A 42836-nucleotide genomic window follows, 5' to 3' on the forward strand; every position below is an offset into this window, starting at 1 on the left:
CTGTTTGCCATCGGTGCGAGTTACAACATTTCCTATGCGCCCTATGTGTCCGACTATTCCCGATACCTGCCGAAAAACACCAGCCGCCCGAAATTGATCGCCGCGGTGTTCATCGGCGCTTCGCTGTCCGGTGGCTGGATGATCGGCCTCGGTGCGTGGCTGGCGCAGCAACTGAAAGCGGCGGATGCGCTGGTGGCGTTGAACCAGGTCGGCTCTTCGATGATTCCGGGCTTGGGCAATGTGCTGGTCATTGTCTCGGTGGCGGGCTTTCTGCCGATCATCGCGCTCAACACTTACAGCGCCATGCTGACGTTGCTGACCGGTGTCGACTCGATCAAAAAGATCACGCCGACACCGCGTGCCCGAGTCATGTCCATCAGCGTGATCAGCATCATCCTGTTGACCTGCGTGTTGTCGATCAAAGGTGATGGCATCGCGTTGTTGAACACCTTCCTCGTGTTGTTGCTGTACTTCCTCGTGCCCTGGACCGCCGTCAATCTGGTGGACTACTTTTTCGTGCGCAAGGGCCGCTACGCGATCCCGCATTTCTTCACGCCGCAGGGCATCTATGGCGCCTGGCAATTTCGCGGCATCGTCTCGTACCTGATCGGTTTTGCCGCGATGGTGCCGTTCTTCTACATCTTTGATGCGTCTGCCAACAAAGAGGTATTCGTCGGTCCGCTGGCGCGCATGCTGGAAGGTGTGGACATTGCCTGGCTGGTGGGACTGGTGGTGTCGGGCCTGACGTATTACCTCCTCAGCCGTTCCATAGACCTCGCGGCCGAACGCCGGATCATCGATTCGATTACCGAGGACGACATTATTTCCATGGCTAAACAGCCTGTTGAGGAGGCGCGTTGAACAGCGCAAAGAAAACGGTGGTCGCCTGCTGCCAGGTGGCACCGAGAGTCGGCGATCTGGCTTACAACCGGACGCTGTCCGAACGCGCGATTCGTTCAGCGGCGAATCAAGGCGCACAGATTGTGGTGCTTCCAGAACTGGTGCAGAGCGGTTACGTGTTCAACCACCGTAGCGAGGCCTTGTCCTTGGCGGAACCGACAGAGGGGCCAACCTTGCGCCTGTGGGAGGCACTCGCCCGCGAACTGAACATCGTCGTGGTCGGTGGATTCTGTGAACGCTTGCAGGGCGATGAGTTGGCCAACAGTGCCGCCCTGATTGATGCCCAAGGCCTGCGCGCCGTGTACCGCAAAGCGCACCTCTGGGATGCCGAGCGTGAAATATTCAGTGCCGGTAACGCCGCGCCGCCGGTGGTTGAAACGGTTCATGGGCGAATCGGCATGCTGATTTGCTATGACCTGGAGTTCCCTGAGTGGGTGCGGCTCCCGGCACTGGCCGGCGCGGATTTGCTGTGCGCTCCGGTCAATTGGCCGGACGGACCGAGGCCTCCCACCGAGCGGGCGGCGGAAGTGGTGCGGGTTCAGGCCAATGCTTCAGTTAACCGGATGTTCATCGCCGCGTGTGACCGGCATGGGCATGAGCGCGGTGTCGGTTGGGTGCAAGGCTCGGTCATCGTCGATGCGGATGGTTATCCGCTGGCAGGACCGGCCGAGCAGGGTGGTGAGCAGATTCTGCTGGCAACCCTCAACCTTGTCGAGGCGCGAAACAAACGCATCAGTGCACGCAACGATTTGCACCGGGATCGGCGGCAGGGGTTGTATGGGGGCGTCGAGGGATGAAGCGCTAGATAGCCGCTGTTTCTGTCACCGGGTGCGGTGGCAGGGAAGGGGCGACTGTTGGACGATTCTCAAAAGGGATTGATTGAGATTTTTGCTCCTGCGCGTTCCTTGGTCCTGATATTCGGTTGTTGACACCCGGGCTGACAGTACTAACCTATAGCTGTGGGAATATTTCCCACAAAACGATGCTGACTGGCTCTGAAGGACCGTGCGGAAACCGCAGTTGCTCGTTGTTGCTGCATATTCATGGCCGCGCCGGTTGGCTGGCCGCTTCAATGGGCGGCCGGGAACTCATTGGATATTGCGTTCGATACGGAGATGACTTCGCAACTCCAAGTGGAGGTGCATCATGCTGCTCAAGAAATGTTTATTGGCTCTGGCAATCGGCGGAGTCCTGTCGGCATCGACTGTTCTGGTGCCTGATTACATCAATAGTTTCTCCAGCGTGTATGCCAAAGATGGCGGCAGCGGTGGTGGAGGAGGCCACGGCGGTGGCGGTGGCGGTGGTCACGGTGGAGACGGCGGAGGCGGTCACGGTGGCGGAGGCTCTGGTAATGGAGGCTCCGGCGGCGGTGGTGGTCACGGTGGCGGCAGCGGTGGCGGTGGCTCCGGCAATGGAGGCAATGGAGGCGGTGGTCACGGTGGCGACGGCGGTGGCTCCGGAAGTGGTGGTCACGGCGGCGACCATGGCGCCGGTGGCGATCATGGTGCTGGTGGCGATCATGGTGCTGGAGGCCATGACGGTAACGGTCATGCAGGCCCGGGGCGCGGCGACGCTGACCATGGTGGTGTTGCTGGGAACAGAGGCCCAGGCAATGCGCGTGACAACGATGACAACGATGACAACGATGCCGCAGATGCAGCCAGGGACGCTGCCAGAAACGATGCAAATGCAGCCAGAGATGCTGCCAGAAATGATGCAGATGCAGCCCGGGATGCTGCAAAAGCTGCTGCAGATGCAGCTAGAGATGCCGCCAGAGCCGAGGCGGATGCAGCCAGGGATGCTGCAAAAGCTGCTGGCGTAGCGGGCGCAGATGCAACCCGAGACGCTGCCAGGGCGGCTGCCGATGCAGCCAGGGACGCCGCACGGCGAGATGCAGATGCAGCAAGAGATGCTGCAAGGGCTGCTGCCGATGCAGCCAGGGACGCAGCTAAAGTTGACGCGAACGCAGCCAGAGAGGCTGCCAAAGCTGAGGCGAGGGCCGCCAGAGAGGATGTGGCGGACGCCCCAGATGCCCCGGACGCGCCGGATTTCGACGCGGTTGAGGTACAGAACTAGGCCAGCACGTTCCGAACGAACACGGCTGGCATACCCGAAGAAAACGTCCCGAGCGTTTGAGGGACGTATCGGCAATGAGTCGCAAGCCCTGAAAAGACGCGGGGTTTGCGACTTTTTTTCGTATGGCGATCAAGAAACGCGCCAGACATACAGCGCATACCACGCCGTAAGGGCAACCCCCATCTCCATTCGTGCCCCTAGCCATCGGTCGGCTTTCTCCTGCGCGGGTTGACCCGGAGTCAGAAAGGACTAACTTACGTCTAGTGGGAAAATTTCCCACGAAAATTATTCTTAAGAAATTTTAAAGCTACGGGGTTGATCCCATGCCGCTCCCGGATTGCAACCTGATTGCGTTGGCTCAGCTCGTGGCAAATCACCTGGAGAATGCACGATGAACACTTACCTGCTTTTCAAGAGAGGGTTACTGGCGCTGGCAATCGGTGGCGTCCTTTCGGCTTCCATTGTTTTAGTACCAGATTCCATTTCCCATGACTCGAGTGCCTATGCCAAAGATGGTGGCGGTGGTGGTGGTGGTGGCGGTAATGGTGGCGGCGGTGGCGGTGGCGGCAACAGCGGTGGCGGTAATGGTGGCGGTGGAAACAGCGGCGGTAATGGCGGCAACAGTGGCCACAGCGGCAGCGACCATGGGAACGGGAATGGGAATTCAGGCCATGCCAGTTCCGGAAGCTCGAACTCCGGTCGCGGTGGTACCCACGCAGAAGCGGGTGACGACCACGGCAACCACGCCCGCGGCGAGCCCGGTGACGATCATGGCGTTCATGTTGGCGGTGAACCCGGTGACGACCACGGCGTCCACGTAGGCGGCGAGCCTGGTGACGATCATGGCGTCCACGCAGGCGGCGAGCCTGGTGACGACAATGGCAACCATGTTGGTGACGAACCCGGTGACGACAACAGCCGTATCTGACGCGGCTTGACGACCTCATACAAGACCCAGGGGGCCGGTTTTGTATGAGGTATGGCAAAAAATACGCGCTTGTGTTCATGGGATTATTTCCCACGCAGCTATACTGGGGTTAACTGTCTAGGAATGCGCTGAATGCAATCGTCTACCCTGCCCATGTCCCTTCTAAAAGCCCTGCGGCATGTCATGCGGCCGCTGGTTCGTTTGATGCTGCGCAAAGGCGTCACCTACCTGGTGTTCGCCGACCTGCTCAAAGAGGTTTTTGTCGATGTCGCGGACCGTGAGTTCCGTCTGGACGACAAGGCTCCAACCGACAGCCGTATCAGTCTGCTCACCGGTGTGCACCGCAAGGATGTACGGCGCTTGCGCAACACCAGCGACCCCGCTTCCTCCACGCTTCCGGCAAACGTCACCTTCGGTGCGCAACTGGTCAACGCCTGGTCCAGCGCGCCCTTTTGTGACAACGCGGGACAGCCACTGCCTCTGCCTCGATTGGCCAGTGTCGGTGGCGACCGCTCCTTCGATGCCTTGGTGGCGATGGTCAGCACGGACATCAGGGCGCGGGTGGTGTTGGACGAGTGGCTGCGCCTGGGCGTCGTACGTCTTGACGAACAAGAGTGCGTGCACCTCGAAGTCCAGGCCTTTGTGCCGCAAAAAGGCTTCGATGAGAAAACAGCGTACCTGGGGCATAACTTGCACGATCATGCCTGCGCCGCGGTACACAACCTGAGCAGCGAAGGTCCGGCCTTTTTTGAACGCAGCGTTCACTATGACGCACTGGCCCCGACGAGCGTCGAGGCGTTGCGCGAGGCCGTTGCCAGCGAGGGAATGCAGGCCCTGTTGAGCTTCAACCGACTTGCCGCCGAGCTGGAATTCCAGGACCTGCCCAGCCCTGAACCGCGCCAGCGCATCACGGTCGGCTTGTACTTCTACACTGAAGCTTCTGATCCCAATCCGCCAACAGCCCCTAAACCATGACCGTCCATGTGCGCCTGACTCGTGCAATCGCCCTCGTTCTGGGCCTCGGGCTTCCCATTGTGTTGCAAGCCGCCCCAGCCTGTGTCAGTCAGAATGATGCCGGCATAAGTGAAGTGCCGATCATCAATGCCCCGGGTGGCACCGGCGGCACGGGCGCAGCACCTGGCGGCATGGGTGGCACCGGCATCAGCACCGACAACGGTGGGGTCGGTGGTACCGGCGCACCGTTGAAAAAGCACCCTGGCGGCATTGGCGGCACCGGTGCCGTTGCAGGCGGTGTGGGTGGCACGGGCATCAGCAACGACAACGGCGGCATCGGTGGCACCGGCATTGTCGGCACCATCACCGGGTTCGCCTCGATTTGTGTCAATGGCGTGGAAGTGCACTTCACCCAAAACGTTCCGATCAGCGAGAACGGCGTTGCCGCCTCCAGTACCCACCTGGCGGTAGGCCAAGTGGTTGCCGTGGAAGCATTCAATTCCCGGCGTGGCCTGGAAGCCGGGCGCATTTCCATCTTGCACGTCTACGAAGGCCCCTTGACCGCTCTGCCACGCGATTCCATGCCCATGCGTGTCATGGGGCAACCGGTACGCCTGGCCAACGGTGCTCAAGTCGCTGCTGGTCTGCGTCCGGGTGATCCGGTACGGGTCAGTGGGCTGCGCGATGCTCGCGGCGAAGTAGTGGCCAGCCGCATCGACCGAGCGCCCGGCCTCAAGGAGGCCAGTGCTATCGGCTCGGTGGATCGCAGCGGCTATCTCGAGGGGCTCAAACTCGGCAATCAACCGCGCCCGGCGCAGGAAATGCTGGTACGCGGCCAGTGGACCGGCCGCGAGTTGGACGTCACCCAAAGCCGTCCCGACCCGAGCCTGCCCTTCAATGGCAGGGCACGCAATGCGGTGATCGAGGGCCTGGTACAGGGCCGACAGGACCGCCAATTGATGGTCGGTGGCTTTAAGGTGACGCTGGCGAACGACACCGTGTTTGTCGGTGTGCAGCCTTCGGGGCTGGCGCTGGATCGACGCGTGCGGGTCAGCGGCGTGTTCACCGGCGCGCGGGAGGTGCAGGCAACGCGCATCGAATTGCCCCGCGAGCGCGCCGATTCGCCGGCCAGCAACCGGCACGGACCACCCGGCACCAGCGAGCAGAGCACGGACGATTCAAGTGGTTCGAGCAACTCGAGCGGCTCCGGTAACTCTGGCAACTCTGGCGGTTCGGGGAATTCAGGGAGTTCAGGCAGTGACAGGAGCGGGCGCTCCGAGAGCGAGGGCAGCGTTGTCGACGATACTCGCCACGGGGGCAATGACAGTCATGGCGGTGGCGAGAAGACAGAGCGCGTGGACGTGGACAAGTCCGGTAAGTCAGAGCGTATCGAGAAGGTCGAGCAATCCGGCAAAGTCGAGAAGGTGGAGAGGGTAGAGAAGGTCGAAAAGGTCGAGCGTCCGGAGAAAGTCGAGAAAATTGATCGGCCAGAAAAAGTCGAGAAGGTAGAGAAAGTCGAGAAGGTAGAGAGGGTCGAGAAAGTCGAAAAGGTAGAGAAAGTAGAGAAGGTCGAGAAAGTCGAGAAGGTTGAAAAAGTCGATCACTCTGGCAAATCGGGTTAAACCGTGCAGGCATGATGCACTATTGTCATAAGTAACTAGGCTGGGTAAGTCACGCAACTCAGCATGCGTGTGAACTTCGAAGACGGAACACACGAGGTGAACATGGGCCCCAAGCGCATCCTGCTCGTCGGCTTGCTTGCCTGTCTGGCCATGCCAGTCCTGGCCGATACCTTCACGACCTCAATCGGAACCGACTACTCTCGAGGCGACTACGGTACCGGTACCACTTCTGAAACCTGGTATGTCCCGCTGGTGGGCAAATACGAAACCGGTCCCATGACCTACAAGCTCACGGTGCCCTGGCTGCGCATCACCAATCCTTCGGTCGGCCCTGATGGCGACCCGCTGCCCGGCGGTTGCGGCAAAGTGGAAAGCGGTCTGGGCGACACCGTTGCCGGTGCAAGCTATGCCGCGATTGATGGCAGCGTTGGCGGGTTGTTCGTGGACTTGATCGGCAAGGTCAAGCTACCCACGGCCGACGAAGACAAGTGCCTGGGCACCGGCAAAACCGACTATTCCGCTCAGGTCGATGTCGCCAAAGCCTTCGGTGCTGTGACCGGGTTTGCCACCCTGGGCTGGAAAAAATACGGCGACCCGTCGGACACCAACTTCGACAACCCGATATTCGCCGGCCTGGGCTTTGCGATGCCTGTGTTCGCGCGCACCACGGCGGGCGTGTCCTACGACTGGCGGCAAAAGGTCGTTTCCACGGGCGACCAGATCAAGGAACTCACTCTTTTTCTCACGCACAAGCTCAATCAGAACTGGAAGATTCAGTTGTATGCCGTCAAGGGTTTTTCCGACGCCAGCCCGGATGGCGAGGCTGGACTGTTGTTCAGCCACACCTACTGATTCCCCACGGGTCCAGGCGCAGCGGTGGGCTTAGGCAGCGCCAGTGAGGCTCATCAGATCGTCTGATCCGCATACTGTGGACTGCTATACTTTTTTCAGATTGCATGAAGTGTGCGACGTTCCTCGCGGTACATCGACTGCAAATCTCAGTTAGCGGCTGCCGGACAGAGGAGGTCTACAGCAAACTCGAGATGGGAGGTGTGACATGAATCGGCACTATTACATCAGTGACAATCTCAATGATCTTGAAACTGTTGAAAATGAACTGGAAGCCAGCGGCATTAATTCCGAACAAATTCATGTGCTCAGTGAAGAAGTTGCTGAAGTTGAAGAGCATCACCTCCACGAAGTTAATTCGTTAATGAAACAAGATACGGTTCACTCTGGAGAGATTGGTGCGGTGGTCGGAGTGCCTCTCGCGCTGCTGATCCTGGGTGGCGCCTATTGGATGGGGTGGACCGAATCCGCCGCCGGCTGGGTGCCGTTTATCTTCCTTGCCATTGTTGTATTTGGCTTTTGCATCTGGGAAGGCGGATTGTTTGGTATCCAGGTGCCGAACGCTCACTTCCGCAGCTTTAAACAGATAGTCGAGGAGGGCAAACATGTCTTCTTCGTTGATGTCGAACCGCATCAGGAATCGGTTCTGGACCGGGTAATCGAGCATCATCCAACGCTGATGGTCGCCGGCATGGGAGCGGCAGCCCCCCACTGGACAGTGGCCTGGCAGCACAAATGGCATCAGTTCAAGCGAGTAATATCGGGTTAGCTCCCGCAGACTCCGGGCCATCCGAAAGCTATTTCCGAAAGCCATTTATTGGCCGAAGGAAATGACCCGGCTGAGGAAAACATAGTCTGCCTCGCTGGCCATCAGCCCGACGAGCACCAGTAAACACAACGGTGGCACCAATATCGCGTAGACCATGGCCAGCCGCTCCCAAGCCATATGCATGAAGATGGAGACAATTAAACCCGCCTTCAACAACATGAACGTGATAATCAGGGACCACCGAAGGTAACCATGGAAGTGGAAATAGTCGACAAGGTACGACAGCGTGCTGAGGACGAATAACAGCCCCCAGATCTTAAGGTACAAACTGATTGGATGTTGCTGACCCTGAGCATGTGCCATCACCCGTGCTCCTCTACCATAAATAGAAGAAAGCAAAAATAAATACCCACACCAAATCCACGAAGTGCCAGTAAAGCCCGGCTATCTCGACATTCTGATAGTTTCCGGAGCGCTCATAATCTCCCCGAAATACTTTCAGCGCGACAATGCTGAGGTAGATGGCGCCGATCGATACATGCAGTCCGTGAAAACCGGTAATCATGAAAAAGCTGGCACCAAATTGCGCCGCCCCCATTGGATTCCCCCACGGACGCACGCCTTCTGCGATGAGCTTGCTCCATTCAAATGCCTGCATGCCGACGAACGTCACACCCAAGGCTGCAGTCGTCAGCATCAGGGCCGTGGTTTTCGCGCGATCACGGCGATAGGCGAAGTTAACGGCCATAGCCATGGTGCCGCTGCTACTGATCAGTACAAAGGTCATGATGGCGATCAGAATAAGCGGGATTTCTCTACCGCCGATCGTCAATGCGAACACTTCACTGGGGTTCGGCCAGGCGGTGGTGATGGTCATGCGTACCGACATGTAGCCGGTCAGGAAACAGGTGAATATAAACGTATCGCTGAGCAGGAATATCCACATCATCGCCTTGCCCCAGGGCACCTGCTTAAAGGCCTCTCTATCCGAGGACCAGTCGCTGGCGATGCTCTGCCATCCCGGTGCAGGCGGCAAGCCTGGTGGATTGGAAGAACTGGATTCGACTGGGGCTTGTGGGTGCGATGCCATGGCTTTTCACCTCAGGCCGCAGAATCTGGCGATGGCGTCATAGGTTTGAGGCGTGCTGGCCAGCAGTGCGAATAGCACGAACCAAAGACCCAGTAAGTAATGCCAATAGATGGCACAGAGTTCTACGCTGGCGCTCAGTTGCGCCAATGGCACATGACGCAGGAATTTAGCGACGATCCAGCACCAGGCGATCAGCCCGCCCAGCAGGTGGAGCCCATGCAGGCCGGTCAACAGGTAGAAGAAACTGTTTGCCGGGTTGCTGGCGACAAAGTAGCCCCAGGCGACAAACTGTTGCCAGACCCAGAGTTGCCCGGCCAGAAAGGCCATTGCAAAGACGCCCCCCAATGTAAAACCAATGACAGTAGCGTTCAGTCGAGCCTGTCGGGCGGTCATGCGTGACCACTGCAGTGCGATGCAACTCAACACCAGAAAAGCCGAATTCAGCCAGAGTGGACGGAGATTGCCTAACGGCGCCAAAGGCTCTGTCAGGGGGAGCCAGTCGGCCATTTGCGAACGGGCAATAAAGGCGATCAGGAAGAGAAAGAATAACGAACTCACCACCACCATAAACAAGCGCAGGCCGACTCTTGCGGTTTGCCTTCTGTCGGCGCCCTCGGTGGCGTGAATACCCTCAGGGCCGCGACGCCAACTGCCGCCGGGGTCAGAGCGGTCGGCGTTTCTCAATAGCAGCCTGTTCATGTCTTGGCGTCCGCTATTTTAGTTCCGGCACCGAGTTGTCGCATGTGCTCCAGCTCCTCGGCGGAAACCGTTTGCGGAACGAAGTCCTGCTCTATCCCCGGCACACTGTAGTCATAGGCCCAGCGATGCACGACCGGCAACTTCTCTCCCCAGTTACCGTGTTTCGGCGGGGTGTCCGGCGTTTGCCATTCCAGGCTGGCCGCGCCCCAGGGATTACTGCCTGCGGGCTTACCCTTGAACACACTCCAGGCCATATTGAACAAGAACAGCAGCTGGGAAACCCCGACAGTCAATGCGACCACCGTAATGAAGGCATTCAATTCTTGCGCCGACTGCGGGATGAACGCGTAGTTTTCATAGGCGTAGTAGCGACGTGGCATGCCCTGGAAACCCAGGTAGTGCATGGGGAAGAAGATGGCGTAGGTGCCCAGAAAGGTAATCCAGAAATGCAGCTTGCCCAGGGTGTCGTTCCACATGCGCCCAGTGACTTTCGGGAACCAGTGATAAATGCCGCCGAACACCACCAGAACCGGCGCGACCCCCATGACCATATGAAAATGGGCTACGACGAAATAGGTGTCCGAGAGCGGTATATCCACGATCACATTGCCCAGAAACAACCCGGTCAGACCGCCGACCAGGAAGGTGACGATAAAGGCCAGGGCAAACAGCATCGGCACGGTCAGGTGAATGTCGCCCCGCCACAGGGTCAGCACCCAGTTGTAGACTTTCAGCGCGGTCGGCACCGCGATAATCAAGGTGCTGATGGCGAAAAAAAAGCCAAAGTACGGGTTCATTCCGCTGACATACATATGGTGCGCCCAGACCACAAAACTGAGCACGCCAATTGCAATAATGGCCCACACCATCATTCGGTAACCGAAGATGTTTTTACGCGCATGCGCGCTGATCAAGTCGGAGACCAGGCCAAATGCCGGGAGAGCAACGATGTAGACCTCCGGGTGGCCGAAGAACCAGAACAGGTGCTGGAATAATATCGGGCTGCCACCTTGGTGATTGAGCTGCTGCCCCAGAGAGATCATCGCCGGCATAAAGAAGCTGGTGCCCAACAGCTTGTCAAACAGCATCATGACCGCACTGACAAACAATGCCGGGAAGGCCAGCAAGGCCATGATCGAGGCCATGAAGATGCCCCATACCGAGAGTGGCATGCGGAACAATGTCATACCGTGCGTGCGCGCCTGCAACACCGTGGTGACGTAGTTCAACCCGCCCATGGTGGCCGCGACAATAAAAATAGCCAGTGAGATGAACATCAGGACAATGCCCCACTCGACCCCCGGTGTCCCCTGGCTAATGGACTGTGGCGGATAGAGCGTCCAGCCCGAACCAGTGGGGCCGCCAGGGACAAAAAAACTGCTGAGCAACACCAGTACCGCCACCAGGTAAAACCAGTAGCTGAGCATATTGACGTAGGGGAAGACCATGTCGCGGGCGCCCACCATCAGCGGGATCAGATAGTTGCCGAAGCCACCCAGAAACAAGGCCGTCAGCAAGTAGATAACCATGATCATGCCGTGCATGGTCATCGCCTGATAGTAAGTACTGGCGTCCATGAACGACAAACTACCGGGGAAGCCTATCTGCATGCGCATCAAGTCGGACAACACCAAAGCGATAAGACCCACGAACAGAGCCGTCAAGGAGTATTGAATGGCTATGACCTTGTGGTCCTGACTCCATATGTATTTGGTCAGGAAACTTTTGGGTTCGTGCAGTACTTCTGTTTCGGCATGCTCCGCATAGGCCATCACGTCATCCTCCTGCTGAAGTTTCAGTGTGTTTCTGGTTCCTTACGGCTGCTTTCCTGGCTCCGCTTTGCTCGTATCAGTTTCGGTGTTCGCTTTGGATTTGATAAAGGCGATCAGTGCGTTCAAGTCCTTATCACTCGGAGCAAAGGGTGGCATGACGGCTGCAAAGCCCTTGACGATTTTGGCGTTGGGATGAAGAACCGACTCTTTTAGATAGCCCTCATCGACCTTTACGCTCGTATCGTCGGCAAGGGTTTCTGTCTTGCCATACAGGCCCAGCCAGCTGGGGCCGATGCCTTTATTGCCATCAACACTGTGGCAGGCCAGGCAGCCAAGCGACCCGGCCAGCCGCTGTCCCTGCGCCGCCAGGTCTTCACCTGGGGCCGATGCTTCGCCGGTCGAAGGTTCATCGTCTTGCCGCGCAGTACCCAGTGATTTGATCAGGGCGATGACAGCACCCTGTTCATCGTCATTGAGAGTATAGGCCACCATCACCGGCGGGTAGCCCTGTACCAGTCGGGCCTTCGGATCGAGAATCGACTCTTTAAGGTAGGCCTCGTCGACTTGCACACGGGTGCCATCGGCGAGTTGTTCAGTGCGGCCGTACAGCCCCTTCCATCCCGGGCCGAGACTGGCGGTACCATCCTGGCTATGGCAGGCCTTGCAGCCATGTTGTTCGACCAACTGGCGGCCTTTTTCCAGCACGCTGTCCCGACTCGGCTTGGCAGCGGTCGTTAATGTCTGCGCAAAAGTCGGTTGGCCTTTTAGCCATTGATCGAAGACGTCCTGTTCTACCACGATCATATGACCGCGCATGTTGTAATGCCCTACGCCACAATACTCAGCGCAAAGGACTTCATAGTTCCCGGTTTTAGTTGGCGTAAACCAAAAGTACGACACCATGCCGGGCACCATGTCCATCTTGCTGCGAATTTGCGGCACATAGAAATCGTGCAGCACATCTTTTGAGCGCAGTAAAACTTTCACCGGCCGATCGAGCGGAAGACGAACTTCATTATTCATTACAAGCACATCGTCCTGCCCGGCAGGATCCTTGGGGTCAAGGCCAAAGGGATTGGCGGAATCAATAAACCTGACATCCGATTTGCCCAACTTTGCGTCTTGACCGGGAAAACGAAAGGCCCACTGCCACTGCTGGGCGACCACTTCAAGTTCGTAGGCATCTTTCGGCACCCGGATGAAATCGTTGTAAACAACCAGACCTGGCGCCAACATCGCGGCAATACCTACGGAAGTAACGATGATTAACCATAATTCCAGTTTTTTACTTTCTGGCTGGTAGGCCGCCCTGACACCGTCCTTGTGACGATAGCGCATCACCGCTACAGCCATGAATACCGTGATGGCAATGAAAAATATCCCGCAAATAATCAGGGTGATGAACAGGGTGGTGTCTATGGAGCCCCAGTTGGAAGCGGCCGGTGTCGCCTGCCAGGGCGCTAGTATGTCGAATAGCACTGACGCAATAACGATTAGTATCAGGACAATTGCTATTGCCATTTCCTCTTCATCCTATTCCTGTTGTTCATTGGTTATGCAAAAGCATCGCCACTGACATCCAAGCAGGGCAGACAACTACCACCCGTCCGGGTGGCAAAGTCAGTAAGAAGTATAGAACCATCGGGTTGTACCGTGAGGCTGGCAAGCGAGGCCCGGCGACCAGCTATACTGAATTTCTGATGACGGACGGCAGGGTTCGGCCAGAAGCGGCGCCAAAAAGACGAACTCTGCCCTTGTCCAGTTATCCAACGTAAGTGATGGCATTGAGCAGGGACGATAGCGACAGAGTCCAGCAATCCACATGGGAGGTTTCGTCATGAGTGCCCTGACGATCGAAGGCTGGTGCAAAACCAGCGACGCCCAAAAGTCCACCCCGATGGGGGAAGTCCATTTCTACGTCGACGGACCTCTCCATCTCCGTCTGGAAGAGGCCGAAGAGCGCTTGCAGAAGACCCAAGAGCCTGAAGCCATGGTCGATGTCGATATGGACTCGATGGAGTTGATCATGCCAAAGGGATACGCCCCCTTGTCCGACTGTCAAATGCGCGTCTATTTGCACGACGAACGCGGCCAGTTCCACCTGGTCGGACACCGCGCCAGTGATGGCAGCTTGATCTATACCAACGCGGTGTTGATTGATCAGCTGCTTGAGTAGTGGCTACGTGATTCTCGGCGTCGGTCTTTCTCTTCGGGGGGAGGGCGGTGCCGAGTGTGACCGTATAGACCTTCAGTCGTAAGGAATACAACCGGGTGGCACATGATCCGAGTCGAGCCGATTGTCGACTCGCGCAAAGACGTGCGCTCATCCCCGGCGCGCTATCGACCCCCCCGGTTTAGCGGGGTCGCCCACAGGTCATAATTGATCGATAAGCGGTTGTACTACTCACCGATTGATTGATCCACGTTACTGCGCGGCCGAATAAGTATTGACCTGACTGTTTCGTACCAACAGACTTTTCTACTCTTGTGTATTTTTTAAGGTCTGTCTGATGCGTAAATCATTCTCCATCGTTGCAATTAGCCTTCTTGTATCGCAGTACTCCCTCGCCGGCGAAACGACCAATACCGCTATCGGTGGCGGTGTCGGCGGCGCCCTTGGAAGCGTGGTCGGTCAAGCCATGGGAGGTAGCACGGGCGCCGCGATCGGAGCCGGGGTCGGTGGCGCGGCTGGGGGCGCAATGACGGCGAAGAGCGGCAAGAAGACTGAATCAGCTATTGGTGGGGGGCTCGGGGCAGCGGGTGGCCAGGTGATTGGCAACAGCGTCGGTGGCTCAACCGGTGGCCTGATCGGCGCTGGACTGGGCGGTGCTGCAGGGGGGGCTGTCGGCAACAATATGGCCGATGACAACGACCACCACAGTTCTGACTACAAGCATAAGAATAAATATAAGGATAAACATAAACACAAGCATGGCGATTGATCGCGGGTGCAGAGTCAGAACTAGTGGAAACTTTGTTTCAACCAGGGGGGCGGGCATAACCTTCCCCCTAGGGGCGACTTTTAGGCCGTGGAGTGGTGGTCTTCAACGAATCGGGCTGTAATCACGGGGAATTTGCGTAAAACGCGGCATGTCCATGTACGCGACGCAACCCCCGGTTTCGGCGTGAGTCCCCCCCCACTAATGAGCGCCATTCCCCGGCAGCATTCGCGTCTCCATCAACACACTATTTCAGCCTGTGGCCAATGTGTGCGGGGCGTTCAGTTCATCGCACATGTTTGCCGCAGTGCTGGCAAAGTAATTGCTATGTCAGCTTATACCATCCACCAAAGGCGCAGAGTCGGGAAGCTTTGGAGCTGAAAGCACCCCCGTTGAGTGATTACATATAACCATCGGTTTGCGTCATAAAATTCCCCTGGCTACTCAATAGAAGTGCCGCAGTCATCCTCTGCAACCGTCTAGGGGGAATTCTTATGAATCACTCTAAACGTACGTGTACACCGGCAGCGTTGCACTGGTTATCGGCCTTGATGGTTCTATGGGTAATGTGCGCGGGCTCTTGCACGGCCTCGTTCAATGTGCCGGCTGGCGTCAAGCTGGCCCTTGTCGGCTTGAGTATTTCGCTCACGATATTGTTCATACTGTTTTTCCTGGTGATCAAACCTTTCGTTCGCCGTTTTTTGTGCTTTCTGGCTTGCCTGCTTACGGTCACTCTGGTCGTGGCCGATGAACCTCAGGGCAATGACACTCAAGCCAATGAGAAGTGGCTGGAGCCGGAACGCTCCAAGCTCATGCATGTGAATGGTGGGATGCCGTTCTTTCCGCACCGGGCCAATACCACTGGCAACCTGGTTTTGAATGTTAAGGACTTCGACAATGCCCAGGTATGTGGCGCTTGCCATACGGAGATTTACAAGCAGTGGCGCTCCTCGATGATGTCCCAAGCCTGGGATGAGCCCATCTATCGAGCCTTGCTCAAGCGTGCGAGTTCGGCCACCGACGGGAAGGTCGATAACTTCTGCACCGGCTGCCATACCCCGATTGGTCTCACGACCGGTCAGATCACTTCGGAAATCAACCGCTCATCGATTGAAGACAGCACCCAACATCATCCAATGCCTGGGGTCGATTGCGAGACCTGTCACAACATCAGTGCCCGCACGGGCCTCGATAACGGCGCTTATGTCTTGAGCCCTCGAGCGCACGGTAAACCCACCAAGTTCGGCCCGCGTAAAGATGCCGTTTCGCCTTATCACGACACCGTGTATTCCGCTCTGCACACGCGCTCGGACTTTTGCGGCACTTGTCACAACGTCACGCACCCGTTCAGCAGTGTGGCGGTCGAGCGAACCTATGACGAATGGCAGGAGAGTGCCTACAGCCTTAACGATGTAACCTGCCAGAGTTGCCATATGCAGGGTTTTGCGGGTAAGGCCGCGATCATGGGGCCGGACCGCGAGCAAGTCGCCTCGCATTGGTTCAGCGGAGCCAACGCCATGATGCTCAAGCACCTCGGTCAGGACGAGGGTGCGCAACGCGCGCGCGACATGCTCGTGCGTGCGGCGCAAATACAATTCCAGCAACTGCCGGCAACTGTCATTCCCGGGCAATACACCTCGGTTGCGGTCAAAGTTGCGAATGTCGGCGCAGGGCACAAACTACCGACCGGCTTTCCAGAGGGACGGGAGATGTGGATTGATTTCCGGGTACTGGATGCCAGTGGTCGCGAGCTCTATCGGCTGGGTTCGATCAAGGACGGCAAGACCGAGGACAACACCCGAAACTTCAAAGTGCACATTGGCGACAAGGACGGCAATCCGTTGGACGTCGAGGTCTGGAATGCCACGCAAATACTCTCGGACAATCGCATTCTGCCCAAGGGCTACGATATCGGGACGTTCTCCTTCCTGGTGCCGGCCGACGCAGTGGGGCCGCTCACATTGTCTGCCGAACTGAACTACTGGCCGTTTTCGCAGAAGCTGGCCGACTACCTGCTCGGCAAGGATCAGTTGCAGGTGGAAATTACCCAGATGGCCAAGGTCACGCAGAGCGTTCCTCTGTCGACCAGCCTGCCAGTCGCCAAGGCGGACACTGCGCACTTTTAGCTGCGCAGTGTCGAGGTCCAGCGGGGGCTGATCTCTATATACGCCTTGCCGAAGGAGAGGGACGTTAGAGGAGGGCTCGTTGCACAGCCAACACCCTTCACCTGGCGTTTTGGATCTACTGCACCGAAAGCCTGGCGTGCTTCTGGCTCTGGCGATCCGTTTCAAGCGCGACTCAACGCCGCCTCCGTTGCAGCAATGTCTGCCAGGCTCAAAAAAGTCTGAGGATCATTCGGCCGATTGCTGCCTGTGACAAAGGACAGCAATCGACGCATGGCAAACGGTCGCGGACGTTATGAAGCCTTGACGATCTGCGGCGGGCTCCACGCTCCTTTGCCAGGCGGCAAGATGGAAGGCGCCTGCGTCTTCGGCCAATAGAGACGCATCACCAGGTAGATCCGATCATTCGGTGCGGGCAGCCAGTTGCTTTCCTTGTCCGCGCCGGGTGAGTTTTTCTGCAGGTAGAGCGTTAGTGAGCCGTCCGCATTCTTCTTCATACCGGGCAACATTGGTGAGTTGATGAGGTAGCGATTGATCGGGTTTTCGATCAGCAATTGCGACTTGCCGTCGTACATTGTCACTGACCAGAAGGCATTAACCGGTGGAAGTTGTCCGGCAGCAAAGGTGATCGTGTAGTTGTGCTTGCTGCCATCGAGCGGTTCGACATTTGGCAAGGTATTGGCCAGCGGGTACGTGGCCTCATCGGCATCGTTGGCGTATATGCCTGCTTGCGCAACAGCAGCACGCTTGAGCCAGTCGCCATTGTAGAAGGCGTTGTCGCCGCCGGCACCGACAATGTTTCAGCCATTAATCCTGGTGCCCAGATTTTTAATCCCTTCCTCAACCTTTGCATGCCCAGCCTGCAGGCCTTGAACCACCGCGGTTTTCTGTTCGGCGGACAGGTTCTGGAAGTTGAAGTCCTTGCCGACGCCGATTCGGGCAAGTTTCTCGCGGATCGCTACTTCGTCCGGTGTGGCCGGGTCGAACTGCAAGGCAAAGCCCAGATACTTGAAGAAGTCAGTCTTCACCAGGTCTTTATCGATCTTCGGGAAATCAATCGCGGGTGCTGCAGGTGGCGCGGGCTGCTGGAGATAAGCGGAAAGCGGCTGCACCATCACTGTCTGTCGGTATCATCGCCTGCGTCCTACGCTTTGACGTGTTCAAAGAACAGTGAGAAATCACTATGATTCCCGGTCGCAAAGGGCAGCATCCGATCCAGGGAGGACACACCCTGCACCGATACGCTGCCTAAAAACGACTAGAAGTAACCTGCGTCATGACTGACGCGATTCACCGTTCGTACCGCTAAAATTTTCGAATGTTACGCCGATGCGCGAGAACACCTGCCACACGAAGAGCAGCACACTGGAACCGATGAGAATTGATGCGAACGCAATCAATGGCTCGACTGAGGGGAAGCCCTTGATACGCAGTGTCAGTGCGCCGAGCATCACCGGTACGCCAACGTTGTACGTCCAGAACTGTGCGCTAGCGATGCGTCCTTCAGTGATTGACGGGTGCAACGTGCCGAACAGCCCGAACAGTGCCATCGACACCCACCCCAACAGATTGATATGGGCATGTACCGCGAAGAGTGAATGGTCGCCGGAAGCGCCCATCGTCACGCCCAGCGCCACGCCACTGGCAAAGTAGAGGGCCGCGAGCCGAAACCAGGTCCGTGAACGGGGATTGTGATTCATGGCATTCACCTCATGCGCCCTGAGGCGCGCTCAGTTGCTGAAAAAACGATGTGGAATCGTTATGCCCGGCGCGCCGATTGTGCTTCGCAAAGCGCCATTGGCATATCCTGCGTTGCGTGTCTATTATGAGACTCAAGTCTCATTACAAGACGGAGTATCATTTATTCCATGCCGACCTCGAAGTCAAGCCCGCCTGTCCGTGATACTGATACGCAAGGCCGCGCCAACCAGCGGCAACGCACGCGTCAAGCGCTGATCGATGCCGCCATCGCCTTACGCGACGAGGGCCACAACCCGACTGTCGCGCAAGTCGCCGAGCGCGCGATGGTGTCGCGGGCCACGGCGTATCGTTACTTTCCCTCGCCTGAGGCGTTGATCAGCGAGACGGCGGCCGATCGCGACATGACGCCGCTGGAGAACCTCTGGCGGCCGGGAGACGATCCGGTAAAGGGCATCGGCCTGGCGGCGAACGCGTTGAACACACTGCTGCTCAACGACGAGATTGGCCTGCACGTGATGGAGCGCTCGTTCATGACGGTGTGGCTCGAAACGGAACCCCACGAACCCTTGCGGCCGGGGCGACGCATGAGCTACATCGAGCCGATTGTCGACTCGCTGAAAGACGTGCTCTCACCCCGCGCACGCAAGCGACTGAAACAGGCGCTGTCGATCGTGATCGGCACCGAAGCGTTGATCGCCGTGCGCGATATCGGTGGCGCGAGTATCGAAGAATCGCTCGACACCTGCGTTTGGGCCGCTCGAGCGCTCGTCCGCCAGGCGCTGGCGGAGGATGAGCAGGCGCGGCAAAAGCGCAAGGCTGTGTCCGCAAGATTGCGAAAGTGAACCCGCATTTCACTGGGGGCGCACTCGAGTAGCCCGTCGACGCAAGTCCAGACGGGGCCCGGTGCTGCTGCATCGAAGAAGAGCGACGGTTGGTCGAATGAATGATGAATCCGGGTGAATGAGACTGTCTGTTTTTTGATGGGCGTAGCGGCCTTTTAAAACAATGGGTTGGGGTACAGAGGTTCAGAATCCCCACGTCGTGATTGCTTACTGACGATCGAAATTTATCCGACCTAAGTCTGATTTCTTGACGCCAGGAGCCTTGGACACTCGACGGATAACCAGCGGCGTCCCTGGTTCCCTGCTATTAATCAATGAGTGTTCGAGTGCTAATCCTTTCGGGAGCGCGTTATGAGTCCATCCATTCGCATCGGCATTGCCGACGATCATCCTTTGTTGCGTGAGGGCGTTGCCAATACGTTGAAAAGGCGGGCGGATCTTCAGGTCGTGGAGCAGGGCGCCAATGCGGATGAAGCCAGGGATATTGCCGTGAGGGTTCGTCCGGACGTGATGTTGATGGACGTCAATATGCCGGGCGATGTTTTCGCCGCGGTTCGATTCATTGCCACTGAGCTGCCGGAAGTGAAGGTGCTGATGCTGACCGTTTCGGAATCCGAAGATGACGCCTTTTCGGCACTGGAGGCCGGCGCGCGCGGGTATGTGTTGAAAGGAGTCAGTGGACCGGAACTGGTCCTGGCGATCAGGTCGGTTGCCAAGGGCGAGTCATACATCACCCCCGAATTCGCCAATAAACTGCTTAATAACATCAAGAAACACAAAGCGGAAAATCAAACGTTTGATCTCACCCCTCGCGAGGAGGAAGTCATTTGTGAAGTTTCAAAGGGGCTGACCAATAGAGAGGTTGCGTCAAAGCTGTCGATCAGCGAAAAAACCGTCAAGCATCACATGGGCTGCGTGATGCAGAAACTGCACGCCCGAAATCGTGTCGAAGCGGTCACGGCCCTACGGCATTACAGGGAGCACGAAGCTGTCGGGCGGCTTCACATCGACGCAGGGAAAACACAAGCGGATGCCGGGAACGGCTCCTGACTAGATCTTGAACTGTGCATTGACCGACGTACCCGAGGCGCAAGAGTCGATGCTGAACAACCCGCCCAGCGATTCAACGCGATAACGCAAACCGGCGAGCCCCAATCGGGTTCTGCCGGATGTCTCGAGCAGCATGGCGTCCGCCGTCATGCCGGGACCCCTGTCCCTGACGCTGATATTCAATACTTCATCAATGTATTGCGCCTGGATGACCTGACCCTCGCCGTTGGCATGACGGTAAGCGTTGTTGAGGGCTTCTTGCACAAAACGGTACAAACAGAGTTTGAGTGGTAGTGACGCGGCCTTCGGTAGTCGCCCCAGGGCTAACGTGACCTTGGTACCCGTGCGTTGCTCGTGCCGTTGCGCCACCAATTGCAACTCTTCCACCAGGCTCAAATCGTTGATTTCCGGAAGTGCCAGGCCTCGTGATAATTCGCGGACCTCCCGCAATGCGTCGGTGGCGGCGCCACGAATGGTTTCCATCGACTCCTGATCGACCGCGGAGCAGTTTTCGGTCAAGTCGTCGAGCCGGATCAGAATCAAGGTCAATAACTGCGCCGGCCCATCGTGCAGGTCTGCACCAATGCGCCGCAAGGTGAGTTCGTTGACCCGGGAAAACTCCTGGGTCGCCGTCGCCATCTTGCGCTGGAGTTCGACATTACTGACGTGTAAACGGGTTTGCTCCTGCAGCCGTAAGTGCAGTGCCACTTGTTGGCGCTGGATAATCTTGTCACCGCGTCGCACGATGAAGAAAAGCAGCGTCAGCATTGCCAGCGTCGCGGCACCGACAACCTCCCATACCTGCTGTCGGACACGATTGATCTCGCGCTTGAGGCTCTCGGCCTTTTCATAAAACTCGCCCACCGCGATGACTTTCCTGGAGTTTGAATCCCGCAGAGGCGCGTAGATCTCATAGAGCGGCAGGTTGAGCTTGCGTTCGAACTCGTTCTCCTGCTGGCTCAGCTCTTCAAGGTCGGTGACCACTTTGCCTTTGAATGCCTCGGTGATCTCATCCACGGGGAATTGGTGGTTGGTGATGGCTTTATTCGTGCTGTAGACAACTGTGCCATCCGCCCGCCAGATCTTGATCGAAACAATGTGCTGTTTTAGCGCACGACTTTGCGTGAGGCGGTCCAGGGCCTGGACACTTTCAGCGGAGAGGTTGTTGTCCCGGCTCATCTCCTGCACATAGGGCTCCAGAAACGTGTCCATGTACTGAGCAGCGGCTTCTGCCGCGCTATGTACCGCGGCACCTTCTATTCGTAGGCTCACCAAATTGCCGACGAAGAACATGGTCAGTCCCAGGATCACCGCAGCGGCAATGACAAACTGGGTCGAGTGACTCAGATTGCGCACCTGGACTCTGATTCGTCTGTGCCAGATAGGGGAGGGGGCGCTCAGCGCCTCAGTCTCCTGCGCGATAAACGTCTCGTTTTTGGATTCGACTTTTGCATCGTTTGCCATCGATTGGGTTCCCTGAACATCCTGATAGGTCGATTGGACAACCCTGCAACTCACTGTTTGTAGCCAATTTGTCGCAACAGATTCTTGCGCCACTGAATGTCTTCATCGCCTTCAATGTCATTGGCACAAAAGCCATCCACTACGCCCAGGATTGCTCGCCCTTGTTCCGTCTCAGCGAGAATCACCTCGGTTGGATTGGCTGTTGCACAAAAGATACGGCAGACCTCTGGAACCATTTTGATGGTGTTTAACACGTTCAGCGGATAGAAACCGTCGCCCAGGAAAATGATGAAGCTATGGCCTGCGGCGATGGCTTTCGCATTCTTCTGTGCAAGTTCAATCATTGGGGTATCGGTGCCAGACCATCGCACCAGGCATTTGCCAGAGGCTTCACAAAAGGCCACGCCAAACTGGATACCTGGTACAGCATTGACCAGCGCTTCGTGGATGTCCTCGACGGACTTGATGAAGTGCGTCTGACCTAAAATGAAGTTCGTCACTTCCGGTTTATCGATTTTCAACGTGATGAGTTGCATCTCAAACCCCTCCATTCACGAAGTCGTTACCAGCGTCTGGCAACACACCAAGCATAGCTACTCATTTGTTATTGCTCCGGCAACCGACGGTTTCTGGCCGTTTGCTACCTGTCGTGAGGGGGGGCAATCGACCAACGTCAGACGGACTTGTCGTCCTGATGGTCGTGACTGGGCGTTGTTATCGAACCTGGACTTTCGATCGGATCACCCACAACCCCAAAAAAGTCAAAACAGCAAAGCCCCCTCCCATCAAGAAGGTCGCTTGGTAGCCTGCCGTATCCCATAGCGCCCCCGCGATGACACTCGCCATCAGCAAGGCCAGTCCGGTCAACAAATTGAACATGCCAAATGCCGTCCCACGCAGTTCAGCCGGCGCGCAATCGGCGATGAGGGCGGCGAATATCCCCTGGGTAAACCCCATGTGCAGCCCCCATAGAACGACGCCGACGACCAGCCCCGCGATACCCGGCACAAACGCTAGCGTCAAATCGGCAGCCATCAGAAATATCAGACCTATGCCGAGCACCGGCACGCGGCTGACACGATCAGACAATGCCCCGGCGGGATAGGCTGACAGCGAGTACGCCACTGCCATCAGGACAAGTACCGCTGGCGCCCACATCGGCGCCAGCCCAACAGCCTGGCCGCGCAGGATCAGAAAGGCCTCGCTGAATCGCGCCAGGGTGAACACCGAAGCGACACCCACCACCCACCAGTAACCGGCGCCCAGTCGGGCCAGTTCCCGCCGACTCAAGGGCGTACGCACCCGTTGCGGCCCTTGCACTTGTCTGGGCTCATGAACGAACAAAAGCAGCACAGCGACGGCGAGGAAGGCCGGGATGACAGCCACCCAGAACACGGTCTGGAAGTGGTTCGCGGTCAGCCACATCAAACCAATCGCCAGCAACGGCCCCAGGAATGCACCAACGGTATCCAGCGTCTGACGCAGGCCGAAAGCCGCCCCGCGTACCGCGGGTGGTGTGATGTCGGCCACTAATGCATCGCGCGGGGCACCGCGAATCCCTTTGCCGATACGGTCGATAAAGCGAGCCCCGGTCAGCCAGTCCAGCGAGCCCGCCAAAGGAAAGATTGGTTTGGACAGCGCCCCCAGTCCATAACCCAGCGCCGCCAGCAGCTTGCGTTTGCCCAATCGATCACTGAGCGCCCCGGAGAATACCTTGGTGATCGAGGCAGTAGCCTCGGCTATTCCCTCGATGAGACCCACCGCCAGGACGGAGGTACCCAGTACTGTCACCATGTAGAGCGGCAACAATGCATGGATCATCTCTGAGGAGATGTCCATCAGCATCGAGACGAAGCCGAGCGCCCAGATGCCACCAGGAAGGGTGCGCCAGACATTGCCGGTTGACGCCTTCTGGATTGGCGCTGTAGTGGAAGTACCGCCCGACTTGTCAGTGGTTTTCATCATGAGCCTCACACTCCTTTAGCCGCGTCGGCAGGATGCCAGAGGAGGGAGAAAAAAAGCTGAAAGGTTTGTAACGGTCAACTGTGGATGAACGTCCAGAGATCAGTGCTCAGTTTGTCGATAGCGGCTTTAAAGTCCTTGGTGGTGATGCGCTGGCTCTCGTTCTCTAGCTGGCTGCCGAATACCTTGCGTACCACTTTGGCCATGGTCTGATTCGTTCTCGCGTCAATGAACTCGGCTTCGAAGTAGATATTCGTGTCTTGATCCCGGTGCCCGGTGGCTGCCTGTGTCGCTCCGACAACGGCTGCGATCGGCATCACTTCATACCACTTCATGCCTTCGTTCGAGGCGCTGACGCCCGTGATCGCCGCACGCAGGATCAGGGGGCGTGAGCCGGCCGGTGCAGCGGCCGCGTTAGATACCCTCCGGTATTTCTGGCCCAGCACGATTTTGGCCTTCCTGGACATGTAGTCCTGCAATTCGACCAGCGTCTGCTGATTGACCTGTTCATTGGGCTTCGGCGCGGGGTAAAACTCCAGCGTTCTGAACGCGATGGTGTCATACGCATTCGGGTTCCAGGACGGGCTCACCCAACGCATTGCCTTCTCACCGGTGGCGGTGGTCACTTCTTCCAGGTTGTTGTAGTTGGACAGGAAGCCGGAGTACTGCTCGCGCTCAGTGACCTGGGAGGTGCAACCGCCAAGTAGCAGGCTGGCCATTGCAACGCCAACAAACAGTTTATGGGCCAGGGTCATAGTGAATTCACTCCTTGGAGCCAGGACTAATTACAGGACTCAGTTACAGCCTTCTCGGTGCGTTTGATTTCCTGCTTGATGTCCGTGGTTATTCGCTGTTCTTTGAGTTGCTGTTCGAGAAAATGCTGACTCCCCAGGTTTTTCAGTTCTGCATCGGTCGCTGCGTCCTTTGCCTCCAATTTTGCGGCGTGTGCGTCTATGACCGCTTCAACCTCCGCGTCATTGTTTGCGGTATCCAGCGCGCTGACCAATTCATCCACCTCAGAACTCTCCGCCTCGGCGTAAGCCTCCATAGACAGCCCCGCAGTCATCGCTCGTGCTCGAGTTTCCAGGGTTTTCATATGCTGCTGTACTGACCTGCACAGGGCCTCCTTTCGCTCGTTCTCGAACGATTTCCACTCCATGAACCTCTGCGTTGTTACACCCATCACCGTGATGATGACGGCGGCCCCAATCAATCCGGCTCTCACGTTTCGCAACCTCAACAAGATTTTGTGAGTGATTACCTTAAATCTACTCGAGAAATTAAAAAGCGTAGCAGGACGGTGCTAAAAATCGCTTCGAGCCGTTTCTGGGCATGCTGACTGATTCGGGCCGTTTTCTGTCTGTCGCGGAGGGTAGTAAACGACCCGAAGCGGACATTCACGAAGGTCTGCTTTCGGCTATCAGAGGCATTACCGTGTTTGCCCTGCGCTCGCTGGACGCTGCCAACCTCGCCACCCGCGAAGAGCATCTGGCGAGCGAGGCGCGGTTACTGGCCGATCAACTGAGCACTTTTCACGGCACGTTGCGTGAAAGTACCCAGCGCCTTAGCGGCCTGTTCGAGAAACGCTTCAGTGCCGGATTGAGCGTGCATCCGGATGAGCCGGTGGGCGGTGACTGCCAAAGAGCTGGAGAAGCTTGCGGCGGATTTGCGGCATGAGGTTGATCGGTTTCGTTGAGTCGTTGCCGAGATTGCCATCGCGAGCAGGCTTGCACACAGTTGATCTCGAATGTTCACAAAACCTGTGCTCACCTTCAAGTCTAAACATACAAGCGAGCCTGCTCGCGATGGCATCGACTCAATTTTTCGATTTGTCCCAAATCTTTCTTGGCATTTGCCGGCGTGGTATCGCTTTTTAAGCTTGCTGAAACGTTTCATCAAGTCTATAAAAATGGCACAACTCCAAGAAAGGCTGCTGCCATGACCCCGCTCAAACTCTTTGTTGCCCTCAGCGCACTGTCCGCTGCCTCCCACGCCATGGCCTGGGATTACGTTTTGCTCGACACCGACAAAGCCGCCCAGAACTGGCAGATCACCAGCCAGCAACTCAGCATAAAAACCGACAAACCCTTCAACGTTACCCTACGCACCTTGCACGGCGGTCGGCAGGAGGGCGTCAGCATCGTCGACATCGATAACGGCACGATGAAACTCTCGGTAGTGCCGACTCGCGGAATGAACGTCTTGCAGGCCTCGGTCGGCAATGTGCGCATGGGCTGGGATTCGCCGGTCAAGGAAGTGGTCAATCCGTCCTTCATCGAACTCAATGGCCGCGGTGGTCTGGGCTGGCTGGAAGGTTTCAATGAGCTGGTCACCCGCTGCGGATACGAATGGGTCGGCCACCCCGGCGTCGACAACGGCGAACTGCTGACCCTGCACGGTCGGGCCGCCAACATTCCTGCGAACAAAGTCACCCTGCACATCGATGAAAAACCACCGTACGCCATCACCCTGCGCGGCGAACTGAAAGAGCAGGCGTTCAAGAAGGTCGACTTCTCCGTCGCGACCGAACTGGTCACCGAACCCGGCAGCGTAGTGTTCACCCTCAACGACACCCTGGCCAACAACGGCGACTATCCGAAGGAATACCAGGCGCTGTATCACAGTAACTTCAGCACCCCGTTCCTGGAGCAGGGCGCTCATTTCGCCGCGCCGGTGAAACAGGTGTCGCCGTTCAACGACAAGGCCAAGGGCGATCTGCCCGACTGGCAGACCTACCGCGCACCGACCAAGGACTACGACGAAACGGTTTACAACGTGGTGCCGTATGCCGATGCAAAGGGCGATACGTTGACCGTGTTGCATAACAAGGCCGGCAGCCTGGGCGTTTCGGTCGGCTTCAACACTCAGACACTGCCCGTGTTTTCCCTGTGGAAAAACACCGATACCCAAGGCCAGGGCTATGTCACGGGGCTGGAGCCAGGGACAAGTTTTTCCTACAACCGCCGTTATCAGCGGCCACTGAACCTGGTACCAACAATTGGGCCGAAGGAACACAAGCAGTTCCGCATCAGCTACAGCTTGTTGGCGGATAAGGCTGCTGTGGATAAGGCCTTGAAGCAGGTGAGCGAGATTCAGGGTGGGCGGGAGACTGAGGTGCGGCAGACGCCGTTGGTTGATCTGACCAAGGGGTGACACCGGCTAGAGCATTGTCGGCCGATATTGCAGCCCATCGGCCAAATGTTCGCGTCTGATCCCGTCGGCTTGTTCAAGGTCCGCCAGCGTGCGCGCGACCTTGAGCAGTCGATGGGCTGCTCGCAACGACGGAGTTAAACGCTCGCAGACGGATTCCAGCCTGTTTTCATCGACCGTGGATAGGTGTCTAGCCTGTTATTCGTATCGAGGATCTGCATTCTGAGCCTAGGGAGTCCGATGGATTTGTAAATCGTTCGGCTCTTGTCACTTTGCCATCAAAGCATCGAAATTATCGATAACCACTTTAAGGCGCTACTCGCTGATCACACCAGCATGTTGCTGTTTGCCTAATGATGTATTCGGTCACTGTCCGCTCTTGGCCGATTTTTGCCTGTCTCCACCGTCTATATTGGGTCGTTCACTTCCATTAGTCGCGTGAAATCTGCGCGAATTGGCGAATATCGTCATCTGAAAAGCAACGGACTACCGTGAACCGGTCTCCGACCTTGAGACCTTCGGCAGCGCGTTCTCTTGGGCTATTCATTACGACTTCCTGTAAGGCGAGGGTGGGAAAATCAAACAGTATGCTCGGGCCCGGGAAATTCTCCTGGGCTCACCTCAAGTGCAAAGATCCTTCGGCAAACAGAGCCAGTGCGATGAGGATCATGGCCGCGCCGGAAAAACGACTGACCCGTTGAGCGGCGGCTGGACGTGCCCGCAGAACAACCTGCGAGCCAAATCCGACTAGAAGGTAGATCACGCCACAGCTGATAGTGTGGACGAGCCCGAGCGCAATCATCTGCATCGGTACAGGCCAGGGGGCCGTGGCGTCGGCAAATTGCGGCAACAGCGCGAGGAACAGCAGGAACACTTTCGGATTCAGCCCGCTGACGCAAAGCCCCTTGAACGCCCAGCGCTTCCAGGAGCCTGACGCCTGAACCTCATCCGCGTGCGGAGTAGAGGGGCGCACGAGCATGTTGATGCCCAACCAAAGCAGATAACCCGCCCCGGCCATCGTCAGCACTGACAGGGCCAGAGGGTGGTTGGCGACCAAGGTGCCAACACCACCGGCTACCACCAGTGTGGCAATCAAGTGGCCGGATAACAGTCCGCCCACGGCGGGTATGACAACTCGATGCTTCAAGCCTGCGGATATCGCGTAGGCCCAATCGGCTCCAGGCGTGATCACGAACAGTATCGACACCGCCCAGAAGGCCACAAAAACACTGAAGGTCATGGCGTCACCCACGCCCGTTCATCACTCAACACTTCATTCATCATTCCACCTCTCAATTCCAAGGCCGTTCCTCTTGTTTCATTTTGAGGAGTACGGTTGTTAATGGTGGGAGGAAGATTAATGAAATCTGGTTAGAATTAGCTTTCAAAGACGGTCGCAATGGCGTTGCAGGTTGGGAGATTATTCTGCGTGGATAGAATTGATCGGAAGATTCTTGCTGAGCTGCAAAAGGATGGCCGCCTTTCGGTCACTGAGCTTGCCGAGCGTGTAGGGCTGAGCCTCTCACCTTGTCACCGGCGAGTGCGGGCACTGGAGGAGTCCGGTGTGTTGCTGGGCTATCGCGCGCAACTTGATCCCGGCGCATTGGGCCTGAATTTTTCCGCCATGGTGTTTGCCACGCTTAGGGAGGGTGACAGGCAGGCGGTCGAGGCGTTCGAATCGGCACTCATTGATATACCTCAGATAGTCGATGCCCAGAGGTTATTTGGCGAGCCGGACTACCTGCTGCACGTCATCACTCAGGATCTACCGGCCTTCCAAAGGCTTTACGATGAAAGCCTCTCGACATTGCCCAATGTGCAGCGGCTGACTTCGACGCTGGTCATGAAGCGGGTTGTCCAGGATAGGCCGTTGCCTTTGTGATGGTGCTTGGTCCTGCTTCGCCTTTAAAACAGGGTCTTGCGCCAATCAGGGATGACCGCTCTTGGCCGATTGCCGTCTGTCACGAGGATCCGCCATCGACCCAAAGCTGACTGTGATGATAGGCGGCTTTGGGTTTGAAACGCATACATAGCGGTCTTTTGCGCTTGCTGACGACACAACTAGCCTTTTGATAGGCGACGCTAACCTCCACCTCCACCTCCACCTCCACCTCCACCTCCACCTCTACCTCCGCTGCTAATGCTGTTTTCTGGGTCATTGTTGACCTTGACCTGCGGCCCGACGCCATCTCCCGTACGGAATGTCGGTAACGCAACCGAGTCCACGAATTTCACGCCGTCCCAGCTCGGTAACGGTGTGGGCATCAATTGGAACTGGCCCGGGTGCTCAGAGTCCCAGCGCAGCAGCATCGAGGTGTCCTCATGCTGTGTGTTGTGGCAGTGCTCCATGTAGGTACCGGCAAACTCACGGATGCGTATGGCCATTTCGACATTGTCGAGGCTGTCTGGATCGGAGCCAATACGGTAGACATCCTTGCGCGCCCCTTTTTCCCATTCGGGTGGTGTTTTGCCACCGCGAGTGAGAATGATCCCTTCCTCGAAATGCACATGCACCGGGTGACTCCAGCCATTGCCGCCGTTCTGGATCTTCCAGACTTCCAGCGTACCTTCACCCCTGAACCCTGCCGGTGTCGGGCCAGTGGCCAGTTGTGGCGCGGCTGAAATCCGGCGCGGGTCCATGTTGAAGCCTTCGCCGCCATCGGTCTTGATCGTCCACGGCTTGAAATCCGTGCCGTCGGAGCGGCCAAAGATAAAGGTTCGGTGCCGAGCCTGGGCGAGCCGGGCGATATCGGCAGGGTCATCACGGTGCAAGGGCAGCGGGATCATGAACCTGCCCTCGGGTTTGCCAGGCTTGGCGGGCTCGAAGTCGACGGGGTTCATGCTGACATCCTGGCCAGTGTAGGGCCTCACGTTCAGTTGCATGAACACGCCCACGCCCGGGTCGCCGTTGATCCACTGTGGCCCGTGGCTGGTTTGCCTGACGACGGGAAGGTACTTCTCGGAGAGTACATCTGCCAATGGAATGTCACGTTTGGGAAGCTTGCCGTTTTCATGCTCCTCGATGTTGACGAAGAAAATTTTGTCGCCCGGCTTGATGCCGTTTTTCGCGAAGTCGACGACGATGTCATAGCGCTCAGCAATACCCAGTATCGGCAGAATGGCATTGTGGTCCTGTTTGTCGCCGTCACCATCGAGGTCCAGGCTGCCATCGAACGGCACCGCGTGCTCCATGATATTGCCGTCGTTGGCAATCATGTGGAACGGCACCCGGTTGTATGAAAAACCGGAGTTTTTCGGGCCAGGAAACTCACCGCCATTACCTTTGATCTGACGCACCACCGCCAGCGTGAAGAAGCGAGAAACCGATCCGTTGAGAATCCTGAAGCGGTAGCGGCGGGCACGTACGTCCAGGAAGGGCTTGTACTCCCAGTTGGTCAGCACTTGGTCACCGAGAAAGCCGTCGGTGTTGAACGGGTTGAACCACAACTGGCCGGCCTTGTCCCAGGCCTTGTCGGCAATCGTCAAGTTGATGTCATAGTCGCGGTTACCCCAGCCCAGCGCCGAGCCGCTGGGCAAGCGCAGGTTGACCCCGTCGTCGACCGCCTCGTTGCCACGGTCCACGGCGCTGTAGTAGTTCATCATCGTCGCATTGCCCTTGTAGACATTTTGCGCGGTGAAATCGAGCATGTGGTCGTGGAACCAGTGGGTGCTCATGGTTTCGCGCCAGTCGCCACGGATCTTGATGGCGCCGTTGTTGCAGGTTTTGAAGCCTGGGTTGGCATCGTTGACGAAAAGCTTTTCACCGGGGTCGCACGGGAACGCTGCCCGTGCGTCCTGGGCATTAGTATTGATGCTGTCGTAACCGGCCAATTGGAGCGGCCAGCGATAGTCGTAGTACTGGCCCGGGAAGAAGAACGCGTTGGTAAAGCCGTCGCTTTCCGCGGGGGAGTGACCGTTATGTTCATGGGTGGTGAGGGTGTGCAGGCCAAAGCCCCGGTTGGCCGACGGGTCAATGGGCAAGGCATCGTAATGACGCATCAGCATTGCGGACTTGAAGCAGTTTCGGCGGAAAGGTGCCGTCGAACGTCCACAGTGCATTGTGGTCCTGGACAGGGAGGTTGGGGTGAAACTGCACTTGAATGCCCTTGGTTGTGCCCTCGTTGGCCGAGTTGCCGTTGGTGTTGTGATAGAGCCCGCCTGGCGCAAATTCCCCCACGGCGTAGTTATGCCGTTGCATACGATCACGCAAGCCGCTGTTGACGTGCGCGCCGGCTTGCACAGTCTTGAAGGCGTCGCGCGGGAAAAACTCATTGAAACGCTGGTGCGACCAGCCTTTTCCCGGTGGCCGGCCCTCTGCGGGCGAATCGACCCGGCGATTGAGGAAATCCTCGATCTGCGCCCTCCAGGGGTTGCGGTCCAGTACATTGGAGAACTCTGTCGGGAAGGGCGTCAATGCCGGCTGCCTGAGAAAGGCATCCAGCGCAGCCGGTGACGGACCGCTACGCGCCACCTTCAATGGATCTTGCGCCGGTGCGGGGCCCACCGTCGGGACCGGAAACGGCACGGGTGATGGCGGGTCGGCCGCATCCAGTTTGTTCGAACCGAATTCCTCGAAAAGTTCTAGCTTCTGTGAGAACGGTTGAGCCCCGAATACCGGGCTGGCATTACCGTTGGTGGGGATATTGAAGCTGGGTTGCAGATCGGGTGGCAGCACATTGTCGACCAAGGGCGTCTTGCGGTTACCGACCACGCCATTGGGCAAGTCGAAGGCGCCGACGTTTGCGGGAGGCAGCTTGAGCAAGTTCCTCAATGCGGCGTCGGGGTCGGCGGGCTGATTGGTGAACGCCGATGGGTCGGTAGGGGGCGGTGGGTCGGTGTTGTCGAGGGGGGCTGCCTGGGTCTGGGACAAGCCCAGCCCAAACATGAACACGGCAGCAGAGATACTCAGCGCCAGCCTGGTTTTGGACAATGGACTAGGAGTCAACCTTCCGGTATCTAGTTTCATTGCAAACACCTCTGACGGGTTCTGCGGAGCGCGTGGCAATACTCGAGCAATGAGCCACGGCTACTAGCCCAGCTGGCGAAATGTTTGATTTCGAGCCGGGATGGGAGCGATGCAAGCTTTCCGCCAAAAGTGACAGGAGGTGACTAATGACTCTACGCCGCGCTTCTCTTGGCTGCTGGCTTTAAACAGACGTATGAGAACCCCCGGTGAAGGGGAATATGCCCCCCCAATACAGGGTGCGATTTGGGGGGCTAAGAGAAGTGAGCATTTTCTGAATGTTTCGATGGCCACTATTGGCCGAGTGTTGCTTATCGTGAAGGACCACAATCGACCCCGATCGGACGTTGAAGCCCTCGCGAGAGGCGAGCGAAGCGAAGCGAACGCCTTGAACCGATTGTCAGGCGTACAAGCCATACCCTGCCGCGATGATCAGCGGAGAAACCAGCAACGTTGCCCAGAATCCCGATTTTGGAACAGCAATGACGCAAATGATCGAGATCATAAGCACATAGATGCCAACAATTTTAAGTAGCACGAGATCGCCAACGGCTACGGCGTGAATCGCTGTCTGCCCTGCGAGCATAAAAAGCGGCCCCAGCATGGTAAACCAGAGGGCAGTACGCCGATCTTCGTGCGCTTTGAATTGGTCAACGAAGCCAGAGTCTATAGCGGCGGCGAATGCTGTTTTGAACTTGATGATACCGAATGGAATATGGAGGACGCCCAAGGCGAACAGGGTCCATGCGACGATGTTTGACATGTCTTATATGCTCCGTAACGGTAAGGTTGGATAGGTGCCTGACAATTGGTTAAGGGGGGCGGCACGCGGTCCCAGAGAGCGAAGCGAGAGGTTTGCGTTTCTTGTCGCGATGGTGTGTCGTACAACATTCCTTGTCATCCCGTAAGTCCTTGCCTGGCTTAGAAGTGGTCACGGCAAATGCGACATTGCTCAAGGAGAAACGCAACATGGGTGAGGGCAAGGACGGCTGCCCTCGAATGAAGCTACCCATTTGCCATCACCGTGTCCACCGTCCACTTTTGGCCGACTGCTGCCTCTCGAAAAACGCAGCGCTCGACCCATCCTGACGTTCTTGAGGGTGTCCGATTGGGTGCCGTGCTGGATGATTGTCTCGCCAGCAACGGCCGCTCATGCCTACTCCATCGCCTCAGCCACCCCCTGATCCTCGCCCAGAAACCCACCGCTCTGATGATGCCAAAGCCGCGCATAGGTGCCGTTTTTACGCAGCAATTCGGCATGGGTACCCTGTTCGATGATGCGTCCGTCATCCATGACAATCAGCCGATCCATGGCCGCGATCGTTGACAGCCGATGGGCGATGGCGATGACGGTCTTGCCCTCCATCATTTCATCGAGGCTTTCCTGGATGGCGACTTCGACTTCCGAATCCAGGGCGCTGGTGGCCTCGTCAAGCAACAGGATCGGGGCGTTCTTGAGCATCACCCGGGCGATGGCAATGCGTTGGCGCTGGCCACCCGAAAGCTTGATACCGCGCTCACCCACCAGGGTGTCATAACCGGTATGGCCTTGCCGGTCGCTCAGTTGACTGATGAAACCATCGGCCTGGGCGTTGGCGGCGGCCCTGCGGATTTGCGCGTCGGTTGCATCCGGGCGACCGTAGGCGATGTTGTCGCGAATGGAACGGTGCAGCAGGGAGGTGTCCTGAGTGACCATGCCGATGGCGCTGCGCAGGCTGTCTTGTGTCACCTGAGCGATGTTTTGTCCATCGATGCGAATCTCGCCACTGTCCACGTCGTAGAAGCGCAGCAGCAGGTTGATCAGCGTGGATTTACCGGCTCCGGAACGGCCCACCAGGCCGATTTTTTCGCCCGGGCGGATGTTCAGGCTAAGGCCATCGAGCACCTGGCGTTCACCGTTGTAGTTGAAACCGACATTGTCGAAGGTCACCGCACCGCCGGCGGGCACCAGCACTCCGGCGTCTGGCGCATCCTGCACCTTGGGGCCACGGGTCAAGGTCGCCATGCCATCCTGCACGGTGCCGATGCTTTCGAACAGCGAGGTCATCTGCCACATGATCCAATGCGACATGCCGTTGATACGCAGCGCCATGGCGGTAATCGCCGCAACGGCCCCCGTGCCGACTTCGCCCTGGTGCCACAGCCACAGGGCATAGCCGCCAGCTCCAATAATCAGCGCGACCACCAGCGCCTGGTTGACGATCTCGAACTGGCTGACCAGACGCATCTGGCGAAAGCCGGTCAGCTTGAAATCCTCCATCGCCGCGCGCGCGAAGTGTGCCTCGCGATTGGAGTGCGAGAACAGCTTCACAGTGGTGATGTTGGTGTAGGCGTCCGAGATGCGCCCGGTCATCGACGACCGCGCATGGGCCTGTTCCTGCCCGACTTGCCCCAAACGTGGCACAAAGTACAGCATGGCCAGGCCGAACAAGGCGATCCAGGCAATAAAAGGCAGCATCAGTTTCAGGTCGAAGCCGCCGGCCAGTACGATGATCGCGATGAAATAAACCCCGATCCCGGGGGCGATTTCGATGACGGTGAACAGGACCTCGCGCACGCCGAGTGCGGTCTGCATCACCTTGGTCGTCACCCGGCCGGAGAACTCATCGGAAAAGAATGAAAGGCTTTGCCGCAGCATCAGGCGATGGAAATCCCAGCGCAGCCGCAGCGGCAGATTAATCGCCAATATCTGGTGCTGCACCATGGTGCGTAGTGCTACCAACCCGATGCTGGTGATCAGTACGATGCCGATGCCCCACAGCACTCGACTTTCCTGCGCCTGTGCATCGCCGCCGGCCTGCCAGGTGGAGAGCAGGTCCACGACCTGCCCGAGAAAGGAAAACAACCAGGCTTCGTAAATCGACACACTGGCACTGAGCAGCGCAAACGCCAGGATATAACCGCGGGCGCCGCGGGTGCAGGCCCACAGGAACCGCACCAGGCCGACAGGTGGCGGCGGTGCTTCATCGGGTGGGAAAGGGTCGAGTCTTCGTTCAAGCACGCGAAGCATGGTGGCCTCAAAAAGGATCAAGTTAAGGCAATTCTGCCATTTAACGATTGTTTTGAGGCTTTTGCAGGTCAGGGGTTCGGCAAGGTGGGACCATTGTAAGTAATGGCCTGGGCAATTCAGACGACACTTTAGATCGGGTTCTTTACTGCAAACAGTTTTCGGGCTTCAGCAAAACATTTTTCGGCGATGGCCGAGCGCGGTTCGGTTTTGCGCATGACCAGGCCCAGGGGGGCGAGCACGCTGGCATCCGGCAGGTTGCTACCGCCGCTGAACGCCGGATCTTCATCGCCAATGATTGTGAAGTCGACTGCATGCCGACCCACCGGGTTTTCGGTGCCATCCACAAAGCCGACCATGCTGCGCATGTCGAAGTAACGGAAACCCTGGACCTCATCAACGACTGAAATCGCATCGCCCAGCGCCGAAAGCAACTGCGTCGCCAATTCGAAACACAGGTCCATCTGGTCCGCACGAATGTGCAGCAAAATGTCCCCCGGCGTTGCCATCACGCGACGTCCCTTAGTGCCGAACTCGCGAAACGGGTGGAGTGAGGCGGGGCGCGGCTGACCAAAGAGTAAGTCCCAGGCACTGGAACCAAAGCCTCAGACGCACGACAAATTTCCGGAGGGCACCCGTTTGCCGACTGATCGCGTAAGGGCCGCGATGTCTGCGCACTAGCCCCGTACTTTCTCCGCGCGGTCGCTACCCGGAGCCACCGTTGCAACGATGAAGATCGCGCTGCTGGTGATGGGGCTGTAGACGGATTGAGGCTCGGGCGTTTGGTTAGTCATGGGGTGAGTATTGTCATTGATAAGGCCACAAGTGGCGAAAGAGCAAGGGGGGAACGAGCGTAACAGATCAGATAGACCGCTGCCTTTGTGAGGGTACGGTCCCATGCCTCTGCTATTGGCGTTCAAAGCTGAAGGCACGGATCTAAGGAAGGAGCGCGGCACGCACGCCGGGGGCGGCGCCGAGGTGGCGACGGCGTCGCAGGCTGCGGATTGAGCGGGGCCTTTCGCCAGGGTGACCACCTCAGGCTTACCCCAGCCGTGAACTTCAGCGTCCTCTACGCCGTGGATTCGCACTAGCGACGATAGTAACGGTGATCGTCCTCGTAACGATGCCGCATGGCCCGATCCTGGTGGCGCTCCCAATCACGACGTTCAGCTTCTCGGCGGGCTTGCTCTCTACGCCAATTATCTCTGCGCCATTCATCTCGGCGCCAATCGTCTCTACGATCGTGCCAACGGCCGTCATGCCAGTATCGATCGTCATGGGCTAGCAACGGCCCTGGCTGCTTGCCGGTCATACTGGCCAAGGTCGGCCAAGGGTTGCCGGCGGCCTGGACAGGCGCTTGAATGGCTGTGACTTCAGTGGCGAAAACCGGGGTTGAGGTTTTCATCTGTGTGGCTGATGCCGAGCTCACTGCCGCGAACGCGAACAGGCCGACGAGCACTATCCGTGGGACATGGAATTTCATGAGCGAAGGCAACCTCTGATGGACAATTGGACGTGTGGCGATCTGGCTGTGGTAAGCCTGCGGGGGACGTGCTTACCGAGCGGATGTGCCTATCCACATAGACCGATAAATAGGGAAAAGTTCTAGGAAGCCGTTGCTTAAATAGTCCCCGTTGCCCCAGGAACTTCAGGGTGTTGGCCCGGTCAATAGCGGCCCTGTATCGGAAATGCCGAGCAGCGCTGTGGTCTGTTTTACGCCAGTGCCGTCCGAGTTCAGTCGAGTCAACCCCCTGATGCCAACCAAGAGTTTTCTGCCAGGCCTCATCCTGGTGTTCTGTGCCGTCGCGTCGTTTTGTTCTGTCGCTGCCGAGCGAAGTGCACCCGCGCAAAGCAACAGCGCATCAACCACCTTGATCGAAACAGCCTCGCGGCAGTATGGGAATGGCCAGCTGGACCAGGCCGCCGCAACGCTGGAGCGTGCCCTGCATATCCAGCCGAACAATCCCGCGACGCTGCATTACCTCGGTGTATTGCGTCTTCAGCAGGGGCAGTACCAGCAGGCTGAAACCTTGGCGGCGCGTTCGAACATGAGGGTGGGGCGCAACGTCGAGTTGCGCAACCGTAACTTCCAATTGATCCAGGCGGCGCAGCAGGCCCAATCCTCGGGTATCCCACCCATCGGCAAAGAGGACCAGGTTGCAGTGCAGAAGGGGCTGGAAGAGGAGACCCAAAGGCGCCGCGAAGCGCAGATGGCGGTTGTTGAGCCATCCACTCCGGACACCGGGCGTGACGCTGGCAACTTCGCTAGCGCAGGGGCAGATCGGGTTTCGGATGTACCGACGGCTGGCAGCGCCGGGGCCGAAGGATATTTGCAAATGGCGAATGTCGAGCCAGAGCGGGCGTACGCTGAGCTTGAGATTCCCCGCGGCCATATGCCGCCTCCGGGCAAATGCCGGATTTGGTTTCCTGATCGTCCGCCAGGGCATCAGCCTGCACCCGGCAAATGCAAGAAGCTGCGATATCGGGTTCCTTCAGGGGCCTACCTGGTGCGCGGTTGAGTTTCCGAGTGTCCACTCCTGGCCGATAGCTGCCTGAAGTGAAGGGCCGCTACCGACCCTTTGTGACAGGTAGCGAGCCACCTCGGACAATCGCCTGCCCTCAGGCCTCCAACCCGAACGGGTCGTCTACGGAATAGCTCGGCTGGGTAAACCAGCGCGGGCCAGTGGCGGTCATGTAGAAATGATCCTCCAGGCGAATGCCAAACTCTCCCGGTACGCAAATCATCGGCTCATTGGAGAAGCACATGCCCTCGGCCAGCGGCGTCTGGTCACCACGCACCAGGTAGGGCCCTTCGTGAATGTCTAGGCCGATGCCATGTCCGGTGCGGTGCGGCAGGCCGGGTAACTGATAGTCCGGGCCGAGACCGGCGGCTTCCAGGCTAAGCCGCGCGGCGGCATCCACCACCCGGCAGGGTTCGCCCAGGCGCGCGGCGTCGAAGGCGGCCAGTTGGGCGGCCTTTTCCAGGTTCCACATGGCGCGCTGGCGGACGCTCGGGGTGCCAAACACGTAACTGCGAGTGATATCCGACTGGTAGCCATGGAGCAGGCAGCCCGTGTCGATCAGCACCATGTCGCCGTCCTTGAGCACCTGCGCGTGCTTCACTCCATGGGGGAAGGCGCTGGCCTCGCCGAACAGCACGATGCAGAAGGTCGAACCCGGCGCGCCCACCTTGCGGTGCGCCTCGCGGATGAACTCGGCAACCTCGGTGGTGCTGATACCTGCGCGCAGGATGCTGGCGGCAGCCTTGTGCACTTCCAAGGTCATGTCTTTGGCGCGCTGCATCAGTGCCAACTCTGTTGCAGACTTGTGATAGCGACACTGGTTTATCACGCAAGAAGCGTCTACGAACTCGAAGCCCGATCCGAGGCGCCGGATTGCGTCGAACATGAAGAACGCCAGGGACGGGCACAGGCCCACCACTGCGTCGGCGGCGATGCCCATTCCAGCGAGCATGTCGAGCAGCAGGCGGTAGGGACTCTCGTGCTCATGCCAACCATGGATAACCCCATCCACCTCACGGAAGTCGCGGATGGTGCCCTCTTCGAAGGCCGGGGCGATATAGGCCAGCGGGCCGTTGGCGGGCAGCACGGCGCCGACCATGCGTTCGCTCGGGCTCCACTTCACTCCGGTGAAGTAGCACAGGTTGCTGCCAGCGTTCAGGTAGAGGGCAGCGATGCCCTGCTCGAGCATCAGGCTCTGGGCCTTGGCAATGCGTGACTGGTATTCGTCGAGGCCGATGGGCTGCATGCCCGCGGTCATCTTCGCCAGGCCGGCCAGCGCCTGTTCCGGAGTTTTGCCACCTACACCCACTGTCATCTCGTTCTCCTGAGTTATGTTGCAGTGCGCGAAATTTAAGCCTGACTTAAAAAGCGGTCAAGACGTTTTTTTAGCCCCACTTAATTTCAATATGGCGAAAAGCCTTTTCGACAATGCGCTGCCCGTTATACTGGCGCCTTTCAGCTCACGAGCCACGCCAATGACCGCAGAACAGATCGGGGAACGGTTGCGCCGCTACCGCCGTGCCGCCAACAAGACCCTGAATCAAGTCGCCACTGAAACAGGCCTCACAGCCAGCTTCCTGTCCCAGGCGGAGCGTAACCTCACTGGCGTGTCCATCTCCTCGCTGGCGAGAATCGCAAATGCCTTGGGCGTTCCGCTCAACACCCTGTTCGACCAGCCCACCCAGCCCCAGCCCGACTCCCACCAGGGCCAGCGCGTGCGGTACTCCATCGGCAGCCAGCCGCTGGTCTACGAGCGCCTGTCCAGCAACTTCCCCGGCAACCTGATCAATGCGATGAAGATGACCATGGCAGTGGGCTACCAGTCCGAGCTCATCTCCCACGAAGGCGCAGAGTTTACCTATGTGCTTTCCGGGCAAATCGTCTACACCATCGAAGGCCACACCTACCCGCTCGGCCCTGGGGGATCGGTGCATTTTGACTCCACCAAGCAACATTCCATCGCCAATTCTGGCAACGAAGTTGCCGAAGTGCTGGTCGTCACCACCATGGGCGGCCTGCTCGACGATCACCCCACGGCCTGACCGTGCGCCCTTAAAATGTAAGCATTACTTAATTTAAGTTGAAATTAATTTTAGATTGACTTAATTTTTGCCTCGGCCGGTGGCGGCGCGAGCGTCCCTCTCCCCACTTCAGCGCTACCGCCCGAGCCAGGACGTCGGCCTTCGGCTGCCTGTTCGCAAATGACAGGCAGCCTACAGCCCGTAAAGCCGCAGGGTCAGGTGCATCCCCCCAGGAATGGACTACCTGATCTGCCGCCCTCAAAAATAACAACAATGAGGTTCGCATGTGCAAAAAAACCACGCTCAAGACCATGATCGCCGCCGGCCTGATCCTCGGTTCCGGCTTCACCCACGCCGCCAGCAACCTGGTGTTCTGCTCCGAAGGCAGCCCGGCTGGCTTCGACCCAGGCCAATACACCACGGGGACCGACTTCGACGCCTCAGCCGAAACCGTATTCAACCGTCTCTCGCAGTTTGAACGTGGCGGCACCAAGGTCATCCCGGGCCTGGCAACCAGCTGGGACGTTTCTCCCGATGGCCTGACCTACACCTTCCACCTGCGTGACGGGGTCAAGTTCCACACCACCGACTACTTCAAGCCGACTCGCGACTTCAATGCCGACGACGTGCTGTTCACCTTCAACCGCATGCTCGACAAGGACATGCCGTTCCGCAAGGCCTACCCCACCGAATTCCCCTACTTCACCGACATGGGGATGAACGAAAAGATTACCAAGGTCGAAAAAGTCGACGACCGTACCGTCAAGTTCACCCTCAAGGGTGTCGACGCAGCCTTCATCCAGAACCTGGCCATGAGCTTCGCCTCGATCCAGTCGGCCGAATACGCCAACCAGTTGCTCAAGGAAGGCAAGGCCCAGGACATCAACCAAAAGCCGATCGGCACTGGCCCGTTCGTGTTCAGCAAGTACCAGAAAGACGCCCAGATTCGCTACAAGGGCAACAAGGATTACTGGAAGCCTGAAGACGTGAAGATCGACAATCTGATCTTCGCCATCACCACCGACGCCTCGGTGCGCATGCAAAAGCTGAAAAAGAACGAATGTCAGATCACCTCCTTCCCGCGCCCGGCCGACATCAAGCCGCTGCAGGAAGACAAGAACATCAAGATGCCTAGTCAACCAGGCTTCAATCTTGGCTATATCGCCTACAACTTTACCCACAAGCCGTTCGACAAGCTCGAAGTACGCCAGGCGCTAGACATGGCGGTAAACAAGAAAGCCATCATCGAAGCCGTTTACCAGGGCGCCGGCCAGTTGGCCGTCAACGGCCTGCCGCCAACCCAGTGGTCCTACGACGAGTCCATCAAGGACGCCGGCTACAACCCGCAGAAGGCCAAGGAGTTGCTGAAGGCTGCAGGCGTGAAAGAAGGCACAGAAATCACCCTCTGGGCCATGCCGGTGCAGCGCCCCTACAACCCCAACGCCAAGCTGATGGCCGAAATGCTCCAGGCCGACTGGGCCAAAATCGGCATCAAGGCCAACATCGTCAGCTACGAATGGGGTGAGTACATCAAGCGCGGCCACGCCGGCGAGCACGACGCCATGCTGATCGGCTTCACTGGCGACAACGGTGACCCGGACAACTGGCTGGGCACCCTCTACACCTGCAACGCGGTCAACGGCAACAACTTCTCCAAGTGGTGCGATGCTGGCTACGACAAACTGGTGAAGGCCGCCGAGGCCACCTCCGATGTGGACAAGCGCACTGCGCTGTACAAAGAAGCACAGCATGTCCTGAAAGCGCAGGTGCCGATGACCCCGATCGCCCACTCCACGGTCTACCAGCCGATGCGCACCAGTGTGCAGGACTTCCAGATCAGCCCCTTCGGACTCAGCAGCTTCTACGGCGTCTATAACGAACAGTGAGCGACAGGGGCCGGCCAAACGGCCCCCTTCGCCTTCCTCGAGCCGGCGCCAGACCGGCGAGGACTTTCTCACCTGCTACAACGAAAAAAATTAAGCGCCACACCGGGAAACGTCGAGCCGGAGCCTTTACTCACGCAGCCTAAATTGCTGAGAACGGCCAGCACGCTGACCGGCATTACAAAAATAATAAAGAGTGATAAGCCCTAATGCTGAGTTTTATTACCCGCCGATTGGGGTTATTGATCCCTACGTTTTTCGGCATCACCTTGCTGACTTTCGCGCTGATTCGCATGATTCCAGGCGACCCGGTGGAAGTCATGATGGGCGAACGTCGCGTCGACCCCGAAATGCACGCACAGGCAATGGAACGCCTTGGTCTGAACAAGCCGCTGTATGCCCAGTACCTGGACTACATCGGCAAACTGGCCCACGGCGACCTCGGCGAATCGCTGCGTACCCCGCCGATTGGGGTTATTGATCCCTACGTTTTTCGGCATCACCTTGCTGACTTTCGCGCTGATTCGCATGATTCCAGGCGACCCGGTGGAAGTCATGATGGGCGAACGTCGCGTCGACCCCGAAATGCACGCACAGGCAATGGAACGCCTTGGTCTGAACAAGCCGCTGTATGCCCAGTACCTGGACTACATCGGCAAACTGGCCCACGGCGACCTCGGCGAATCGCTGCGTACCCGTGAAAGCGTGTGGAGCGAGTTCACCTCTCTATTCCCCGCGACCCTGGAACTGTCCATGGCCGCCCTGTTGTTCGCCGGCATCCTGGGCCTTCTGGCCGGGGTGATCGCGGCACTCAAGCGAGGATCCCTGTTCGACCATGGGGTGATGGGCGTCTCCCTGGCGGGGTACTCGATGCCGATCTTCTGGTGGGGCCTGATCCTGATCATGTTCTTCTCGGTGAGCCTGGGCTGGACCCCGGTATCGGGGCGGATCGAYCTGCTCTACGACATCGAGCCGCGCACCGGTTTCATGCTGATCGACACGCTGCTGGCCGATGACGTCGGTGCGTTCCTCGATGCCCTGCATCACCTGATCCTGCCGGCCATCGTGCTGGGCACTATCCCGCTGGCCGTTATCGCGCGGATGACCCGTTCGTCGATGCTCGAAGTGCTGCGTGAAGACTACATCCGTACCGCCCGCGCCAAGGGCCTSTCGCCATCGCGCGTGGTGTTCGTGCACGGCTTGCGTAACGCACTGATTCCGGTACTGACCGTGGTCGGCCTGCAAGTCGGCACATTGCTGGCCGGTGCGGTCCTGACCGAGACCATCTTCTCGTGGCCGGGCATCGGCAAATGGCTGATCGAAGCCATTGGCGCCCGGGACTATCCCGTTGTGCAAAACGGCATCCTGCTAATCGCCTGCCTGGTGATTGTGGTCAACTTCGTAGTGGACATCCTCTACGGCTTTGCCAACCCACGCATCCGTCACCAGCGCTGAGATCATGACCATGACCACTCCAGCTTCAACTCAAAATCAAGCGGYAGCAGTCGATCAAAGCCTGCTTTACCCGTCCCCGTACAAAGAATTCTGGC

37 protein-coding genes and 7 pseudogenes (1 of these 44 only partly in view) are annotated in these 42836 nt (G+C 57.9%); 21 read left to right on the plus strand and 23 right to left on the minus strand.

Going from position 1 to position 42836, the window contains the following annotated elements; translation table 11 throughout:
- From BMS17_RS23435 to BMS17_RS23470, 8 genes are all read left to right on the plus strand, one after another.
- Window positions 1–861, plus strand: partial view of a cytosine permease gene (locus BMS17_RS23435; RefSeq protein ID WP_046032453.1) — the 3' portion only. It extends 639 nt beyond the left edge of the window; 861 of the gene's 1500 nt are visible here — the last part of the coding sequence; its start codon lies off the left edge, out of view; the stop codon is at window positions 859–861.
- Window positions 858–1697 carry a nitrilase family protein gene (locus BMS17_RS23440; protein WP_046032452.1) on the plus strand — a complete coding sequence of 280 codons (840 nt, stop codon included), beginning with the start codon at window positions 858–860 and terminating at the stop codon, window positions 1695–1697. Before BMS17_RS23435 ends, BMS17_RS23440 begins: the two co-directional genes overlap by 4 nt.
- A 458-nt stretch (window positions 1698–2155) precedes the next feature.
- Window positions 2156–2722 (plus strand): hypothetical protein, encoded by a 567-nt coding sequence (locus BMS17_RS30870; RefSeq protein WP_175648992.1) that lies wholly within the window; start codon window positions 2156–2158, stop codon window positions 2720–2722.
- A 645-nt stretch (window positions 2723–3367) separates the two neighbouring features.
- On the plus strand, window positions 3368–3904 hold the full coding sequence (locus BMS17_RS30750; protein WP_077431881.1) for a hypothetical protein: 537 nt from the start codon (window positions 3368–3370) through the stop codon (window positions 3902–3904).
- 132 nt (window positions 3905–4036) lie between these two features.
- Window positions 4037–4879 (plus strand): DUF6502 family protein, encoded by an 843-nt coding sequence (locus BMS17_RS23455; RefSeq protein ID WP_046032449.1) that lies wholly within the window; start codon window positions 4037–4039, stop codon window positions 4877–4879.
- Window positions 4876–6480 carry a DUF5666 domain-containing protein gene (locus BMS17_RS23460; RefSeq protein WP_046032448.1) on the plus strand — a complete coding sequence of 535 codons (1605 nt, stop codon included), beginning with the start codon at window positions 4876–4878 and terminating at the stop codon, window positions 6478–6480. Before BMS17_RS23455 ends, BMS17_RS23460 begins: the two co-directional genes overlap by 4 nt.
- 102 nt (window positions 6481–6582) lie before the next feature.
- A complete protein-coding gene (locus BMS17_RS23465; protein ID WP_046032447.1) occupies window positions 6583–7332 on the plus strand; it encodes a hypothetical protein in 750 nt (249 codons plus the stop codon).
- A 205-nt stretch (window positions 7333–7537) separates the two neighbouring features.
- On the plus strand, window positions 7538–8098 hold the full coding sequence (locus BMS17_RS23470; RefSeq protein ID WP_046032446.1) for a hypothetical protein: 561 nt from the start codon (window positions 7538–7540) through the stop codon (window positions 8096–8098).
- A gap of 45 nt (window positions 8099–8143) precedes the next feature.
- Here BMS17_RS23470 and BMS17_RS23475 read toward each other — a convergent pair whose 3' ends face one another.
- From BMS17_RS23475 to BMS17_RS23495, 5 genes are read right to left on the minus strand one after another with little or no spacing between them, the layout of a single operon-like run.
- Window positions 8144–8461, minus strand: coding sequence for a cytochrome C oxidase subunit IV family protein (locus BMS17_RS23475; RefSeq protein ID WP_046032445.1), 318 nt, complete (start codon window positions 8459–8461; stop codon window positions 8144–8146).
- Between the two features lie 13 nt (window positions 8462–8474).
- Window positions 8475–9188 (minus strand): heme-copper oxidase subunit III family protein, encoded by a 714-nt coding sequence (locus BMS17_RS23480; RefSeq protein ID WP_077431882.1) that lies wholly within the window; start codon window positions 9186–9188, stop codon window positions 8475–8477.
- Window positions 9189–9194: 6 nt separating this feature from the next.
- Window positions 9195–9887, minus strand: coding sequence for a cytochrome c oxidase subunit 3 (locus tag BMS17_RS23485; protein WP_046032443.1), 693 nt, complete (start codon window positions 9885–9887; stop codon window positions 9195–9197).
- Window positions 9884–11659, minus strand: a complete 1776-nt coding sequence (gene ctaD / locus BMS17_RS23490) for a cytochrome c oxidase subunit I (RefSeq protein WP_077431883.1) — start codon at window positions 11657–11659, stop codon at window positions 9884–9886. Before ctaD ends, BMS17_RS23485 begins: the two co-directional genes overlap by 4 nt.
- 42 nt (window positions 11660–11701) lie before the next feature.
- Window positions 11702–13180, minus strand: coding sequence for a cytochrome c oxidase subunit II (locus tag BMS17_RS23495; RefSeq protein ID WP_077431884.1), 1479 nt, complete (start codon window positions 13178–13180; stop codon window positions 11702–11704).
- A 316-nt stretch (window positions 13181–13496) separates the two neighbouring features.
- On the opposite strand from BMS17_RS23495, the gene BMS17_RS23500 reads away from it, so the two are divergent.
- The 3 genes from BMS17_RS23500 (at window position 13497) to BMS17_RS23510 (ending at window position 16724) form a co-directional block, all read left to right on the plus strand.
- A complete protein-coding gene (locus tag BMS17_RS23500) occupies window positions 13497–13835 on the plus strand; it encodes a hypothetical protein (RefSeq protein ID WP_046032440.1) in 339 nt (112 codons plus the stop codon).
- 334 nt (window positions 13836–14169) lie between these two features.
- Window positions 14170–14601: a glycine zipper domain-containing protein gene (locus BMS17_RS23505; protein ID WP_046032439.1), complete on the plus strand. Its 432-nt coding sequence runs from the start codon at window positions 14170–14172 to the stop codon at window positions 14599–14601.
- 491 nt (window positions 14602–15092) lie between these two features.
- The gene (locus BMS17_RS23510; protein ID WP_046032438.1) at window positions 15093–16724 is read left to right on the plus strand and encodes a multiheme c-type cytochrome; all 1632 of its coding nucleotides are present in this window, start codon (window positions 15093–15095) and stop codon (window positions 16722–16724) included.
- A 290-nt stretch (window positions 16725–17014) separates the two neighbouring features.
- Here BMS17_RS23510 and BMS17_RS30755 read toward each other — a convergent pair whose 3' ends face one another.
- The 3 genes from BMS17_RS30755 to BMS17_RS23520 form a co-directional block, all read right to left on the minus strand.
- Window positions 17015–17395, minus strand: coding sequence for a DUF1214 domain-containing protein (locus BMS17_RS30755; protein ID WP_371916709.1), 381 nt, complete (start codon window positions 17393–17395; stop codon window positions 17015–17017).
- 126 nt (window positions 17396–17521) lie between these two features.
- Window positions 17522–17839 carry a hypothetical protein gene (locus BMS17_RS30760; RefSeq protein WP_256577219.1) on the minus strand — a complete coding sequence of 106 codons (318 nt, stop codon included), beginning with the start codon at window positions 17837–17839 and terminating at the stop codon, window positions 17522–17524.
- Between the two features lie 156 nt (window positions 17840–17995).
- A complete protein-coding gene (locus BMS17_RS23520; RefSeq protein WP_077431885.1) occupies window positions 17996–18421 on the minus strand; it encodes a hypothetical protein in 426 nt (141 codons plus the stop codon).
- Between the two features lie 168 nt (window positions 18422–18589).
- Between BMS17_RS23520 and BMS17_RS23525 the strand changes: the two genes are divergently transcribed.
- Complete coding sequence (locus tag BMS17_RS23525; RefSeq protein WP_077431886.1) at window positions 18590–19264, plus strand: TetR/AcrR family transcriptional regulator; 675 nt, start codon at window positions 18590–18592, stop codon at window positions 19262–19264.
- 351 nt (window positions 19265–19615) lie between these two features.
- The gene (locus BMS17_RS23530) at window positions 19616–20314 is read left to right on the plus strand and encodes a response regulator transcription factor (protein ID WP_046032435.1); all 699 of its coding nucleotides are present in this window, start codon (window positions 19616–19618) and stop codon (window positions 20312–20314) included.
- On the opposite strand, the gene BMS17_RS23535 is transcribed toward BMS17_RS23530, so the two are convergent.
- The 5 genes from BMS17_RS23535 to BMS17_RS30430 form a co-directional block, all read right to left on the minus strand.
- The gene (locus BMS17_RS23535; protein ID WP_077431887.1) at window positions 20315–21778 is read right to left on the minus strand and encodes a sensor histidine kinase; all 1464 of its coding nucleotides are present in this window, start codon (window positions 21776–21778) and stop codon (window positions 20315–20317) included. It lies immediately after the preceding gene.
- A gap of 50 nt (window positions 21779–21828) precedes the next feature.
- A complete protein-coding gene (locus BMS17_RS23540; protein WP_046032433.1) occupies window positions 21829–22314 on the minus strand; it encodes an adenosine-specific kinase in 486 nt (161 codons plus the stop codon).
- Between the two features lie 178 nt (window positions 22315–22492).
- Window positions 22493–23740, minus strand: a complete 1248-nt coding sequence (locus tag BMS17_RS23545) for an MFS transporter (RefSeq protein ID WP_046032617.1) — start codon at window positions 23738–23740, stop codon at window positions 22493–22495.
- A 77-nt stretch (window positions 23741–23817) separates the two neighbouring features.
- The gene (locus BMS17_RS23550) at window positions 23818–24495 is read right to left on the minus strand and encodes a DUF3313 domain-containing protein (protein ID WP_046032432.1); all 678 of its coding nucleotides are present in this window, start codon (window positions 24493–24495) and stop codon (window positions 23818–23820) included.
- A 26-nt stretch (window positions 24496–24521) separates the two neighbouring features.
- Window positions 24522–24965: a hypothetical protein gene (locus BMS17_RS30430; RefSeq protein ID WP_175648994.1), complete on the minus strand. Its 444-nt coding sequence runs from the start codon at window positions 24963–24965 to the stop codon at window positions 24522–24524.
- A gap of 170 nt (window positions 24966–25135) precedes the next feature.
- Here BMS17_RS30430 and BMS17_RS23560 point away from each other — a divergent pair.
- Together BMS17_RS23560 and BMS17_RS23565 are read left to right on the plus strand one after the other, a co-directional pair.
- Window positions 25136–25366 (plus strand): annotated as a pseudogene (locus BMS17_RS23560) (methyl-accepting chemotaxis protein); the annotation flags it as partial.
- A 312-nt stretch (window positions 25367–25678) separates the two neighbouring features.
- On the plus strand, window positions 25679–26893 hold the full coding sequence (locus BMS17_RS23565; RefSeq protein ID WP_046032430.1) for an aldose 1-epimerase family protein: 1215 nt from the start codon (window positions 25679–25681) through the stop codon (window positions 26891–26893).
- Between the two features lie 6 nt (window positions 26894–26899).
- Here the strand turns inward: BMS17_RS23565 and BMS17_RS23570 are convergent.
- From BMS17_RS23570 to BMS17_RS23580, 3 genes and pseudogenes are all read right to left on the minus strand, one after another.
- Window positions 26900–27076: pseudogene (locus tag BMS17_RS23570) on the minus strand (magnesium chelatase); the annotation flags it as partial.
- Between the two features lie 247 nt (window positions 27077–27323).
- Window positions 27324–27437, minus strand: a pseudogene (locus BMS17_RS30765) (acyl dehydratase); the annotation flags it as partial.
- A gap of 69 nt (window positions 27438–27506) precedes the next feature.
- On the minus strand, window positions 27507–28130 hold the full coding sequence (locus BMS17_RS23580) for a LysE family translocator (RefSeq protein ID WP_046032429.1): 624 nt from the start codon (window positions 28128–28130) through the stop codon (window positions 27507–27509).
- A 189-nt stretch (window positions 28131–28319) separates the two neighbouring features.
- Here BMS17_RS23580 and BMS17_RS23585 point away from each other — a divergent pair, with 189 nt between their 5' ends.
- Window positions 28320–28772: an Lrp/AsnC family transcriptional regulator gene (locus BMS17_RS23585; RefSeq protein WP_046032615.1), complete on the plus strand. Its 453-nt coding sequence runs from the start codon at window positions 28320–28322 to the stop codon at window positions 28770–28772.
- Window positions 28773–28972: 200 nt separating this feature from the next.
- Here BMS17_RS23585 and BMS17_RS23590 read toward each other — a convergent pair.
- From BMS17_RS23590 to BMS17_RS30775, 6 genes and pseudogenes are all read right to left on the minus strand, one after another.
- Window positions 28973–31856 (minus strand): annotated as a pseudogene (locus BMS17_RS23590) (multicopper oxidase domain-containing protein).
- Between the two features lie 397 nt (window positions 31857–32253).
- Window positions 32254–32616, minus strand: a complete 363-nt coding sequence (locus BMS17_RS23595; RefSeq protein ID WP_046032427.1) for a DUF6463 family protein — start codon at window positions 32614–32616, stop codon at window positions 32254–32256.
- Between the two features lie 393 nt (window positions 32617–33009).
- Complete coding sequence (locus BMS17_RS23600) at window positions 33010–34863, minus strand: ABC transporter ATP-binding protein (RefSeq protein WP_077431889.1); 1854 nt, start codon at window positions 34861–34863, stop codon at window positions 33010–33012.
- 128 nt (window positions 34864–34991) lie between these two features.
- Window positions 34992–35120: pseudogene (locus BMS17_RS30770) on the minus strand (LysR family transcriptional regulator); the annotation flags it as partial.
- Window positions 35121–35654: pseudogene (locus BMS17_RS23605) on the minus strand (Dyp-type peroxidase); the annotation flags it as partial. It abuts the pseudogene before it with no gap.
- A gap of 293 nt (window positions 35655–35947) precedes the next feature.
- Window positions 35948–36343, minus strand: coding sequence for a hypothetical protein (locus tag BMS17_RS30775; protein WP_077431890.1), 396 nt, complete (start codon window positions 36341–36343; stop codon window positions 35948–35950).
- Between the two features lie 271 nt (window positions 36344–36614).
- Between BMS17_RS30775 and BMS17_RS23615 the strand changes: the two genes are divergently transcribed.
- Window positions 36615–37379, plus strand: a complete 765-nt coding sequence (locus BMS17_RS23615) for a tetratricopeptide repeat protein (protein WP_046032424.1) — start codon at window positions 36615–36617, stop codon at window positions 37377–37379.
- Between the two features lie 100 nt (window positions 37380–37479).
- On the opposite strand, the gene BMS17_RS23620 is transcribed toward BMS17_RS23615, so the two are convergent.
- Entirely contained in the window at window positions 37480–38697 is a 1218-nt protein-coding gene (locus tag BMS17_RS23620; protein WP_046032423.1) for a Xaa-Pro peptidase family protein, read from the minus strand.
- Window positions 38698–38857: 160 nt separating this feature from the next.
- On the opposite strand from BMS17_RS23620, the gene BMS17_RS23625 reads away from it, so the two are divergent.
- The 4 genes and pseudogenes from BMS17_RS23625 (at window position 38858) to BMS17_RS23635 (ending at window position 42741) form a co-directional block, all read left to right on the plus strand.
- Window positions 38858–39424, plus strand: coding sequence for a helix-turn-helix domain-containing protein (locus tag BMS17_RS23625; protein ID WP_046032422.1), 567 nt, complete (start codon window positions 38858–38860; stop codon window positions 39422–39424).
- Between the two features lie 290 nt (window positions 39425–39714).
- Window positions 39715–41289 (plus strand): ABC transporter substrate-binding protein, encoded by a 1575-nt coding sequence (locus tag BMS17_RS23630; RefSeq protein WP_256577262.1) that lies wholly within the window; start codon window positions 39715–39717, stop codon window positions 41287–41289.
- Window positions 41290–41495: 206 nt separating this feature from the next.
- Window positions 41496–41712: pseudogene (locus tag BMS17_RS30780) on the plus strand (peptide ABC transporter permease); the annotation flags it as partial.
- Window positions 41713–41754: 42 nt separating this feature from the next.
- A complete protein-coding gene (locus tag BMS17_RS23635) occupies window positions 41755–42741 on the plus strand; it encodes an ABC transporter permease subunit (RefSeq protein WP_139348117.1) in 987 nt (328 codons plus the stop codon).
- Window positions 42742–42836: the final 95 nt, after the last annotated feature.

Source organism: Pseudomonas sp. C9 (assembly GCF_002000165.1).
Lineage (GTDB): Bacteria > Pseudomonadota > Gammaproteobacteria > Pseudomonadales > Pseudomonadaceae > Aquipseudomonas.

What these genes read in the sequence shown, in the direction of transcription:
- BMS17_RS23625 (WP_046032422.1), top strand. Translation starts at nt 38,858, where the DNA reads ATGACCGCAGAACAGATCGGGGAACGGTTGCGCCGCTACCGCCGTGCC.
- BMS17_RS23595 (WP_046032427.1), bottom strand. Translation starts at nt 32,616, where the DNA reads ATGTCAAACATCGTCGCATGGACCCTGTTCGCCTTGGGCGTCCTCCAT.
- ctaD (WP_077431883.1), bottom strand. Translation starts at nt 11,659, where the DNA reads ATGGCCTATGCGGAGCATGCCGAAACAGAAGTACTGCACGAACCCAAA.
- BMS17_RS23565 (WP_046032430.1), top strand. Translation starts at nt 25,679, where the DNA reads ATGACCCCGCTCAAACTCTTTGTTGCCCTCAGCGCACTGTCCGCTGCC.
- BMS17_RS30750 (WP_077431881.1), top strand. Translation starts at nt 3,368, where the DNA reads ATGAACACTTACCTGCTTTTCAAGAGAGGGTTACTGGCGCTGGCAATC.
- BMS17_RS23510 (WP_046032438.1), top strand. Translation starts at nt 15,093, where the DNA reads ATGAATCACTCTAAACGTACGTGTACACCGGCAGCGTTGCACTGGTTA.
- BMS17_RS23480 (WP_077431882.1), bottom strand. Translation starts at nt 9,188, where the DNA reads ATGGCATCGCACCCACAAGCCCCAGTCGAATCCAGTTCTTCCAATCCA.
- BMS17_RS23550 (WP_046032432.1), bottom strand. Translation starts at nt 24,495, where the DNA reads ATGACCCTGGCCCATAAACTGTTTGTTGGCGTTGCAATGGCCAGCCTG.
- BMS17_RS23495 (WP_077431884.1), bottom strand. Translation starts at nt 13,180, where the DNA reads ATGGCAATAGCAATTGTCCTGATACTAATCGTTATTGCGTCAGTGCTA.
- BMS17_RS23500 (WP_046032440.1), top strand. Translation starts at nt 13,497, where the DNA reads ATGAGTGCCCTGACGATCGAAGGCTGGTGCAAAACCAGCGACGCCCAA.
- BMS17_RS23455 (WP_046032449.1), top strand. Translation starts at nt 4,037, where the DNA reads ATGCAATCGTCTACCCTGCCCATGTCCCTTCTAAAAGCCCTGCGGCAT.
- BMS17_RS30775 (WP_077431890.1), bottom strand. Translation starts at nt 36,343, where the DNA reads ATGAAATTCCATGTCCCACGGATAGTGCTCGTCGGCCTGTTCGCGTTC.
- BMS17_RS23465 (WP_046032447.1), top strand. Translation starts at nt 6,583, where the DNA reads ATGGGCCCCAAGCGCATCCTGCTCGTCGGCTTGCTTGCCTGTCTGGCC.
- BMS17_RS23540 (WP_046032433.1), bottom strand. Translation starts at nt 22,314, where the DNA reads ATGCAACTCATCACGTTGAAAATCGATAAACCGGAAGTGACGAACTTC.
- BMS17_RS30870 (WP_175648992.1), top strand. Translation starts at nt 2,156, where the DNA reads ATGGCGGCAGCGGTGGTGGAGGAGGCCACGGCGGTGGCGGTGGCGGTG.
- BMS17_RS23470 (WP_046032446.1), top strand. Translation starts at nt 7,538, where the DNA reads ATGAATCGGCACTATTACATCAGTGACAATCTCAATGATCTTGAAACT.
- BMS17_RS23520 (WP_077431885.1), bottom strand. Translation starts at nt 18,421, where the DNA reads ATGAATCACAATCCCCGTTCACGGACCTGGTTTCGGCTCGCGGCCCTC.
- BMS17_RS23525 (WP_077431886.1), top strand. Translation starts at nt 18,590, where the DNA reads ATGCCGACCTCGAAGTCAAGCCCGCCTGTCCGTGATACTGATACGCAA.
- BMS17_RS23460 (WP_046032448.1), top strand. Translation starts at nt 4,876, where the DNA reads ATGACCGTCCATGTGCGCCTGACTCGTGCAATCGCCCTCGTTCTGGGC.
- BMS17_RS23630 (WP_256577262.1), top strand. Translation starts at nt 39,715, where the DNA reads ATGATCGCCGCCGGCCTGATCCTCGGTTCCGGCTTCACCCACGCCGCC.
- BMS17_RS23505 (WP_046032439.1), top strand. Translation starts at nt 14,170, where the DNA reads ATGCGTAAATCATTCTCCATCGTTGCAATTAGCCTTCTTGTATCGCAG.
- BMS17_RS23615 (WP_046032424.1), top strand. Translation starts at nt 36,615, where the DNA reads ATGCCAACCAAGAGTTTTCTGCCAGGCCTCATCCTGGTGTTCTGTGCC.
- BMS17_RS23545 (WP_046032617.1), bottom strand. Translation starts at nt 23,740, where the DNA reads ATGAAAACCACTGACAAGTCGGGCGGTACTTCCACTACAGCGCCAATC.
- BMS17_RS23620 (WP_046032423.1), bottom strand. Translation starts at nt 38,697, where the DNA reads ATGACAGTGGGTGTAGGTGGCAAAACTCCGGAACAGGCGCTGGCCGGC.
- BMS17_RS23485 (WP_046032443.1), bottom strand. Translation starts at nt 9,887, where the DNA reads ATGAACAGGCTGCTATTGAGAAACGCCGACCGCTCTGACCCCGGCGGC.
- BMS17_RS23535 (WP_077431887.1), bottom strand. Translation starts at nt 21,778, where the DNA reads ATGGCAAACGATGCAAAAGTCGAATCCAAAAACGAGACGTTTATCGCG.
- BMS17_RS23475 (WP_046032445.1), bottom strand. Translation starts at nt 8,461, where the DNA reads ATGGCACATGCTCAGGGTCAGCAACATCCAATCAGTTTGTACCTTAAG.
- BMS17_RS23600 (WP_077431889.1), bottom strand. Translation starts at nt 34,863, where the DNA reads ATGCTTCGCGTGCTTGAACGAAGACTCGACCCTTTCCCACCCGATGAA.
- BMS17_RS23580 (WP_046032429.1), bottom strand. Translation starts at nt 28,130, where the DNA reads ATGACCTTCAGTGTTTTTGTGGCCTTCTGGGCGGTGTCGATACTGTTC.
- BMS17_RS23530 (WP_046032435.1), top strand. Translation starts at nt 19,616, where the DNA reads ATGAGTCCATCCATTCGCATCGGCATTGCCGACGATCATCCTTTGTTG.